The sequence below is a fragment of the Streptomyces violens genome, assembly GCF_000717745.1.
Lineage (GTDB): Bacteria > Actinomycetota > Actinomycetes > Streptomycetales > Streptomycetaceae > Streptomyces > Streptomyces violens.
On the sequence record NZ_JOBH01000001.1, the window covers coordinates 1 to 57004 of the forward strand.

A 57004-nucleotide genomic window follows, 5' to 3' on the forward strand; every position below is an offset into this window, starting at 1 on the left:
CCGGCGGGCGCGGGGCGCGCGGCCGGACCGCGACGGGGACTCCTGCACCCCTCCGCGATGACGGGCGATCACACCCCCATCACACGACCACCACACTCCGCCCCGACCTCCTCCACCCCCCTCCACCAGCCCTTTCGTACCGGATCCCACATCGCCACCACCCTCGGTACGATCCCGCGCATGCCTCCCCACAACGACCTGGATGACCAGGGCATCGCACTCCTCATGGAGTCCGCCACGCCGCGGGAGCGCCGCGCGGTACTGCGCCGCCGGCGCCACCGCCCGTCGAGCCCCCGCGACGCCCGCCTCACCCAGCTCGTCGTCTCCCTGCTCTTCCTGGCCGGCGGCATAGGCGCACTCATCGAACACGTCGACGAACACACCTCGGCCCGCACGGTCGCCGCGTACCTGGCCCTGATCGCCCTGTGCGCCATCTGCGCCGAACTCAGCCGACGCGGCCGCACCCGCATCAGCTTCTGGCTCCTGTGCACCGGCATGATCGCCCTGGGCCTCACCACCCCCTTCCTCCTCTGACCCCACCCCCACCCCCACTTTTCGTGCAGTTGTGGAGGCGGCTTTGTGCAGGAGATCGGGTGGGGGTGTGGGGCGGGCGTGTGGGGTGGACGTGTGGGGTCGGCTGTACCGAAACTCGACGTGCCGGACCCGCGGTCAGCCGACGGGCCCCCACCGGCGAGTACGCGGCCGCTCTCCACTCACCGCGGCTTCCGGCTTCGTAACGGGGCGCCCATGCTCCGTACACCGCACAGGCATAACAACCCCATCACCCCGCAGCGAAACGACACCGCGCCCATAAATATCGCCCACAAACCAGACCTGCGCCCGCCCGGCCGGTAGCCGACGAAGAGCAAGCTGCGTACGCAGAGCCTCATTCCCGGTGACCAACACCAGCGCACGCCCACGGTGCCGCACCTCAACATCCAACGTCCGCCAGGGCGTACCTCTGCTCCGCAATGTACGACGCAGGATGAAACTGGACCGCAAACGCTTGAAAGCCGGAATCACGGTGGCGACCAGCACGAGGCCGAGCCCCTTGGCGCTACTCGCGTGCCAAGGCCCGAGCGAAAAGAGCCACAGGAAGGGCATCGGCGCAGCGACCAGAAGAACTGCCCCTCGGAACAGCCGTAGCCGCATCGAGCGACGCGTGGCTGGGAAGGCCAAGGCCGGCCCCGCCGGCGGCGCGGCAACCGGCACCACCGGCGCACGGCCCGCTTCCACGGCCGGGATGGCAAGCTCCGGCAGCCGAACCCCCGCCTCGAGGGCCCGCGTCAGCGCTTCGGGAGAGGCATTACCAGGAGGCGCGACGCGAGAGCGAGAGCCCGCCCCTGCCGGGACCTCAAGCATGCGCCGCGGCCCGCGACCACCCGGCACCGCAAGAACCCCACGAAACCGCGGATCACCCGCGAACCACAGCCTCTGAATATCCGCCTTGGCCTCCCGCCCGGCCTGCGGAGCCATCCGCTCCAACCACCAACGGTTGCGCCGGTTCACATCCAGGTAGACCGGCACCGAGGAACCCGGGTTCTCCGGATCCGGCAATTTGAACCAAGGCCGGCCGCCGAGCCCAGAATTCCGCCGCCCGAACGAGTGCGGCAGCCCCCACTCATAAACCTGCCACGAATAAGTACGCAGAACGCGACGCACCCGCAACGCCCGCCGCACACCATAAACTTGGCGGCAGACCCCATAGACCCCAGCGATGAAGAACAACACGATCAAAATCGCACTAACCCACCCCGGCCCAGGCAGGACGGCAACGCCAACACCCCCAACCACAACCCCAAGAGGAACACCCAGCAGACGCACCGCAAGGTCAACCACCCAGGCACGCCGAGTGCCCAGGTGCTGCCAGGCAGTGTCACCGACGACGTGAGATTGCGAAGCATTGGAGCCCTGGGGCACAGGAAGATCCATGCGGTGTCTCATACTGTCTCTCTGCCGCTATCCGACGGCACTTCCACGGTCAATCAACGGTGACGTCGTTCGGGTGCACAACCTTCAGGCGGCGAGCGAATTCATCGAACGCGTCGATATTCCCGGTCACCCAGCCAACGTTGTCGCTGACGGTACGCATGGACAGGTCGATGCCGTGAGAGTCGACGCGCCATCCGTAGTTGACCGACACGCAGAGAGCTCCGCCCTCCTCGTGCACGTAGCGGCGGATTGAGCGAAATCCCTTGCCGAGGTTGTCGGTGGCGAAATCAACGATCTGCGGCTCCTGCACGGCTCCGGGCACGTTACGTTGCACCAGCGTGTCCAGGACCGGCTCCACCGGCCCTTCCGACTCGACCGCGTAGAAGAAGAACGGCAAGAGCTCCTGGCCGAGATCCGGAGCGTACGCGAACAAATGCTGCATGGGCACCCGCTGGGGGAACCGCTCGGAGACACCCTCGAGCCAGCGCGCCAGCTCCTTCACCTGTGACGTGTCACGAGAGCCCTCGTCCTCCAGCCCCCAGCGCAACTCCGCGCACTTCTTGGCCCACTTCCGCCGCCTCCGGCCAGCGCCCCACCCCTCAAGGATAGGAACCGCAATCCACGTTTCCGGGTCCGGGTCTTCGGTGAAGCCGAGTGCGTACGAAATGCTCATGCTGCGCTCCAGCGGAAGGTGGTCATGACGGCGTCAAAGAGTTCGGTCAGCTCGGAGAGTTCCTGCACCGTCGAACACCGACCCCTTCCTCCGGCGTTATGTCCTCCGCCGACCCGAAGTCTTTCGTCAGTGACTCATGGTCTGGTTCAGTAATGCTTGCCCGGCGAAACCTGGGCGCCCGGGCCCTGCCCGCACCGGCCTGCCTATGGTGCGAAGGCACCCATGCAGGCCGTCCTCGCCCTACGAGGGATACCAAGCATCCGCTTCCTCGTCCGGGCTGATCCGGACGGTGCGGGCGAATTCGTCGACGTCGTCGAGGGCTTTGAGGATTCGGCCGGCGTCGGGATCGGCCAGGATGATCAGGACGTCCGCAGCTTCCGAGCCCTTCTCGTAGCGCCAGGCATAACGGAGGCCGACGTGCACCTCGTTGCTTTCCTCGTCCTGGTAGTAGCGCAGCACTCGCAACCCGGTTCCCAAATGCGGGGAGTCGAAATCGTCGACGATGGGGCGCTCGACGGCATAGCTCGCATCGGCGTGGGTCAACGCACGGAGTGCCGTTTCCCGGTCTTCACCCTCCTCGATTTCCACCAGGTCGACGTACACCGGAAGCGGGATTTCTCTCGGGTGCGGGAGGTGGAGGAAGACCTCGAAGTCCGGAAAGGCTGCGGGCGCCCTGAGGGCGTACATCAACAGGATGTCGGCCAGCAGGTCGACTTCGCCCGGTTTCGGCTTCTCCGACGCGAAGTCCTCCCACAGGCCTTCGGCGAAGTAGCGTGCCCATGCCTCCGGCGTCTGTGCCTCCTCGACATCCTCAAGACCCGGCTCTGGCCACATGAGTGGGATGCGGATCCAAGGAGACAGGTGCATCGCGTGCTTGACGTTGAGCCAGCTCACTCATAACTCCATCTGAAGGTGCCGACCACCGCGTCGAACAACTCGACCAGCACGCCGGTGAATTCACTGTCGAGGTCGCCGTCACCCGGCGTGGAGAAGTTGATGCTGATCCAGCGCCCCGGATCGTCCACGACGGGGATCACGTACTCGACCCGGCAGGCGGGCAGGGCGGCCTGTTGTACGGCTTCGGGGGCCGAGCGCAGCTTTTCCGTGTCGGGAGCGGATCGGTAGAAGCGGCGGAGCGCAGGTGCCCCTGCCACTTCAACCTTCGCTGCCGTTCTACCGGGGACGTCCCTGCTGGCCAGTTGAGCAAGTACCGCCTCCGGCGGTGCCGAACCGTCCTGACCGATCGGCATCTCCGCGACGATGAATGAGGCCATGAGAAAGATCCCCCCGCGCGGGCGAACGGGGATGTAGAGGTCCAGACCGCCGTTTCTCTTGGCCGCACGGGCCTGCTTCTCGATCTGGCGACGCATTTCCAGGCGGAAGCGCATCGCATCATCCCGGGGAATGCCCTCCGGCACTTCCCCCATGTGCGAGAAGAGGACGTTCTCGAGTGCTTCCTTTGTGCCGTTGCGCAGAGGGATGCGGACCCAGCCGGGCGGCAGGATGAGCTTGTAGCCGTGGGGCGCGATCTGCTCGACGGCCGGTGGCTGCTGCTCGAGGTCGGACTCGGTCACGCGGCCGCTCGCTTTTTCAGAATTGGGCCTGCCACCAGGATCGAGAGACAGATGAGCATAGAAATCGCGGCCAGCCAGCTGTAGAGGAGCGCGATAGCGGTCAGGAAGAGATACAGGTAGCAAACGACCCTGATCGTCTGATTGAGGTAGGTGCCCCTCGGCGAGTTAAAGGTGAGTTCCCGGTACATGATGAACACGATCAGGAACCCCACAGGTGCAAGCATGAGAGGCCCGAATGTGTAGGCGCGGGTGAGCCAGTCCATACCGCCATACTTGCTGCCGAGGTCCTGGAAGGCAGCGCAGAGGACCGGAACCACGGCGAACACGCCAAGGAGCTTCACACCCCTGGATTCTTTTCGGCTTCGTCCCGTATATACCGACACTATCTATTCCTCCTAAGGCTTCTGCTTCGAATTTCACCAAGTGCGATGCTCGTCAACCCGGTCTTACCTCGCCCCGGGGGCAGGTTGCCAAGTGCTCCCGGATTCACGAGTCAGAACATCCCCGACTTTTTGGTCCACAGATCCCTTGAAGTCGTCATAGGCATCCTTCCCAACGGCAATTCCCGCAAGCTTGTCTCCGAAATCCACCCCGCTGGCAGCCCCGTAGATCCCTTGGGACCATCGTGCAGCCTTTTGCACTGAGTCGGCTGCCGCGCCAATGGCGTCATCTCCGGAGAATTCTGCCTTCATTCGCCTGGCGAACCTGGTCGCGCTGACGACCTCCTCGTCGCCACCCAGGAGGCGGCCCATCCGGGTCGTCGCGGGACGCGTCTCCTTCGCCCCGATCTCGCGCAGATTCTTCAACGCCTGGCTTGCCTTCGCACCGCGCTCCGAATTGAGGCCGTAACGCATGACGTTCTTGTTGAGCAGCTTGCGCAGGTTCGTGTACCGGCCGAAGCGCGCACCCCTGCTGGTGGCCTTGAGCGTTTGAGTTGCGGTCTTTACGCCCCTCAGCGCGATGGGAGCGAGGCCCAACGTGGCCAACGCGAAGACGTCCATGGCGACGTCCGTCCAGGCCCCGTCACCGGAGAGGGCCAGCATCGTATGCCCGACGCCGACGGCCACCGTAAGACCGATGGTGGCCACGGTGATCAGCGTCGCAATCCACCCGACCGGCGTGAAGACCAGGGCAATGACCCCGATGATCGTCGCTGTCCAACTCAGGACTTCACAGACAGTATCGATCGTGTCCGCGTTGTTGTGCACCCAGTCCTTGAAGTCGTCCCAACCGCTGTCCTTGAGGACATCCTTAATGTCATCGCCGATGTTGTTGGCGTAGTGCTCGGCGCGGGTGTCACGTTCGGAGATGACGTCATTCAGCTGCTTGTGGTACGACGCCAGGTGACTGTCGGGATCGGAGTCCTCCGGCTTCTCCTTGCCGTCCTTCTTGGCCTCGGCTTCCTTCTTTTTCACCTCGGCAGCGTGGTGCTCATCGGCGTTCTTCGCGGCCTTGAGGATCCCGTCCGCTCGCTCCTGGAAACCCTCCAGTTCGTTGGCCCAATTGCCGAGGTCGCCGACGACGCGTTCGTAGCGGCCCGCCGTTTCGCGGAAGTTCTTTTCCAGGTCGCCGGACTTCTCGCGGATCTTGTCGGCGTACTTGCCCTGCAGTGCGTCACCGTCCGCGGCCTTGCGCAGGATGCGGGCCTGGTCGCGGAGGGTCGAGGCGGTGTCCCTCATCTTGCGGACCTCGTCCCGAATGTCCTCCGGATCGCCGGGGATCGGGTCCTTCTCCGCCAGCGGATGCCAGTCGACCGGTCGACGTCTGCCCTTACCTGTGGCCATTGGTCACTTTCCCCCGTTTTTCCCGTGCTTCTTCTCGGACGCGTTCTTCAGGTCGAGGTCCTGCTTCTCGAAGCTCTTGAGCGCCGTCTCGACCTGCTTCCCCAAGTCCTGGACGTTGTCGACGAGTTCGCGCCGATAGTTGTCCCAGTTATTGACGAAGTTCCTCATCTCTTCGGCGATGCGTTCGTGGCCCCAAATGTCACTGATGTCGTCGCGGTGATCGGTGATGCCCTCGAAGACTCTTCTGATGTCCTTCAGATTCTTCTTTGAATCTTCCAGAAGCGTGTAATCAACTACCAGCCGGTCGTGGTCGCCCATGCGTCCCCCTCTATTTGCGCTTACATGGCCAATACGCTCGCATCGCCGCTTATCCCACCGGCACAGTCACCGTGAACGCCTCCCCGTTGCCCAGGTGCAGCAGGCCCTTGCCCGGGGTGACCGGGCCGCCCACCGTGCTGCGGCTCAGGCGGACGCCGATCAGTTCGCCGCTCGAGGTGTCCTGCGGGGACAGCAGCAGGCCGCGCTTGGACTTCTTCAGGTCGACCTGCCAGCCGCTGAAGCCCGAACAGACGTCGTCCTCGTCGCCGGCGATGACGATGCCGATGCCGCGGTCCGAGCCCGTCGAGATCAGTCGCTTGAACTCGTCCTCCGCGTCGCAGTCTTCAAGGAGTTCGCCGTCGTCGATCAGGATGACGATCGGGTGCTCCGGGGAGGCCGTCGCGACGGCCTCCTGCAGCTCGTCCTCCTCGATGTCGCTGCCCGTGAAGACCGCCACCACGCCCTGAAGACCCTTCAGTTCACGCAGCGGGGAGGTCCGCGGGGCGCAGACGACCAGGCGGGCGCCGCGGCCCACGAACGTACGCGCCAGGTTCATCAGCACCGTCGAGCGGCCCGACTTCGCCGGACCCGCGATCACGAAGGCCGGCGTGCCCTGTGCCAGGTCCGGGCCGAAGGCCATCAGGTCGTCGCCGCCGACGCCCACCAGGCCCCACAGCCGCGAGGCGGACGCCGCCGGGTCGATGTGCTGCCACGCCTGGTCGAAGGTGATGCGGCTGGGCAGCGAGTCCACCCGGAACGGCCGCAGGGCCCGCGGCACCGCCGCGTCCCGGCGGGTCGCCCCCTCTCCGATGGCCGCAAGGGCAGCGTTCTGCCCCTGACCGGTGGCGTCCTCGCTCAGCAGCGCGAACTGGATCTCCGTACCCATCTCGTTGCGGAACGCGCGGCCCGGCGGAATCTCGTCCGGCACCTTGCGGCTGTTGATGCCCAGCATCGAGAAGTCGGTACGGTCCGCCAGGCGCAGGCCGAGCTTGTCCTCCGTCAGCGAGGCGATCCGGCCGGTCAGCAGCTGCCGGTCGCCCGTGATCACCAGGTGGATGCCGACGCTCGCGCCCTCGCGCATCAGGGTCAGCAGCTCGTCGGTCAGCTCACCGTGCTCCAGCTCGCCCAGGGAGGACATCCAGCCCTCCCAGCGGTCGAGGAGCAGCACGATGTGCGGCAGCCGCCGGTCCTCCGGCGCCCCGGCGCGCTGCTCGCCGATGTCCGCGAAGCCGTACTCGGCAAGGAGTTCCTGCCGCTTGCTCGCCTCCGCCGACAGCCGGCGGACCAGGCGGACGGCCCGCTCGCTCTGGTTGCGGCCCACGACGGCGCCGCAGTGCGGCAGCTTGGTCAGCGCGTTCAGCGCGCCGTTGCCGCAGTCGATGCCGTACAGGTGGACGTCGGCGCAGGAGAGGCTGCGGGCCAGGGAGCCCGCGATCGTCCGCAGCGCCTGGGAGCGGCCGCTGCGCGGCGCGCCCGCGATGAGCAGGTGGCCGAAGGTCGCGAAGTCGACCGCGACCGCGCGGCGGGACTGGCTCGACGGCAGGTCCTCGATGCCGTACGGGGCCGGGGGCAGCGCGCCCATGCCCTGGGCCGGCGGCAGGTCCTCCGGCAGCAGGGTCTCCGCGAGGGCCGGCAGCCACGGGCTGTGCTGCTGCGGGATCTGCAGGTGCGCGTTGGCCTCGCGAATGGCGTCGACCAGCACCTTCAGGTCGGTGATCTCCTCTTCCTCGCTCTTGGCGGCCGCGGGCTTCGCCAGCGCGGCGCGGCCCAGGTCGGCCCAGTCCAGCTCCCCGGTCCACGGGGCGATGGCCATCGGGTCCACGGTGCCGGGGCGGCGGCCGCCGACGCGGCCGGACTGGAAGGGGATGAGGGAGGCAGCGCCGGTACGCACGTAGGCGCGGCCCGGGTTGTTCTTGGAGATGTTGCCGGCCTCGGGCGAGTCGATGACGTCCGTCGACTCGCCGCCGTCGGTGACCCGCAGGGCGATACGGAGGTTGGTGTTGGCACGGATCTCCGGCGAGACCACACCGGACGGCCGCTGGGTCGCCAGCATCAGGTGGATGCCGAGGGAACGGCCTCGCTGGGCGATGTTGACCAGGCCGGTGACGAAGTCCGGCAGGTCGCGGACCATGGACGCGAACTCGTCGATGACCAGCAGCAGCCGGGGCAGCGGTGCCATCCCCGGGTTACGGCGCACCAGGTCCTGGTAGTCCTCGATGTCCTTCGCGCCGACCTGGGCGAGCATGTGCTCGCGGCGGTGCAGCTCGGCGCCGAGCGACTCCAGGGCGCGCTCGACGAGGTGGGCGTCGAGGTCGGTGACCATGCCGACGGTGTGCGGCAGGTTGACGCAGTCCTTGAACGCGCTGCCGCCCTTGTAGTCGACGAGCACGAAGGTCATGTTCTCCGGCGTGTTCGCCACCGCCAGCGCCGCGACGATCGTCTGCAGCAGCTCGGACTTACCGGAGCCGGTGGTACCCGCGATGAGGCCGTGCGGCCCGTCCTTGCGGATGTCGATGCCGAACGGCCCGTCGTACGACTCACCGACCATCGCCAGCGTGGACTGTCCGCCGCTCTGCCAGCGGGCGACCACCGCGCCGGCCGTGGGCGGCTCCATCCCGATGACGTCGAGGAGCCGGCTGGAGTCCGGCAGCGCGCTGTCCGTCGCCTCGCCGCTGATGTCGCGCAGCGGGGCGAGCGCGCGGGCCACCCGGGAGCACCAGGCCGGCGAGACGAAGTCGGGCCGTACGCCCAGGATCTTCGCCGCGCCCTCCTGCTGCACGCGCAGCCGCAGCACGTTGGGGTCATACTGCTCCACGACAGCCGGCGCCGCCGGGGCGGGGGCGCCGCTCTGGTTGTCGAGGGAGAGCATCACGGCGGCGGTGTTGGTCAGCGCCGGGTTGGCGGGCGCGGCCGACTTCTTCCGCTTGCCCTTGCGGCGCTTGCCGCCCTCGGCCGCGGCCTTCTTCCGCTGCTCCTCCTCGTGGGCCCGCTGCAGCACCTGGAAAGCGTCGCTCGCGCCGCCGCCGGCCTGCCGCTCGTGCCGGGCGTGCCGGTCGTTGCGCGGCTCCGCGATCACGATGCCCTTGCACTCGCCGGGCAGGAAGCGCTCCTCGGCGTCCAGGCAGATCGCGTACATCGATACGGCCGGGCCTTCCTGCAGCAGCCGTACGACGCCGGGCATCGAGCGCAGCCGGCGCGAGCCGTCCCAGACGACGACGATGTCGGGGTCGGCGAAGCCCGCCTGACCGCGGTTCTCCTGGGCGGCCTTCTGCCGGGCCTCGAGGATCTGGGTGAGTTCACCGATCCGGGCGCCGACGGTCTCGGCGTCGTTACCGATGAGGACGTTGGCGTCCTGCGCCGTCGGACGGGCGTGCGGCAGCCAGCGGACCCAGTCCCAGCTTGCCTGCGCGTGCGCCTCGGTGAGCACGTAGAACTGCACGTCCAGCGGGCTGTGCAGGGCGGCCGCCTGCGTGACCGCCCAGCGCGCCAGGCTGCGGGCGGTGTCGTCGGGGCCCGCGAAGCCGATCACGCCGAGCTGGCCCAGGTGCAGGGTGACGGGGGTGTCGGCGATGTCCCAGGTGACCTGGCGGCGGTGGTCGTCCTGCTCGGGGTCGTCGAGGACGACGGCGGAGGGCAGCCGGCCGGTGCCCACCCGCAGCAGCAGGTGGTCGGCGTCGCTGCGGCGGCGCTCCCACAGACGGGTGCGGGGGCCGGTGGCGTTGGCCCAGATGGTGCCGGGGTCCGGGTGGTCGAGCTGGCGGTCGCCGCGCTCCAGGACCAGCGCTTCCTGTGCGTCGCGCTCGATCCGGGCCTTGTGCTCCTGGTACTCCTCGACCTGCTTGGCGTGGGACTTGCGGCCGTGCTTCTTGTCCCAGAAGTAGTTGGCGAGCATGATCACGGGGCTGAAGACCGCGATCAGCAGGTACGTCATGCGGCCCATCACCAACGCCATGGTGACGGCCATGGCGAGCGGGGACAGGGCCATCAGCCAGGGCAGCGGCCGGGCCTCGTACTCCTTCGGAGGCGAGGGCAGGCGGAATCTGGTGGTGCGCTCCGGGGGGCGCAGCCGCGGCGGGCGGTTGTAGTCGTGCGCGGAGCCGTCGTCGGACCACTTCAGGGCCGCGTCCGGGGGTGTGTAATGCGCCACGTCGAGCAGGGTGTTGCCGATGGCGAGCTGGGAGCCGACGTGCAGCTGCTGGCCTTCGAAGGGCTTGCCGTCGACGCGCACCTCGTCGGGCTTGGACTCCTCGCCGCCGGGTGCCGCGCCCGGCCGGCCGGGCTGCCCGCCCGGCTGCTGTCCCGGCGCCTCGGCGTTCTGTCTGTTGCCGTGCACGGTCAGCCGAAGGTCGTCCGCGGAGACCACGTAGAGCGTCAGCGCGCGCTGCGGCAATTCCGGGTCGTTGACGAACACTTGGCAGTTCGGGCTGGAACCTATGTCGTACCGGCCGATGCCGAGCCGGTACACGGCGCCGGCGTCGGGCCCGCCGGCCACCCGGAGTTCGATGACGCCGGGCTGCTCACCGGGCAGCGTGCCGGAGGGGTCGTCCAGGCTCACCACCGCGCCGTCGCGCAGCGGGGAGGTCGTGACGGTGTGGGCGGGGTCCACGTGGTGGTTGTCGACGTAGAGCACGGGACCCGCCTGCCCTGCGTACGAGCCGACGCCGCCCCGCACCCGGGCCGCCAACTCCCGGGCCACGGCGTCGATACGGGTCTCCGGGTCGGCATCGAGGACGAGGTCTTTGCTGGCGTTCGCATAGGGGTCGACGACAGTCAGCTTCAAACGCACTTAGCTCCTCCTCGAAATGCCTTCTAGGACAGAGACAATATCGTCCCGGAAGCTCCGTCGCGTACCTGCGGCATACCTCAACAATGTCCCGATTTTAGGGGAGTTAATGGACGCCGTGACTGCGCTTACGTGCGCCTGTGACGGTGAGCGACTAAGGTGCCCAACGGCGCGTGCCTCGTAACCGGTTCGCGCCATGCGTATGCCGGGAGGGGGACCTCGCGGTCGTCAAACGGAGGGAATGGGGAGCGTCATGGCTAAAGACCTTGATGTCACATATGAGGACATGCGGGCCGCCGCGAAGAAGATGAACCGCGAGAAGGAGCGCATCGAGGAGAAGCTCCAGGACCTGAAGTCCTACATCGACGGTCTCCTCGAGAACGGCTTCGTCACCCGGTCGGCCTCGAAGAAGTTCGGCCAGGACTTCGAGGAGTTCAAGCAGGGTATGTCGAAGACCAACGAGGGTCTCGACGGCCTGGCTCAGTACCTCGAGAAGGCGGCGGACTCCTTCGAGAACCTCGACAGCGAGCTCGGCAAGTAAGTCGGCGACTGCCGCGGCTGAGCCTGTCAGCGCACAGCGCTCGGGGGAGGGTGGTGTCGGCCCGGATTGGCCGACACCACCCTCCCCCTTTTTCGCTCGGTGCGGCATGGTGCAAGGGAAGCAATGAGCGGTCGGACCGCCGCCTCGGGCCCTCCCCCGGAATTCCTCCATTTCCCTTACATCCCGCACGGCGCATTCACAGATTATTCACATGCGCCAGGCGTCGGCAGCCGCTGGGCACGGCGGGCAAGTGAATACGCGGGCCGAGCCCAAGCCGGAAAACCGACGGCGAAGCCGTCAGGGGCGGACGAGTCGGCCTCTACGCCGGGTTCTGTCTCCCGGGGCCCTTGCGGGCCGCGGGGAGGCGGCCATCCATCTAGGACTGCCGTTGCCGGCAGCCTCCAGCGGTCTACCCGCGGACTCGGGCGGGCAGCCCTCGATCATCCGCGCAGGGCCGTCAGCCGACGGCCCCTCTTGACCTTGCTCCAGGTGGGGTTTACCTAGCCCTCCGAGTCACCTCGGAGGCTGGTGGTCTCTTACACCACCGTTTCACCCTTACCGGCGCCTTGCGGCACCGGCGGTCTGCTTTCTGTGGCACTGTCCCGCGGGTCACCCCGGGTGGGCGTTACCCACCACCCTGCCCTGTGGAGCCCGGACGTTCCTCGGGGAGGTCCGAAGACCCCCACGCGACCGCCCGGCCGGCTCGTCCGCCGTGCCGACCATGGTACCCGCACGCCGCGGCGGCTCGTCCTTGACCTTGTCGTAGCGTCAACGTTTCTACTGGTCGGCATGAGGATCGGAGAGCTCGCCACGCTGGCCGGGGTCACCCCCCGGACCGTGCGCCACTACCACCACCTCGGGCTGCTGCCCGAGCCGGAGCGCCGCGCCAACGGCTACCGGGAGTACGCGCTGCGCGACGCCGTGCTGCTGACCCGGGTGCGGCGCCTCACCGAACTGGGGCTCGGCCTGGACGAGGTACGGGACGTACTGGCCGAGGACGCCGGGCGGGACCTGGAGGAGGTACTCGCCGAGCTCGACGCGGATCTGGCGCGGCAGGAGGCGGAGCTGCGCGAGCGGCGGGCGCGGCTGCGGACGCTGCTGGACCGCGCGAAGGTGCACGGCGGACTGCCCGCAGAGGGCCCGGTGTCCGAGGAACTGGCGGACCTCTTCACGAGGATGGCCCGCGCCTCCGCCACCCGCCCGGGTCCGGAGCCCACGATGGCCGCCAGGGAGCGGGAGCTGATGACGCTGTTCGAGGGGGTGGGCGCGGCGACGGGGCAGGTGACGCAGTTGCTCGGCACGGCGTTCGACGAGCCCGGGGCGATGGACCGCGCGTACGAGGTGTACGCGCTGCTCGACGAGCTGGCGGAGGCCGAGGTGGACGACCCGAGAGTGGCCCAGGCCGCACAGCAGATCTGCGACTGCCTGCCGGACGAGGTCAGCGCCGAGCTGGCCGCCGGCGCGCACGAGGCGCTGGCCGAGGAGGATGCCAGACCCGGGGACCCGGCGGGGGCGCAGGCCCTGCTCGACGCCTTCTACGCGTCCTTCGCGCCCGCCCAGGCCGCGGCCTTCCGGCAGGCGATCCGCCTCTTCGTGGAGCGTGCGGGATGAGCCGGTGGCGGGCGCTGCGCCTGCTGCTCGCGCACGAGGGGCGGTGGCTGGCGAGCCTGGGGATGTGGGTGGTGCGTCGGCAGGACGGCGTGGGTACGAGGGCGCCCGGTGTGCGCGCCTTCAGGTACGCACGGGCGCAGGCCCCTCTGATGCTCGGCTTCGCCTTCGTGTGCCTCGTCGAGACCATCGGCGCTTCCTTCCTGCTCGCCGACTATCCCGCCCTCCACTGGATCGTGCTGGTGCTGGACGTCTACACGGTGCTGATGGCCGTCGGGATGCACACCGCCGCGGTCACCCGGCCGCATCTGCTGGGCCCCGAGGGGCTGCGCATACGTCACGGCGCCCGGCTCGACGCCACGGTCCCCGTGGAGCTGATCGCCACCGTGCGGCGCGACCTCCGCTTCCCGACGGGCAAGCCGCCCGCTGGCGTCCTGGAGTCGGCCGTCGCCGGACAGACCTCCGTGACGCTGGAACTGTCCGCGCCGGTCACGGTCGTACGGCGGTTCCTGGGAAGGCCCGAGGAGGTGCGCACGGTCCGCTTCCACGCGGACGACTCGCGGGCGGCGGTGACGGCACTGCGGGAGGCGGTCGAGGCCGCGCGGGAAGCGGTCGAGGCCACGCGGGAGGCGGGCGCAGCCGAACCGGAGCCGGCCGCCCCGTGAGGTGCCGGGCGCTCAGGCCGGTACGAAGCGGACCGCCTCGCGCCCCGGGTAGGCAGCCGTGAGGCGGACCCGTAGTGGGTGGCCGAGGGGCAGCGGTGGGGCCTCGGGGGTGGCGTCCACGCGGCCGATGACGGCCGGGGCGCAGAGGTGGACGGTGCCCTGGCGGGGCCGCTCCTCATGGACGTCGACGACGTAGCCGTCGAAGAGCTCGCCGATCCGGTCGTGCAGGACGGCCGCCTCGACCAGGTCGACGCACTCCCGCTCGACCCGGTTGGCGCGCCGCCCGCCCGCCGCCATCTCGTCCGGCAGCGCGGACAGCGCCGCCCGCACCCACTCCGGTACCGGCTGCCCCGCCGCCGCTGCCAGGCACAGCTCGCCTACGTAGCGGTCCACCAGGCGCCGCAGCGGCGCGGTGGCGTGCGCGTACGGCGCGGCGACCGCGGAGTGCAGGGCGTGTGCGGAGTCGGGCGGGGTGCCGTCGAAGACCGTGTAGCCCGCGCCGCGGAGCAGGGCGGTGCACTCCTGGAGGAACGCGGCGTGCGTGCTCCGGTGCGGGTCGAGGCCGCGGATCAGCTCCGCGTACGAGGTGTGGTGCGGCCAGTCGACGCCCAGCGCGCGGGCGGTACGGCGCAGTCGGCCGACCGCGCCGTCCGGTGCGGCGGGGAGGGTGCGCAGGATGCCGGTGCCGGAGCCGAGCATCAGGTCGGCCGCCGCCATGCCGGTGAGCAGTGAGAGCTGTGCGTTCCAGCCGTCGGCGGGCAGCGGGGCACGGTAGGCGAGGTGGTACCGGCCGTCGCGCAGCACGATCTCCTGTTCGGGGACGTTCAGCGAGATGCCGCCGCGGGCCCGTTCGCGCTCCTCGCGGAGCTGTCCGATGTCGCGGAGGAGGGAGAGCGGCTCCTCGGCGGTGCCGCTCTCAATAGCGCGCTGCACGCCTTCGTAGTCGAGCCGGGCCCGGGAGCGGACGACGGCGCGGCGGACGTCGGTGGCGACCAGCGCCCCGTACTCGTCGAGGTCCAGCCGCCAGAGGACGGCGGGCCGGTCCTGGTCCGGAAGCAGGCTGGCGGCGCCCTCGCTGAGGACGGGCGGGTGCAGGGGGACGCGCCCGTCGGGGAAGTACAGGGTCTGCACGCGGCGGTGCGCCTCGTTGTCCAGCGCGCTCCCCGGGGTGACGAACGCGCCCACGTCGGCGATGGCGTAGTACACGCGGAAGCCCCCGGGCGCGCGGCGCGCAAGGTACATCGCCTGGTCGAGGTCGGTGGAACCGGGCGGGTGGATCGTGAAGAGCGGCAGGTCGGTGGCGTCCTCGGCCGGCATACGGGGGCCGCGCGCCACGCGCGCCGCCTCCTCGCGCACCCCGGCCGGAAAGTCGGCCGGGACGTCCAGCCGCGTCCGCAGCTCCTGCAGCGCACCGCACAGCAGGGCCTCGTCCTTGTCGGTCACTCGCATCGGGCGACGGGGCATGGTTCGAGGTTAGGGCGGCGGGACGGTACCGGCCTGGTGGAGCGGGGCGGCGTGGCCCCCGCAGAAAGGAAGCCGGGCCGCCCGTCAGCCCTTGTACGCGGCCTCCAGGCGGGCGACGTCGATCTTCTTCATCCCCATCATGGCCTGCATGACCCGCTGCGCGCCCTCGGCGTCGGGGCCGCCCAGCAGTTCGGGGAGCGCCCGCGGCACGATCTGCCAGGACAGGCCGTACTTGTCCTTGAGCCAGCCGCACTGGCTCTCCTCGCCGCCCTCGGTCAGCCGGGCCCAGAGCTCGTCGACCTCCTCCTGCGTCGCGCAGTCGACCGAGAGCGAGACCGCTTCGGAGAAGGTGAAGGCCGGGCCGCCGTTCAGCGCGAGCAGTTCCTGCCCGGCGATCTCGAAGCGGATGACCATGACCGAGCCCTCGGGGCCCGGGCCGCTCGCTCCGTACCGCTGCAGGTCCAGGATGCTGCCGCTGTCGAAGACGGAGAGGTAGTGGTTCACCGCCTCCTCGGCCTGGTTGTCGAACCACAGACACGTCGTGATCTTCTGCATGGTGCGCTCTCCCGGTCTCAGGAACGGCGTCGCAGGAATGGCGTCGTGAGCCGACGCTACTCCCGGCGGGGCGGCCGGGCACGTACGCGCGGCGGATAGGGTTCACCGGGGCCGCACCCCCTACCGCTACGACCATTGAGGAGACCGCCGTGCTCGTTCTGCTGCCGCCGTCCGAAGGGAAGGCCGCAGGCCAGGCCGGGGACCCGCTGGACGTGGCCGCGCTGTCGCTGCCGGGCCTCACGGCCGCGCGCGAGACCGTACTGACGGAGCTCGTCGAGCTGTGCGCGGCCGATGCGGGCAAGGCGCAGGAGGTACTCGGCCTGAGCGAGGGCCTGAAGGGCGAGGTCGCGAAGAACGCGGCGCTGCGGACGGCCGGTGCGCGCCCGGCCGGGGAGATCTACACCGGCGTCCTGTACGACGCGCTGGACCTGGCCACGCTGGACACGAAGGCGCGCGCGCTCGCCGAGCGGTCGCTGCTCGTCTTCTCCGGGCTGTGGGGCGCGGTGGGCATCGCCGACCGGATCCCTTCGTACCGCTGCTCCATGGGCGTGAAGCTGCCGGCCCTGGGCGCGCTCGGCGCGTACTGGCGCGGGCCGATGGCGGAGACCATGCCGGAGGCGGCCGGGGAGGGGCTCGTACTGGACCTGCGCTCGGCCGCGTATGCCACTGCCTGGAAGCCGAAAGGCGAGGTCGCGGGGCGGACCGCGACCGTGCGCGTGCTCCAGTCGAAGATCGTGAACGGCGTCGAGAAGCGGTCCGTCGTCAGCCACTTCAACAAGGCGACGAAGGGGCGGCTGGTCCGGGACCTGCTCTCGGCGGGGCTGGAACCGGCCGGTCCCGCGGAGCTCGTGGAGACGCTCGATGAGCTGGGTTACACGGTCGAGGCGCAGGCCCCGGCCAAGGCCGGCAAGCCGTGGGCCCTGGACGTGATCGTCACCGAACTCTGACCGTCCTCCGAAATACGGTCTCCGCATACCCATATTCGAGTTATTGCAGCATGCGCAACGCTCGTTGCGAAGAATGCGGCCGAGGCGCACTATGAACGCGTGACTAGTGCTGCCTCTGCCTCCGCTGCCGCTTCCCCCGAGGGCTCCGTCCTCGGGCTGGCCCCCGTGATTCCCGTCGTCGTCCTGGAGGACGCGGCCGACGCCGTACCGCTCGCCCGCGCGCTCGTCGCGGGTGGCCTGCCCGCGATCGAGGTGACGCTGCGTACCCCGGCGGCGCTGGACTCGATCCGGGCGATCGCTGCCGAGGTGCCGGACGCGATGGTCGGCGCGGGCACGGTGATCACGCCCGCGCAGGTCCACGAGACGGTCGCCGCGGGCGCCCGCTTCCTGGTGAGCCCGGGGTGGTCGGCGCCGCTGCTGAGCGCGATGAAGGACTCCGGCGTACCGTTCCTGCCCGGCGTCTCGACGACGTCGGAGGTCGTGACGCTGCTGGGCGAGGGCGTCACGGAGATGAAGTTCTTCCCCGCGGAGGCGGCCGGCGGCACGGCGTACCTGAAGTCGCTGGCCTCTCCCCTCCCCCAGGCCCGCTTCTGCCCGACGGGCGGCATCACGGAGGAGAAGGCCTCGTCGTACCTGGCGCTGCCGAATGTGGCCTGCGTGGGCGGCACGTGGATGCTCCCGGCCGAGGCGCTCCGCGCGAAGGACTGGGACCGGGTCTCGCAGCTGGCCCGCGATGCGGCCGCACTGGCCTGACGGCACGGCGCCCTGAAGGGGCGCGGGGAACTGCGCGAGCAACCACCGCGGTGGCGCGGCCGGGTGACGGGATCATCCCGCCGTGGGGGCCCTGTCAGTGGCCGAGTGCAACGCCATCGTGGCTGGTCGCGCAGTTCCCCGCGCCCCTGGCGGCTGCGCCGCCTACCGCAGGTGCGACGTGTCGTTCAGCAGCCGCAGCGACGCGTTGCCGTCCGCGTAGTACGCGATCGCCGAGAGCGAGGCCGCGGAGAGTTCCATGCGGAACAGGGACTCCGGCGGGGCGCCCAGCGCCAGCCGGACCAGGGTCTTGACCGGGGTCACGTGGGTGACCAGCAGGACCGTTTTCCCGGCGTACCGCGTCTGGAGCCGGTCCCGCGTCTGCGCGACCCGGCGCGCGACGGCGGCGAACGACTCGCCCCCGCCGGTCGGTTCGGCCTTGGCGGAGGCGAGCCAGGCGTTCAGGTCGTCCGGGTAGCGCTCGCGCACCTCGGAGAAGGTCAGGCCCTCCCACGCGCCGAAGTCCGTCTCGCGCAGCCCGTCCTCGATGCGGACGTCCAGGCCGAGCCGGGCCGCGATCGTCCCGGCGGTCTCCCGGCAGCGCCGCAGCGGGGAGCTGACGATCGCCTGGACCGTGCCCCGTACGGCGAGCGCGGCGGCGGCCTCACGGGCCTGCAGGCGCCCCGCTTCGGAGAGTTCGGGGTCCGAGCCGCCGCTCCCGGAGAACCGCTTCTCCGGGGTCAGCGCGGTCTCGCCGTGCCGCAGCAGTACGAAGGTGGTCGGCGCACCGAGGTCGGCGGGCGCGGCCCAACCGGACGGCGGCGTGGCGGTGATGGCAGTCGCACCGGCGCCCTGCGACTCCGCTGCCACCGAAGCCGTCGTCCCCGAAGCCGTCGCCCCCGAAGGCTCCCGCGAGCCCGCCGCCAGCGCCGCGCGGGACGCGCCCGGCTCCCACTGGCGGCCCGCCGCGCCCGCGTCCATCGCCTCGTTGGCGAGCCGGTCGGCGTGCTTGTTCTGCGCGCGGGGGATCCACTCGTACGTGACCCGGTCGGGCGGGAAGACCGCCTTGGCGGTGGCCGCGAGCGGCTGCATGTCCGGGTGCTTGATCTTCCAGCGCCCGGACATCTGCTCGACGACGAGCTTGGAGTCCATCCGGACTCTGATCTCCGCCTCCGGGTCGAGCGCGTGGGCGGCCCGCAGCCCGGCCACCAGGCCCCGGTACTCGGCGACGTTGTTCGTGGCCGTACCGAGGTACTCGGCGGCCTCGGCCAGCGTCTCGCCGGTCTCGGAGTCGATGACGACGGCGCCGTACCCGGCGGGCCCGGGATTGCCCCGCGACCCGCCGTCCGCCTCGACGATGAACGTCCGCGGCATCGGGCTTACAGGCCCGAGTCCGGCGTACGGACCAGGATGCGGCTGCAGTTCTCGCAGCGCACGACCTGGTCGGGCGCGGCGGCCCGCACGTCGTTCAGCTCGGTGATGTCCAGCTCCAGGCGGCAGCCCTCGCAGCGGCGCTGGAAGAGCCGGGCCGCACCGACGCCGCCCTGCTTCGCGCGCAGCCGGTCGTACAGCTTGAGCAGGTCGGCGGGGATGTCGGCGGCGGTCAGCTCGCGCTCCTTGGTGACCGTGCCGGCCTCGTCGTCGATCTCGGCGAAGGCGGCGTCCCGGCGGCCGACCGCGTCGGCGACCTTGGCCTGGATGGCCTCCACCCGCTCGGTCAGCTCGGTGACGCGCTCCTGCGCGGACTCACGACGCTCCATGACCTCCAGGACGACCTCCTCCAGGTCGCCCTGGCGCTTGGCGAGCGAGGCGATCTCGCGCTGGAGGTTCTCCAGGTCCTTGGGTGAGGTGATCGCGCCGGAGTCCAGCCGCTGCTGGTCGCGGGCGGCGCGCTGGCGCACCTGGTCCACGTCCTGCTCGGCCTTGGTCTGCTCGCGGGCGGTGTCGCTCTCCTCGGTCTGCGCGGCGACGAGCAGGTCGCGCTGCTGGATGAGGTCGGCCTCCAGGGTCTGGAGCTCGGCCAGCTCGGGGAGGTTGTTGCGCTTGTGCGCCAGCTGGGTGAGCCGGAGGTCCAGGGACTGGACGTTCAGAAGGCGGATCTGGTCTGCGGGCGCGGCGTTCAGTTGGGGGCTCCTGGTGAATCGGGGGTCGTGGAGGACGCCGCGTGGGCGGTCCAGGGGTCGGTGACCGTACGGGAGACGTGCGTGCGCAGGTCCCAGCCGTGCCGGTCGGAGATCTCGTCGAGCTGCGCGGCCGCCTGCTCGCACCACGGCCACTCGGTGGCCCAGTGCGCGGCGTCCAGCAGCCCGAGCGGGCTCTTCTGGGTGGCCTCGGAGGCCGGGTGGTGGCGCAGATCGGCGGTGAGGAAGGCGTCCACGCCCGCCGCGCGCACGTCGTCGAAGAGGCTGTCGCCGGAGCCGCCGGACACCGCGACCGTACGGACGGTGCGGTCCGGGTCACCGGCGGCGCGGATGCCCTGCGCGGTGGCCGGCAGCCGCTCGGCGGCGTACCGGGCGAACTCCGCGAGGGTCATCGGGTGGGGCAGCTCGCACACCCGGCCGAGGCCGCGGCGGCCCGCCGGGTCGCTCGCGTCCGGCACCAGGGGGCGCAGCACGCGCAGATCAAGTGCGCCGGCGAGGGCGTCGGAGACGCCGGGATCGGCGGTGTCGGCATTGGTGTGCGCGACGTGCAGGGCGATGTCGTTCTTGATCAGCGTGTGGACGGCCCTGCCCTTGAAGGTGGACGCCGCGACCGTCGTCGTCCCCCGCAGATAGAGCGGGTGGTGGGTGACGAGCAGATCGGCGCCGATCTTCACGGCTTCGTCGACGATCTCCTGTACCGGATCGACGGCGAAGAGCACGCGCTGTACGGGCGCTTCGGGGTCGCCGCAGACGGTGCCGACGGCGTCCCACGCCTCTGCCCGCTCGGCGGGCCACAGGGCGTCGAGGGCGGAGAGGACTTCAGACAGTGCGGGCACGGGTGGAAGGTTACCTCCCAGCCCGGGCGGAACGCCCAGCCGCGGGGGTGGCAGCGGCCCGACTGACACATCCGCCACACCGCTCGCAGGCGAATCGGACAACGGCCACTCATACGCGTGAAGTGGCCCATCACTCGTTGATCGACACGAAGTGCGAAAACTAGCTTCAGTCGTGACTGGAGGTGACCATTCCATGACTGCCTGTGCAATCGAGGGCGTTGGAACCGACGGGAACACCGAGGACGTCACGGAGACCGGACTGCCCCACCGCCCCGCCGCGCTGACGCTTGCCGCCGACGGGTCGTACGCCGCGCGGCTCACCCAGGGGCCGGGCGGCGGCTGGTACCCCGAGCGTTGGACGCTGGACGGCTGCGAGCCGTACGCGGTACCGCTCCCCGGCCGCCTCCCCGAGCAGCCGGACAGCGCGCTGCTGCCGCTCACCGACGGCCGGGTGCTGATCCTGCGCCGCACGGAAGGCCACTGCACGGTCGCCCTCCTGTACCCCACGGGCCCGGGCACCGGCGAACTCCCGCTGGGCGCCGTGGAGACCGCGGAGCTGACGCTGCTGCCGCCCGCCCCCGGTGGCACGACGGCCCACGCCCTCGCCCCCGTGGGCGGCGAGGGCGCGCGCCGGGCCACCGCGGTCTGGCTGCTGCACGGCGGGGGCGACGGCCCGCGGCGGATCGCCCTGGTGCCGGGCCGCTGCACCGGCGGCGCCTGGCTGGACCGGGAGGGCCGGCTGCTGGCCCTGGACCGCGAGCTGGACGGGCTGACCAAGACGGTGGTGGTCGACCTCGGCCGGGGCGGCGAGGTCAGCCCGCTGCTCCAGATCACGGAGCGGAGCAACGACCGGCTGCTGCTGGCCGACCCCGAGAGCGGGCTGATCCTGCTGCGGTCGGACGCTCCCGGGTACGACCGGATGGGCTGGGGCGTACTGGGCAGCACGCTGCCGGTGCGCTTCCCCGAAGCGCTGCGCGCGGCGGACGCCGCGCTGACCCCCTTCGCCATGCAGCCAGGGCAGGCGCTGGCCCCGGAGAGCTGCGCGGTGGCCTTCCGGGTGGACGCGGCGGCCGGCACCTGGCTCGCCACGTGGCGGCCCACGATGAAGCAGCTCCACCGGCCGGCAGCGCCCGCGGGCTGGCTCGCCGGCACGGGCCGCTGGACCCCGGACGGCGAGCTCAGGCTGCCGTACGCGACGCCGGCCACCCCATGCGGCGTGGCACGGGTGACCGTCCCGTGGGACACGGCGGCCGCGGCCCCTCCGAACGCCGCGACCGCGTCCGCCGCCCTCCCCGTACCGGTACCGGCAGCGGCCCCCGCGTCGCACTTGCAACGCCTGACGCGGCTCCCCTGGGACACCTCGTCCGCTGTGCCGCCGACCTCCGGAATCCGCACAACCCCCGCCGGGTATCCGAACGGCTGCACAACATCCGCACAATCGGACCCGGTCGCGAGGGAACCGTACGCGGACCGGACGCATCCCCAACCGTGCAGGCCAGTCCCGCTGCAGCAGGCGCCACTGGCGGCCCGGGAGGCCCGGTAGAGCGGAAAAACACGCCCCGTTAGAATTCCGAGGGGGCTACGCAGCCGGTTGACCCGGCCACCGACGGTGATGCCTGGGGGTACCCCCGGTGCAGCCGGGGGAGGTCCCGACGCGTACACCTGTAAGCGATCTGACGGAGTGACACTTTCCATGTCCGAAGCCCGAACCGACACGACCGAGGCGCGCCCGCAAGGGTCCCCCGCCCAGGCCGCCACGGCCGCAGGCTCCGGCAAGCACCGTGGCCCGGCAGCGAGCGAGGACGCGGTCGCGTCCAGCGCCGGGCGGCACCGCCGGCCCAAGAACTCCCGGGAAGCCTGAGCGACACCGGCCATCCCGAGTCGGCCGTGGCCGCCACGAGAGACGTCTCTCGTGGCGGCCACGGCCGTCGTGTATACGGGCCGCGCGGGGCTCAGCCCTTCTTGAGGGCCAGGATCTCCGTAGCGGCGAAGTTCTCGTACGGGGCGCGGCCCTCGAAGTACGGCGTGAGCGCCGCGTCCAGTTCCTGGTACGTGAAGACGTCCTTGGCCGCGTCGAACTGCGCGGCCACACGGGGCCGGTCGACGAGCGCGACCATGCCGCCGTGCACGACGAAGACCTGCCCGTTGACGCGTGCCGCCGCGGGCCCCGCGAGATAGCCCACCAGGGGCGACACATGCTCGGGAGCCAGCGCGTCCAGCTCGCCCTCGCCCGGTGCCGCGAAGGCGGCGAAGACGTCCTCGGTCATACGGGTGCGGGCCCGCGGGCAGATCGCGTTCGCCGTCACGCCGTACTTGCCCAGAGCCGCCGCGGTCGACGTGGTGAGTCCCACGATTCCTCCCTTGGCCGCCGCGTAGTTGGGCTGTCCCGCCGAGCCCGCGAGGAACGCCTCGGACGAGGTGTTGACGATCCGCCCGTACACCGGACCGCCGGCCGCCTTGGAACGCTCGCGCCAGTGCACGGCGGCGAAATGGGTCGTATTGAAATGGCCCTTGAGATGAACGCGGATGACGGAGTCCCACTCGTCCTCGCTCATCGAGAAGACCATGCGGTCCCGCAGAATGCCCGCATTGTTCACGAGGATGTCCAGCGAGCCATAGGTGTCCACGGCCAGCCGGATCAGGCCGCGGGCCGTGTCGTGGTCGGCCACGTCCCCGAGGTGGGCGGTGGCCTGCCCGCCGGCTGCCCGGATCTCGGCGGCGACCTGCTCGGCGGGCGCCGCCGACGCCTCGCCCGAGCCGTCCCTGCCCGGCTGCCCGTAGTCATTGACGACGACGTTCGCACCGAGCCGCGCCAGTTCCAGCGCCTCGGCCCGGCCCAGGCCGCGGCCCGCTCCGGTGACGACCGCCGTCCTGCCTCGCAGAGTCATCGGTTCCCCCTCACCCTCACAGCTCGATACAGGTACGCAGCGAGGTGCCGGTCCGCATCTGGTCCAGCGCGTCGTTGATGCCGGCGAGCGGCACCCGGTGGGTGATGAGGTTCTCCAGGTCGATCCGGCCGGCCCGCCACAGGGCGATGGCGCGCTCGTACGAACGGACCACGTCCCCGCCCCCGTACAGCGAGGGCAGGATCTTCTTCTCGTCGAAGAACAGCTCGAACATGTTGACCTGGAAGAAATCGTCCATCGCGCCCGCGCCGACGACGCACAGCGTGCCGCCGCGCCGGGTCGTCTCATAGGCGGTGCGGGCGGTGGCGGACTTGCCGACGACCTCGAAGACGTAGTCGAAGCCCTCGCCTTCTGTGATCCGCTGCTTGGCGTCGGCCAGCTCATCGGGGGCCACCGCCTCCGTCGCCCCGAAGCGCAGCGCGGCCTCGCGCCGCGACTCCACCGGGTCCACCGCGACGATCTGCGCGGCGCCGCTCGCCCGCGCGCCCTGGATCGTGGAGATGCCCACACCGCCGCACCCGATGACCGCGACCGACGAACCGGCCTCTACCTTCGCGGTGTTCAGGGCCGCACCGAGCCCGGTGGTCACGCCGCACCCGATGAGCGCGGCGATGTCGTACGGCACGTCGTCCGGGATCGGCACCGCGCAGTGGGCGGCGACCACGACCTCCTCGGCGAAGGTGCCGGTGCCGGCGAACCCGAAGACATCCCCGCCGGGGCGCTGGAAGTTGGGGGTGCCGGCGCTCATGAAGCCGGCCAGGCACAGGTGGCTCTGGCCGCGCCGGCAGGACGGACAGCTGCCGCAGGCGGGCAGCCAGCACATCAGCACCCGGTCGCCCGGCTTCAGCGCCGTGACGCCGTCCCCGACGTCGAGGATCTCGCCCGCGCCCTCGTGCCCGGGGACGAACGGTGTGGGCTGCGGCAGTACGCCGCTCATCGCGGAGAGGTCGGAGTGGCACAGTCCGGCGGCCCTGATCCGTATCCGTACCGTCCCCGGCCCGAACCCCACCGCCTCCACGTCGTCGAGGACGTCGAGCTTGTCCTGCCCTGTCTCGTGCTGTACGGCTGCGCGCATCTGCGACTCCTCCTGGTTGTCCCTGGGGTGTGTCCTAGCCGTGCTCCACCACCGTGTCCGCCAGCACCGGTGCGTCCTCCCGGTCGGCGGCCGTCACCACGACCTGAATGCGGTCCTGCGCGGTCCGCCACATCCGGATCCGCAGCGTCTCCCCCGGGAAGACCACGCCCGCGAACCGCGTCGCGTACGACCGGACGCGCGACACGTCGCCGTCCAGCAGAGTGTCGACGACCGCCTTGAGCGTCACGCCGTACGAGCAGAGCCCGTGCAGGATCGGCTTGTCGAAGCCCGCGAGCTCGGCGAACCCGGGGTCGGCGTGCAGCGGGTTCCAGTCGCCGGAGAGCCGGTACAGCAGCGCCTGGTCGGCCCGGATCAGCCGGGTCACCGTGCGGTCCGGCGCCCGTTCGGGCAGCTCCGGGCGGTCGGAAGGCCCGCGCTCGCCGCCCCAGCCGCCCTCGCCCCGGACGAAGATCTGGGTGTCGCTGGTCCAGAGCGGCCCGTCCGCGTCGGCGGTCTCCGAACGCAGCACGATGACCGCGGCCTTGCCCTTGTCGTACACGGCGGGGACGGTCGAGGTCTGCCGGGCGGTGCCCTGCAGCGGGATCGGCCGATGCAGAGTGATCTTCTGCGCGCCGTGCAGCACGGCCGCGAGATCCACGTCGATACCGGGGGCCGAGAGCCCGCCGACGACGGCCATGCCGGCGCCCGCGACGGTGGCGAAGCTGGGCAGCACGTGCAGCCGGCTCTCCAGGGTGTAGCGCAGCTCGTCGGGGTCGGTGGCGGCACCGGGCCGCTCCTCGGTGGCCGCGCCCGCGCCGATACCGAGGTGGTAGAGCTGGATGTCCTTGTGGTCCCAGGCGATGTCGGAGATACGCGGCTCGGCGGCGATGGCCTTGGCGGCGTCGATGGGCATGGGGCGGGGCTCCTTCGCCGTGCGGTGCGGGTGACGGCGGGTCGGGACTCGGCAAGACCCCGGCCGTCCGTCCGCACCGTCGGCCGGCCGGGGTCGTCAGCGATCGGCGACGCGGACCTGCGTACGCAGGCACACACGCACTAGAACGCGTTCTACCGATGGGGCATGTATAGCCGATCCCGGGTCCGCCCGGAAGACCCCTGACGACCCGTCAGTTGTCCGGCACACGTAGATTCATGGGCATGACGACAGCAACGGGGAATACGGGGACAACGGGGAGCGCGCGGGACGCCACCGCGGTGGCGTTCTCGGGCGTGGTGAAGACGTACGGCGAGGTGCGGGCCGTGGACGGGCTGGACCTCACGGTCCGCCGCGGCGAGACCGTCGCGCTGCTCGGCCGTAACGGTGCAGGGAAATCGACCACGATCAGCATGCTGCTCGGACTGCTGCCGCCCACCTCCGGCGAGGTGCGGCTGTTCGGCGGCACACCGGAACGGGCGGTGCGCGAGGGGCGGATCGGCGCGATGCTCCAGGACGGCCGGCCGATACCGCGGGTGACGGTGCGGGAGCTGGTCGCCTTCGTGGCGGCCACCTATCCGAAGCCGATGGCGGTGTCCGAGGCGCTGGCGCTGGCCGGCCTCGAGACGCTCGCCGGGCAGCGGGTGGACAAGCTCTCCGGGGGCCAGACGCAGCGGGTCCGCTTCGCGGTGGCGCTGGCGGGCGATCCGGAGCTGGTCGTACTGGACGAGCCGACCACGGCGCTGGACGTCGAGGGCCGCCGCGACTTCTGGCGGGCCATGCGGGCCTGCGCGGGGCGCGGCAACACCGTGGTGTTCTCCACGCATTACCTGACCGAAGCGGACGAGAACGCCGACCGGATCGTGGTGGTCGACCGCGGCCGGGTGGTGGCCGACGGCACCGGCGAGGCCATCAAGCGCACCGTCGGCGGCGCGCTGGTCTCCTTCGACCTGGCGGACGGGCCCACGGACGGCCTGGCCGAGCTGCCGGGCGTCACGTCCCTGGAGATACGGGGCGACCGGGCGCTGCTGCGCTCGGCGGACTCCGACGCGACGGTGCTCGCGCTGGCCCGGCTGGGCCTCGTACGGGGTCTTCAAGTGGCCCCGGCCAGCCTCGAGGACGCGTTCCTCGCCCTCACTTCATCCGCCCTCGAAGGCGCCGCGGCGGTCGGAGAAGGAGCCCGGCGATGATCGACTACATCCGGCTGGAAGTCCGCAGGACGCTGCGCGACAAGGGCTTTGTGATCTTCGGTATCGGGATGCCGGTGGTGATGTACCTCCTGCTCACCCATATCGCCGGGGACTCGGGCAAGGACGCCGACGCCTGGAAGGTCTCCGCGATGGTCGGCATGGCGTCGTACGGCGCGCTGGGCGCGGCCCTGGGCACGGGCACGGGTGTCGCCGAGGACAAGAAGCTCGGCTGGCTGCGGCAGTTGCGGATCACACCGCTGTCCCCGGCACGGGTGGTGGTGGGCCGCGGGCTGAGCGGCTCGGTGACCGTGCTGCCCGCGATCGCCGTGGTGCTGCTGCTGGGCGCGCTGGTCAACGACGTACAGCTGTCGGCCGGGCAGTGGGCCGGGCTCGTCGTACTGCTGTGGCTGGGCACCGCGCCGTTCACGCTGCTGGGCATGGGCAACGGCTACCGCCTCTCGGCGCAGGCCGCGGGCATGGTGAACGGCGGCTGCATGATGGTGCTGGCGATCATCGGCGGACTGTGGTTCCCGGTCGCGGCGTTCCCCGGCTGGCTGGAGAAAATATCCCGCTGGACCCCCTCGAACCGCTTCGCGGAGCTGGGCTGGAGCATCACCGCGGGGCACGGCCCTTCGGCGGGCACGATCCTCGTCCTGGCGGCGTGGCTGGCCGTCTTCGGCGCTTACGCGGTGTACGCGTACCGGCGCGCGGCGCGGACGGCGTGAGGGGCGGGCTCACGTACGCAAGTACGACGCGCCGTTGACGTCCAGTACCGTGCCCGAGCTCCACTGGGCCTCCGGGGAGGCCAGCCAGCGGACCGCCGCCGCGATCTCGGCCGGCTCGGCCACCCGGCCGAACGGGCTCTGCGTGCGGATCGCGGCGCCCTGTTCGCCGGCCAGCCGGTGACCGACCCGTTCGGTGTCGATGAAGCCGGGCGCCACGGACGCCACCGCGATGCCGTACGGCGCGAGCGCGACCGCGAGGGACTGGCCGAGCGCGTGCACCGCGGCCTTGGTCGCGCCGTACGCGGGGTGGTCCGGCTCGCCGCGGAAGGCGCCGCGCGAGCCGACGTTGACGATCCGTCCGCCGCCGCCCTGCGCGATCATGCGCTGGGCCGCGCCGTGGCTGAGGTGCGCGGTGCCGAGCAGATTGACCGCGACGTGCTGCTGCCAGGCGGCGGTCCAGTCGGCGTAGGCGGTGGTGGCGGGCGGGTGCGGGGTGTTGACCGCGGCGTTGTTGACCAGTACGTCGATGCCGCCGAGCGCCTCGTCTGCCGCGGCGATCAGGCCGGCGGCGCCTTGCGGGTCGGCGATGTCCGCGTGGAGCAGTACATGGCCGTCGCCGGGCAGCGCGGCGAGGGTGTCCTCGGCGTCCGCCCGGCGCGTGCCGTAGTGCACGGCGACCCGGTCGCCGTTCTCCGCGAAGGCGTGCGCCAGGGCCCGGCCCAGGCCGCGCGAGGCGCCGCTGACCAGGACGCGGCGGCCGCGGGCGGGAAAGGGCGGGGGAACGGGGGCGGGAGCGGTGTCAGCCATGCCCGCATCCTGTCAGCCGTGCCCGCGCACTCTCGCGGTGAGCCGCCCCGGGTGCTTCAGGCGGTGTCCTTCTCGCGCCCCGGCAAGGAGAACAGCATCAGCAGCACGCCCGCCAGCAGGACCGCGGCGCCGACCCGGAAGGCGAGCGCATAGCCGTCGGCGAGCGCCACCCGGCCGCTGCCCACGACCCCGGCCGCGACCGTGGAGAGGACCGACAGGCCGAGCGCGCCGCCCATCTGCCGCGAGGTGTTGATCAGCCCGGAGACCAGCCCGGCGTCGCCGGCCGCCGCACCCGACGTGCAGATCGCGGCGATCGGGGTGGCCGACAGGCCCGCGCCCAGCGCCATCGCGATGCCCGGGCCCAGGATCGTGCCCAGGTACGTCCCGTGCACGTCCATCGTGGACTGCCAGGCCATGCCCACGGCCGCGAGCAGCACACCCGCCACGGCCACGGTCTTCGCGCCCAGCCGGGGCAGCGCCATCAGCCGGGGCGCCGCCTTGGAGCCGATCACGATCGAGAAGGAGTGCGGGAGGAAGGAGAGGCCCGCCTGGAGCGCGGTGTAGCCGAGGACGTTCTGCGTGTAGAGCGAGAGGAAGTACCACATGGAGAACATCCCGGCGCCGACCACCACCATCGCCGAGGTCGTCGCCCACACCGACCGTGGCCGGAAGACGCCCAGCGGCATCAGCGGCGCCGCGGACCGGGCCTCGACCACCAGGAACGCGCCCAGCACGACGAGCCCGGCGAACAGCGGCAGCAGCGCGCCCGCTGCCGTCCAGCCGCGCTCGCCGGTCTGCACGATGCCGTACGCGACGAGCGCGAGCCCGCCGGTGACCAGCAGCGCGCCGGGTATGTCCAGCCGCCGGCGGCCCTCCTGCCGGCTCTCGCTCAGACAGAGCGCGGCGCCGACCAGTACCAGCGCGCCGACCGGCACATTGATCAGCAACACCCAGCGCCAGGACAGGAACTGCGTGAGCAGCCCGCCGACCAGGCCGCCCGCGGCGCCGCCGCCCGCGCCGACCGCGGTCCAGGTGGCGACGGCCCGGGTGCGGGCCGGGCCCTGCGGGAAGGAGGTGGTGAGGATGGTGAGGGTGGCCGGGGCGAGCACGGCGGCACCGACGCCCTGGACAGTACGGGCGGCGATGAGCTGCCAGGGCTCCTGGGCGAGCCCGCCGCCCAGGCTGGCGGCGGTGAACAGTCCGAGCCCGGTGAGGAAGACCCGCTTGCGTCCGAAGAGGTCGGCGGCGCGCCCGCCGAGCATGAGGAACCCGGCGAAGGTGATCACGTACGCGTTGACCACCCACTGCAGGCCCAGCTCGCTCAGGCCGAGCGACGCCCGCATCGACGGCATCGCGACGTTCACCACGGAGACGTCGAGCACCACGAGGAACTGCCCCGCGCAGACCGCGAGCATCACCGCCCAGGCGGGCGGGGCCTTGCGGGCGGTCGTTCCGGACGGCTGCTGGTCAGTGGTCATGGGCGGGGGCATGATGGCCATCGTGTCATCCGACCGGTGCCTCGGGCATCGGTTTATCGACCCAGCGGTCCCGGTCCGGAGGACCTAGGACCGCCCGGCGTTCCGCTTCAGATGGCTTCAGATGAGGGGGCGCGGCTCGGGGTCTCTGGGGAGGCCGAGCAGTCGCTCCGCGACGACGTTGAGCTGTACCTGGGTGGTGCCGCCCGCGATGGTCAGGCAGCGGGACATCAGGAAGCCGTGCAGCGCCCGCTCCCCCGCGCCCTCGCGCACCGCGCCCGCCGGGCCGAGGAGTTCGAGCGCCAGCTCGGCGACGGCCTGCTGGTGACGCGTCTGGACGAGCTTGCGGATACTGGCGCCCGCGCCCGGCTCCAGCCCGGAGACCTGCTGGAGGGTGGTGCGCAGCCCGATGCAGCCCAGCGCGTGCGCCTCCGCGGCCAGCGCGCCCACCCGCTCCCGCAGGGACCCGTCCGCGTCCGCCGCGTCCGCCCGTGCGAGCAGCGCTTCGAGGCCCGTGTCGAAGGTCATCCGGTCGGCCATGTGGACGCGTTCATTGGCCAGCGTGTGCCGGGCCACCCGCCAGCCCTCACCGGCCTCGCCGACGACCGCGTCGGCCGGCAGCAGCACGTCATCGAAGTACACCTCGTTGAAGAGGGCGTCCCCGGTGATCTCCGTCAGCGGCCGGACCTCGATACCTGGTGTCGCCATGTCGACAAGGAAGAACGTCAGGCCCCGGTGCTTGGGCGCGGCGGGGTCGGTGCGGGCGAGCAGGATGCCGTAGTGCGCGGTCCGGGCGGCCGAGGTCCACACCTTCTGCCCGTTGACCCGCCAGCCGCCGTCCGCCGTGCGCTCGGCCTTCGTGCGCAGCGCCGCCAGGTCGGAGCCCGCGCCCGGCTCGGAGAAGAGCTGGCACCACCGCCGCTCGCCGCTCAGGGTGGGCGGCAGATGGCGTTCCTGCTGCTCCGGCGTGCCGTACGTGATCAGCGAGGGTACGACCCAGGTGGCGATCCCCAGGTCGCTCACCTCGACCCCGGCGGCGCGCAGTTCCTCTTGTACGGCGAGCTGCTGGAGGGGCCCGGCGTCCAGTCCCCACGGCGCGGGGAGGTGCGGCGCGGCGTAGCCGGTGGGGGCGAGCGCCCGGCGCGCGGCGGCCGGGTCGAGTCCCTTGGCGGCGGCGATCGCCGTGCGGGCCGCGGCCCGGTGCGGCTCCGCTCCGGTGGGCAGCTCGGTCCGCAGCGCGCGCCGGGCGCCGGCCGCGCCGTACCGGGCCGCGCGCTGCCGATGCCCGGCCGGGCCGCCCAGCAACTGCCGGGCCACGGTCGCCCGGCGCAGGTACAGATGCGCGTCGTGCTCCCAGGTGAAGCCGATGCCGCCGAGTATCTGGATGCAGTCCTTGGTACAGGTGAACGCGGCTTCCGGAGCGGTCGCGGTGGCCAGCGCGGCCACCAGGCCGCGCACCTCCGGCGCCTCGTCCATGGACCGGGCCGCGTCCCAGACGAGCGCCCGCGCCTGTTCGAGCCGTACGAGCATCTCCGCGCACAGGTGCTTGACCGCCTGGAACTGCCCGACGGGCCGCCCGAACTGCTCGCGCACGGCGGCGTACTCGGCCGCGGTGCGCAGCGCCCAGGCGGCGATACCGCACGCCTCGGCCGCGAAGAGCGTCCCGGCCAGGTCCCGTACGAGCGCCGCGTCGACGGCGACCAGGCGGTGAGCGGGGACCCGCGCGCCGGACGCGGTGACCTCGGCGGCGGGGCGCGTCGGATCGACGCCGGGCGGCACACGTACGGTCAGCCCGGCCACCCCCGCGTCGGCGGCCAGCCAGACCGTACCGGTGGCGGTCTCGGCCGCCAGCAACAGCAGATCGGCATCCCCGCCGCCGAGTACGGGCGGGGCCGTGCCGTCCAGGACGTACCCCTCGGGACCCTCGACCGCCGTCATTGCGCCGGACTCCAGGGCGACGGCGGCGATGCGCTCGCCCGCGGCCACGGCCCGTACCAGGTCCGGCTGCCCACCGCGGTGCAGCAGTTCGGCGGCCAGGGCGCTGGGGAGGTACGGGCCCGGCAGCCCGGCCCGGCCCGTCTCCTCCAGGACGACGGCCAGGTCCAGCAGCTCGCCGCCGCCCCCTCTGCACTCCTCCGGAAGCTGCGGGCCGAGGAGGCCCAGGGCGGCCAGCGCGTCCCAGTGGGCGGGCCGCCCATCGGAACCGTCCCCCTCGTCGACGAGCTTGCGCCGCGCCTCCGGTGGTACGACGCGCGCCGCCCAGCCCCGCACCGCGTCCGCCAACTCCCGTTGCTCCCGCGTGATCCCGATCCCCATGCGGGGCAGGCTAGAACACGTTTCAATCTGACGGAAGGTCAGATACTGATTCCGACTGACCGGTTGTCATCGTCGCTGGTCAGCGCCCGTTGTCAGTGCCGGTCCGTAGACTTCTTCGCATGACCCAAGGACCCCTGCCCGCCGCTCCCGCACCGGACGCCGCCGTCTTCCCCTTCGGCAAGCAGCGGAACCGCACCACGCTGCGGGGCGGGATCTGGGCCCTCCTCCTCGCCGTCGCGCTGCCGCTCGCCTGCGTCGCGTACGAGTACGGCGTCGGTGCGTGGATCTTCGCGGTGCTCTGGTTCCTCGCGTTCGGCGCGATCGGGGCGGGGAGCATCTGGTCCGGATGGGTGGACCGGCACGCCTTTCTGGCCTTTGACGCGACGGGCGTCTGGTGGCTGCGCGACCGGCAGGAGCGGGTGAACGGCGTCATACCGTGGGCCTCACTGGACGCGGCGGGGCTGATCCGGTGCCCGCAGCGCCCGGAAGCGGAGGGCCAGGCGCGGAAGGCGGGCTCCAAGGAGAAGGGCACGGCGAGCCGGCCGGGGCCCCGCCTGATGAGCCTCGAACTGTTCCCGACCGGCGGGGTGGACGCGAACGACCCGGTGCTGGCCCCGCTCATCGCCCGGGACCAGGACCCGTCGCGCCCGCCGCACCTGCCCGAGCAGCGCTACCGCATAGGCGTCCCGGTGTTCGCCACCCGCCACTACGGCGCCGCGGTGGTCGCCGCCGCCCGCAAGCACGCGGGCGACCTCTGGTGCGGCGAGCACGAGCGTCCCGCGGGTCACCTCCGCGTCCAGGACCTCATCAGCTGACCTGCCGAAGCCAGGACCCGCCGCAGCCGGGACCGGCCCGAAACAGCAGGTGAGGCCCGCCGCCGTGGTCGCCGTCGACGTACGGCAGCATGGGCACCTACTTCCGAGTACGCCCAGGAGGCACCCATGGCCGCCGCTGCTGCCGTCGCACCCGAGCCGGAGATCCTCGCCGCCTTCGAGGCCGCCAAGGGGTTCATGCCCGTGGACGAGGGGCTCGCGCTGTACGCGGCGGCCGTCGAGGCGGGTGCGCTCGGGCTGCCGCTGATCGAGATCGGTACATACTGCGGGCGCTCCACGCTGCTGCTGGCCGACGCGGCGCGCGCCGCCGGGGTCACGGCGGTCACCGTGGACCACCACCGCGGCAGCGAGGAGCAGCAGCCCGGCTGGGAGTACCACGACACGGAGGTCGTCGACCCCGAGGTCGGGCGGATGGACACGCTGCCCGCCTTCCGCCGCACGCTGCACGCGGCGGGGCTGGAGGAGCACGTGCTCGCGCTCGTCGGCCGCTCCCCGCAGGCCGCGGCCCTGTGGCGGGCCCCGGCGGGCCTGGTCTTCATCGACGGCGGGCACACCGACGAGCACGCCACGGCGGACTACGAAGGCTGGGCGCCGCACGTCGCGCCGGGCGGCCTGCTGGTGATCCACGACGTCTTCCCCGACCCGGTGGACGAGTGGACGGGCCAGGCTCCGTACCGCATCTACCTGCGTGCCCTGGAGTCCGGCGCGTTCACGGAGGTGTCGGCCCACCGGTCGCTGCGTGTCCTGCGGCGCACGGGCGACGGGATCTGAGGGACGTCCGACAGGCGCGCGCCCCGCGGGAACACCGGCTTCCGGCCGCAGAACGTTACGATCGCGCTGTGTCGAACGGCAGTACTCCCCCCACCTCCCGCCGCCCCGCCCGCGCACTGCTGGCCGTGCCGGCGGTACTGGCAGCCCTCTGCTGCGCCGGCTGCGGCGCGCTCGGCAACGGCGACGGCGACGGCGCGGCGTCCCCGGCCAGGCCGGGCCCGGAGCGCCCCGCGGCGGCCGGCTCGCACACGCCCGGCCAGCCGGCCGGCCAGGGCGAGCACGACGGCAAGCAGAGCCACGGAGACAAGAGCGACGGGGACCGAAGCAACGGGGACAAGGGCGACCGGGACAAGGGCGACGAAGGCCGTCGGGGCGGCTCGCTCCGGGGCAAGGTCGTGCTGATCGACCCGGGCCACAACCCGGGCAATCGCGATCACACGGCGGAGATCGCGCGCCAGGTCGACGTCGGTAACGCCCGCAAGGAGTGCGACACCACGGGCACCTCCACCAACGCCGGGTACGCGGAGGCGTCCTTCACGCTCGACGTGGCGCGCCGCACCCGCGCGCTGCTCCAGAAGGAAGGGGTGAAGGTCGTCTTCACCCAGGACGGCGACCGCCCGTACGGGCCGTGCGTGGACGAGCGCGCGGAGATCGGTAACAAGGCGCACGCGGACGCCGCGCTCTCGATCCACGCGGACGGCGCCGGAGCCGGCAACCGCGGCTTCCATGTGATCCGCCCCGGCGTGGTGCACAGCGGCGGCGCGGACACCCGGAAGATCACCGGCCCGTCGCGGGACCTCGCCGACCACCTCGTGGGCCGCTTCGTCGCGGCGACCGGCAGCGCGCCGGCCAACTACATCGGCGCAGGCAAGGGGCTGGACACCCGTACCGACCTGGGCGGACTCAACCTCTCCCGGGTGCCGAAGGTCTTCCTGGAGTGCGGCAACATGCGCGACGCACAGGACGCCGCGCGCCTCACCGACCCCGCCTGGCGCCAGAAGGCGGCCGTCGGCATCACCGAGGGCATCACGGGCTTCCTGCGGAGCTGAACGCGCCTCGTACGACCCGGCGGATCGGGCGGTAGGTTCCCCCTTACGATGGGGCCACCCCCGCGCCTCGCACCGTGCGCAATCGGCGACTGCACGACCCATGACGAAACACGGCAAAGGACTTCTTACGTGAACATCCGATCCCTCACACGAGGCGACGGCGTGGTGATCGGAGCAGCGGTGTTGCTGTTCATCGCCTCGTTCCTCGATTTCACCGGTGGCCTTGAGAGCATCAACGCCTGGGACTCGCTCTCGTGGGTCATGAGCATCTACCTGGCCGGTGTGATCGGTGCGGTTCTGACCATCGCCGCCAAGGCGATGCCGCAGCCGCGTAAGGTCGCCGGCCTCGACCTGGGGCAGTTCGGCGTCGCGCTCACGATCTTCGCGGCGTGGACCGCGTTCTGGACGATCATCGGCGTCGGCAGCGCGGGCCCCGGCATCATCATCGGCTTCATCGCCGCGCTGATCCTCGCGGGCGCGGCCATCGCCACGCCGCTCGTCCCGGCGCTGCAGGGCCAGCTCATCACCGCCCCCGCCGCCCGCCCCGCCGCGTACCCCACGGGCGCCAATGCCGGTTACGGCTACCCGGGCGCTCAGCAGCAGGTCCCGGGCCAGGGCTACGGCTACCCGGGTGCTCAGCAGCAGGGCGGCCAGCCCTCGTACGGCGGCCAGCCGCAGCCCGTGCAGGGCGGCCACACCGGCCAGGCCGGGCAGCCGCAGGCGGCCGACCAGCAGACCGCCGCGCCGGCCGACGCATTCGCGCCGTTCTGGTTCGCGGTTCCGGTCGCCCGCCCGCTGTACGGCGAGGACGGCAGCCCGACGCCGATCGCCGAACTGGCGCCCGGTACTTGGTACCTCGCGGTCGAGCAGCGCGGTCAGGCGCTGATCGCGCAGACCCAGGACGGCCGCCGCGGCGTCCTGCAGGACACCACCGGCATCCAGCGCGGCTGACACCACCACCCGCGCTCCCGGCCCCTCGCCCCTTTGGGCGGGGGGCCGTTGCCTTCCCCTGCCGCGCCCCGTACAGTCACCGCACCGAACTGACGGTACGTCAGGAGTCTGTCAGGAGGCATCGGCATGCGGCTCGGACTGACGCTCGGCTACTGGGGCCGCGGCCCCGACCCCCGCCACCTCGAACTCGCCCGCGAGGCGGAGGCGTTGGGGTACGACTCGGTGTGGACGGCGGAGTCCTGGGGCTCGGACGCGTTCACCGCGCTCACCTGGATCGCCGCCCACACCTCGCGGATCGGGCTGGGCACCGGTATCGCGCAGATGGCGGCCCGCACGCCCACCGCCACCGCGATGCACGCGCTCACCCTGGACCATCTGAGCGGCGGCCGGATGATGCTGGGGCTGGGCCTGTCCGGGCCGCAGGTCGTGGAGGGCTGGTACGGCAGGCCGTTCCCGAAGAGCCCGCTGACCGCGACCCGGGAGTACGTCGACGTGGTACGCCAAGTGCTGCGCCGCGAGGGGCCGGTGACGCTGGACGGCCGCTTCCACACCCACCCGTACCGCGGCCCGGACGGCACGGGCCTCGGCCGTCCGCTCAAGCCGATCACCCATCCACTCCGCGCCGACCTGCCGCTGTTCCTCGCCGCGGAGGGCCCGAAGAACATCGCGCAGACCGCCCGCATCGCCGACGGCTGGCTGCCGCTGTACTGGTCGCCGGAGCGCACCGACGTCTACCGGGCAGCACTGGCCGACGCCCCGGAGGGCTTCCGCGTCGCGCCCATGGTCCGCGCCGCGGTCTGCGACGACGTCACCGAAGGGCTGCTGCCGGTGAAGGCGATGCTCGGCTTCTACATCGGCGGCATGGGGCACGCGACCAGGAACTTCCACGCGGACCTGATGGCGCGGATGGGGTACGAGGAGGCGGCGCGGCGGATCCAGCGCCTCTTCCTGGAGGGGCGCAGGGAAGAGGCCGTGCGCGCCGTCCCCGACGCCTTCGCCGACGAGATCTCCCTCGTCGGTCCGCGCGAACGCCTCGCGGAGCGGCTGGAGTTGTGGCGTGCGGGCCCGGTCACCGACCTCCTGGTGACGGCCCCCGACCCGCACACCCTGCGCGTACTCGCCGAGCTCAACTCCTAGGCCGGGCACGACCCAGGACGCGTCCGGCCGGTCACCCGAAGCTGACCAGCTCCAGCCACTCGTCCAGCAGCCCGCGGTCGCCGATGACCGTCACGTCCGCGCCGTCGACGGGCAGCCGACGGTAGAACACCAGCAGCAGATCCCGCATCGGTCCACGCAGCGCCACCGCGGCCTTCTCGTGCCCCCGGCGCCAGGTGATGGCCTCGCCCGTGAGGTCGATCAGCCACTCCCCGCCGTCCTTGTCCGGGTCGGTGTCGGTGGCGTGCAGATGGATCGTCCGGCCCGGCCCCAGCAACCGCGCCAGCTCCGGCCGCCGCTCCATCGTCTGCGGCAGGCTCCCGATCTCCAGCCACTCCTCCAGGGTGTCCACCGCGACCTCCGGAGCGAGCTCGTACGGCACGCCGGCCGCGAGGGCCGCGTCCGCGCGGTGGACCACGATCTCGTGCACCGCCCGCCGCGCCCAGAAGTCCGTGCTCGGCTCGTCGGCCCAGCTCCACACCGCGGTGCCCGGTCCGGCCGCGCGCAGCTCGGCGGCCACCAGCGCCGCGCTCTCCGCGAGCCAGGAGTCCAGCGCCGCCGGGTCACCGTCCCCGGGTCCCGCGCCGTCCGGAACCTGCTCCTCGGACACGGGCTCCTTCGCCCGGGTCCGTACCGTCGTCCCCATCCAGCGGAGCGCGCCGCCCACGTGCCGGGTCAGCTCGCCGATCGTCCAGTCCGGGCAGGTGGGAACCGTCGCCTTCAGGTCCGCCCCCCGCAGCGCTTCCCGGAACAGTCCGGTCTGCACCAGAATCTCTTCGCAGTACCTCTCATACCCAAGGCGCGTCATACCCGCACACTAGTGCGGGTCCTGCGCCCCTGCCCCGATTTTCGGGACGGAGGGACGCAGGGAGATCAGTCGCAAGGGAGATCAGTCGCAGCAGCCGGGGTCCAGGCCCGACGGAAGGGCCTCGCCGCCGAAGACGGCCGTGGTGGCCTCGTCGCCGCCGAGCGCGGCCACCGCCAGCAGCAGCGACCCCGCCGTCCACGACGTCAGCTCGCGCGGCCAGACCACCTCGTCGTCGAAGACATAGCCGGTCCAGTACATGCCGTCCTCGGCGCGCAGATGCCGGATCGAGCGGAGGATGTCGACCGCGCGGTCGGACTCGCCCATCGCCCAGAGGGCCAGCGCCAGTTCGGCGCTCTCGCCGCCGGTGACCCACGGATTCGGCAGTACACAGCGGACGCCGAGCCCCGGCACGACGAAGTCGTCCCACTGCGCCTCGATGCGCTCCTTGGCGGCCTGGCCGCGCAGCGCGCCCCCGAGCACCGGGTAGTACCAGTCCATCGAGTAGCGGGACTTGTCCAGAAAGCGTTCGGGGTGGTGGCGGATGGCGTGGCCCAGCCGGCCGACCGCCAGCTCCCAGTCCGGCTGCGGCGCGCCGCACTGGTCGGCGACGGCCAGGGCGCAGCGCAGCGCCTGGTAGACGGAGGAGGAGCCGGTGAGCAGCGCGTCGTTGACGGGTGTGCCGTCGTCCTCGCGCTTCCAGCCGATCTCGCCGCCGGGCTGCTGGAGTTCCAGTACGAACTCCATGGCGGCGTACACCGTCGGCCACATCCGGTCGAGGAAGGTGTCGTCGCCGGTGGAGAGGTAGTGGTGCCAGACGCCGACGGCCAGGTACGCGCAGAAGTTGGTCTCGCGGCCGCGGTCGGTGGGCCGCTCCGCGTCCCCGTCGGCGTACGCGGCGTACCAGGAGCCGTCGGGGAGCTGGTGGTCGGCGAGCCACTGGTACGCGGCCTCGGCACGGGCGTGTTCACCGGCCGCGTCCAGCGCCATCGCGGCCTCGGTGTGGTCCCAGGGGTCGAGGTGGTGGCCACGGAACCACGGGATGGCGCCGTCCGCGCGCTGGGTCGCGAGGATGCCGGCGACGGTGCGGGCGGCCTGCTCCGCGGTGAGCACTCCGGGCAGGACGAGTCGTTCGGTGCGCCCGGGGCTCGTCACAGGGCGGCTCGCGCGGGCTCGTCGTGCGTGTCGTGCTGCGCCCCGGCGGCGTGCGCCTTCGGCTCGTGCGGCTTGGTGGCGTACGCGACGAAGCTCTTGCCGATGAGCGGGTTGAGCGCGTTCTCCGCGACTCTGGTGGCCAGCGGCTTCTTCATGATGTCCCAGACCAGGAGCTTGTGGTACGCCTTGACCGGCAGCGCCTTGTCGTTGTCCACGCCGAACGCGCACTTGAGCCACCAGTACGGGGAGTGCAGCGCGTGCGCGTGGTGCGTGCCGTAGGGGCGCAGGCCCGCCTCGCGCATCTTGCCGAGCAGTTCGTCGGCCTTGTAGATGCGGATGTGGCCGCCCTCGACCTCGTGGTACGCGTCGCTCAGCGCCCAGCAGACCTTCTCGGGGCCGTAGCGCGGCACGGTGACGGCGATCCGGCCGCCGGGCTTGAGGACCCGGACCATCTCGGCGAGCACGCCCTTGTCGTCGGGGATGTGCTCCATGACCTCGGAGATGATCACGACGTCGAAGGAGTCGTCGGGGAAGGGCAGCGCGAGCGCGTCGCCCTCCATGGCGGTGGCGGTGGCGCCGGCCGGGGCCTCACCGGCCTCCTCCATGGCGGCGAACCACTTGGCGACCTCGCGGATCTCCTCGGCGTTCTGGTCGAGGGCCACGACGTGCGCGCCGCGCCGGTAGCACTCGAAGGCGTGCCGGCCCGCGCCGCACCCCAGATCGAGTACGCGGTCACCCGGTGCGAGCGGGAATCGGGAAAAGTCGACGGTCAGCACGGCCTCTCAGCTTTCGTCCTGGGGTGTCCCCGGCCGCGGAGGCCGGCCGGGAGCGGTGTTCGTCAGGTCAGGGTGCGGCCGACGCGGGGGTGGCCGCCGGTGTCGTGGGGGCCGCGGCGGGCCGGTGTGCGACGCGGGCCGCGATGGCCTCACGGTAACGCTCGGCGGTGCCGATGGCCGCCTGCCGCCAGGTGAAGCGGGCGAGGACCCGGGCGCGGCCCGCAGCGCCGAGCCGGCGGCGCAGCTCCGCGTCGCCGAGCAGCCGGTTCAGGCCCGCGGCGAGCGCGCCCGCGTCGCCCGGCGGCACCGCGAGACAGGTCTCGCCGTCGGGCCCGGCGACCTCGGGGATGGCGCCGCCGGTGGTGGCCAGCAGCGGCGTGCCGGTGGCCATGGCCTCGGCGGCGGGGAGGGAGAAGCCTTCGTACAGGGAGGGCACACAGGCCACTTGGGCGCCGCGGACCAGGTCGACCAGCTCGGCGTCGCTGATGCCCTTGACGAACTCGATGGCGTTGCCGAGCCCGTACCGCTCGATGGCGGCGGCCACCGGCCCGTCGTCGGCGCGCTTGCCGACCACGACGAGGTGGGCCTCCGGGTTCTCCGTACGGACCTTGGCGAGCGCCTCGACGAGGTGGATCAGGCCCTTGAGCGGCACGTCGGCGCTGGAGGTCGTGACGATGCGGCCGGGGATCTCGGGAACCGAGCGATCCGGCGAGAAGAGGTCGGTGTCGGCGCCGATGTGCACGACGTGGATGCGGTCCTGACGGACGCCCAGGTGGTCGGTGATCTCCTGCGCGGAGGAGCCGGAGACGGTGAGGACGGACGGCAGCCGGCGCGCGACCCGCTTCTGCATGCGGGTGAAGCCGTACCAGCGGCGGACCGAGGCGCGCCGCCGCCAGCCGTCGGCGGCGGCCAGGTCGAGCTGCCGGTCGACGGTGATGGGGTGGTGGATCGTGGTGACCAGCGGCGCGCCGAGGTCGCCGAGCAGGCCGTAGCCGAGCGTCTGGTTGTCGTGGACGACGTCGAAGTCGCCGCGCCGGGCGGCCAGATGGCGGCGGGCCCGCAGGGAGAAGGTGAGCGGCTCGGGGAAGCCGCCGGTCCACATCGTGCCGACTTCGAGGGCGTCGATCCAGTCGCGGTACTCGCCGCGCTTCGGCGTGCGGAACGGGTCCGGCTGCCGGTACAGGTCCAGGCTGGGCAGCTCGGTCAGCGGGACGCCCCCGTCGAGCACGGGGTAGGGCTGGGCGCCGATGACCTCCACGGAGTGGCCGAGCCCGGCCAGTTCGCGCGAGAGGTGGCGTACGTAGACGCCCTGGCCGCCGCAGAACGGGTTCCCCTTGTACGTGAGCAGGGCGATCCGCAAGGGGCGGTCGCCGGTGACCTCTGCGGGGCGAGCGGCGGCTGCCCGGACGGCCTCAGCGGACACTCTCGGCCCCTCTCTCACTGGACTTTCGCCGGAGCGTAACCGCTGGCGCTAATCTAGAACAAGTTACAGAACCGATCGGTTACCGATGAGTTCACCAGGCTCGAATCTACCGGTCGGGACATCGGCGAAAAGAGCCGCACCAGGTGATTCGCGCCACGACCCACCCCCTGCCATGCTGAGCCGATCAGCAGATCGACAGACCCCGCAGCACGGACGGACCGCCACGGAATGGGACACATGACTTCCGAACACCGGCCGGCGCTTCCCGCCACCCCTCCGCTGACCGAGCGCCAGGAAGCGCGCCGCCGCCGCATCCTGCACGCCAGCGCGCAACTGGCCGGGCGCGGCGGTTTCGACGCCGTGCAGATGCGCGAGGTCGCGGAGTTGTCGAACGTCGCCCTGGGCACGCTGTACCGCTACTTCCCCTCCAAGATCCATCTGCTGGTGGCGACGATGCAGGACCAGCTGCAGCACATGCACGCGACGCTGCGCAAAAGGCCGCCGACGGAGAGCGACCCCGGGGCGCGGGTGGCCCAGACGCTGATGCGGGCGTTCCGCGCGATGCAGCGCGAGCCGCATCTGGCGGACGCGATGGTGCGCGCGCTCACCTTCGCCGACCGGTCGGTGAGCCCCGAGGTGGACACCGTCTCCCGGCTGACGACGGCGATCATTCTGGACGCCATGGGGCTGGATTCCGATGCCACTCCGGAGCAGCTCTCGGCCGTGCGGGTCATCGAGCACACCTGGCACTCGGCGCTCATCACCTGGCTCTCGGGCCGGGCTTCGATTGCGCAAGTGAAGATCGACATCGAGACCGTCTGCCGGCTCATCGAGCTGACCGGCCCCCAGCCTGGCCTCCAGCGCCCGGAATAGCCCGCTTTCGCACTGAAGTCCCCTTTCATGGCCTCGGCTTGGCGCCGGTTTGGCGCCGGTTTGCGGCCGTCACAGAGTGCATACATGCATCCCGCCGTGCACCCGTGCGCCCCCTTGCCCCCTCTTGGCCTGATCTGCGGCCCCACGGCGCGCCCTTTACAGGTATGAATTCGGGGTGGTTGCCAAATAAGGCCGGTACACGGGGGTCTGGAGGGGGACTGCAGTGATCCGGGTGCTGCTGGTGCACGACGTCTGCCTGTTTCGATGGGCATTGGCTGAGGTGCTCAGCAGGGAAAACGACATAGAGGTGGCGGTGTCCACGCCGGAAGGCGCGGCGGGCCGGGTGCGCGCGCTGCAGCCGGACGTCTGTGTGGTGGATGTGGACTCCGCAATGCCTATCGGAGCGAATGCGTTGCGAAAGCTATCGGACAGCGGTGCCGCGCCCGCGGCACATGCCGACGGTACTTCTGCGAGAGAGGAAGCGGGATGGAGTGACGGTGCGTATCGGAGTACCGACGGGTACCGGAGCGGCTGGGCCCCGAGAGCGGCGGCCGGGGCGCACGGCGCCGTGGTGAGCGGCGTCGGCGCCGCCGCGAGAGGTGCCCCCGCGGGCGGCACCCAGATGAGGGCGGAGGCGCACGGCAGTGCCGCGCACGCTGTCCCGGGCCGCGGCACGCCCGCGCGCGGGCCGATCGCGCACATCCCGCAGCAGGTCAACAGATGCCGGGAACTTCCGATGAGCGGCGCGGCGGAGGGCGTGCCGTGCGGTGGAGAGCCCGGAGCGGGCGGCGGCCGGGAGGGCGCGGCCGGGCCGTCGAAGGGGCCTGCCCTGCTGGTCCTCGGCTCTGCCCACCGGCCGGGCCCGCTGCGCAGAGCCTTCGAGGCCGACGCGCTCGGGTTCGTCGACAAGGAGGGCTCCCCCGGGCAGCTCGCCGCCGGTATACGGCAGGTCGCCGCGGGCCGGCGCTTCATCGACGGCTCGCTGGGCTTCGGCTTTCTGCAGGCCGCCGAAATGCCGCTCACCCAGCGGGAGCTGAGCGTCCTGACGCTCGCCGCCGAGGGCGCCTCGGTCGCCGAGATCGCCGGCACGCTGCACCTGTCCAACGGAACGGTGCGCAACTACATGTCGGCGATCACCCGCAAGACCGGCGCCCGCAACAGGGTCGACGCCATCCGCATCTCCCAGGGCGAGGGCTGGCTGTGACCCATGCACCGGGAGAGCGTCCCGGCGGCGGTCCCGGACGCGGTACGGGCCGCAGCGTCGGCCGGGGAGGGCGGACCGGTCGCCGTCACGGCCGGGCCCCGCTCACGGCGAGAGGGCCGGCTCCGCTTCGGCGTCCGCCCACTCCCCCACGAGGTCGCGGTAGAGCGCGGAGCGCCGCAGCAGGTCGCGGTGGCGCCCGCACAGGGCGTACGTACCGTCCATCACCAGGACGCGGTCCGCACGGAGCGCCGAACTGATGCGGTGCGCGACGACGATCAGTGAGCCGCCCGGCCGGGCCGCGAAGGCCCGCTCCGCACGGGCTTCCGCCGTCGCGTCCAGATGGCAGCCGGCCTCGTCGAGGAGGGCGAGCGGCGCGGGCGCGAGATGGGCGCGGGCGAGGGCGATGAGCTGGCGCTCGCCGGCGGAGAGCGTGCCGGGCGTGACCCGCGCGCCGAATCCGCCGAGCTGCTGTACCAGGCCCGCGGCGCCCACGGCCACGGCCGAGGCCCGCAGCGCGGTGTCCGGCACCTCCTCGGGGCGCGGGCAGAGGTACAGCATGTTCTCCCGGAGCGTCCCGGAGAACACATAGGCCTGCTGCGGTACGAGAACGCGCCTGGACCCCGCGCCGTTCCCGCCCAGCCGGATCTCTCCCCGATCGGGGACCAGTACGCCCGCGAGCAGCGCCACGAGTGTCGACTTTCCGATGCCGCTCGGCCCGACGACGGCCAGGTGCCCGCCGACCGGCAGGGTCAGCTCCAGCCCCTGCACCACGGGCGTCGCATGCTCGCCGTACGCGAAGGACACCCCGCGCGCCTCCAGGGCCAGCCCGCTGCCGGCGGGCGGCGTCGCCCACGCGGGCAGCGGTACGGGCGCCCCGGCCTGCGCGTTGGCCGCGTTATCGGGGTTGTCCCCGGCGTACGCGCCCGCGCCCTGCGCTGACCGGCCGCCCGGCGCACGCACCGGCACCGGGATGCCCCCGGGCAGCGTCAGCCGCTTCGGCGGCAGCGCGTGCCGCGGCCGCTTGGCGTGCCGCGCCCCACCGCCACGGCCCGTCGGCACGGACGCCGACGCGGCTGCCGAGGACGACGCGGCCGGGGCAGCGGTGGCCGGAGCGGCCGGAGCGCCCGAGGGCAGCGCCGGCAGTTCGGGCACGGCGGGCAGCGCGGGCCGCCCGGAGGCTGCGTCGGGGGCGGGGCCGGAACCCGGGATCGCGGGCCTTCCGGGCGCTCCGTCGCGACGGGGCAGCGCGGGCCGTCCCGGGACTCCGGTGGGACCGGGGAGGGCGGGCCCGGCGGGCACGGTGGGCTCGGGCGCCGTCCCGGCACCTGCCGCTTCCGTGTCCGCCGGGCCCGTCACGTCCGTCGCGGAGACCGCGGCGGACGCGGCGCTCCCGACGCCCCGTCCGGCCCCCGTCAGCCGGCGCAGGACGACGCCCAGCCGGGTGCCGGACGTGCCCAGGCCGTGCATCAGGGCCTGCAGCGCGGGCAGCATCGACTGCGTGAGGTAGGCCAGCGCGCCGACCAGCGCGCCCGGCGTCACCCCGTTCCCCAGCAGCCAGGGCGCGGTGACCAGCAGCAGGACCACCGGCAGCCGCCCGCCCACGCCGAGCGCCACGTCCCGGCACACGCCCCAGCGCGCGAGCGTGCGCGACGCGCGCCACTCCGCGTCGAAGCGCTCCCCCACCTCGCGCGCCACCCGCTCCTCGGCGCCGCCGGCCGTCACGTCGCGCAGCCCGCCGACCGCCATGCCCACCCCGCGCGCGATGGCCTCGTCGGCCGCCAGGTACGTCTCCTGGCTGTGCGCCATCGGACGCAGCGACACCGCGAAGAGGGCGAGGCCGAGGACGAGCGGCGGCAGGACGACGAGCAGTAGTACCGGGGCGAGCGCGCAGAGGCCGACCAGCGCACCGGCAGCGGTGAAGACGAACCCCCGCGACACCATCACCAGCCCGCCGAAGGTGTCGCGGGCGATCTCCACCTGGTGCGCGGCGCGGGAGACCGCGCTGTCGTCGGCCTCCCGGAGCGCGCGGGTGACGACCCGGCGGAGCAGCTCGTCGCGGAGCGGTTCGACCAGGTCGGCGACGGAGCGGTAGACCCGGCCCGTGCCGTACGAGCCGAGCGCGACGGCCAGCGCGGCCGCGGCCAGCCAGCCCAGGCCCACCGCGACCCGGCCCGCGAGGAACCCGTCGTCGATCGCCCGGGCCAGCGCGAAGCCGAGCAGGAACGTCTGGGCGGCCTCGGCCACGGACCAGGCGGCCAGCCGCGCCACGACGACGCGCCGCCGCTCCAGGAACCGCCGGGCCCCGTCCCGCAGCCGCGGCTCAGCGCGCACCGGCCCCCCGTCCACTCTTCCCTCGCTCCCGCTCATGCCGCTTGCGCTCCCGCTCCCGTTCCCGCCGGTCACCGTCGTCCGTTCTCCTGCCGTCGCGGGCCGCTCCCCTTGAGCGGCCCGCGCCCCCTCGGGCCTCACTCGGCACCCCGCCGGAACCCGGCGGTCTCCTCGGAGGGGGTCCCCGCTGCCGGCCCGCCCTCCGCACGGGCCGGCAGCTCACCCCGTACGAGGAGATCCGCCAGTGCGCGGCGACGGCGCTGCGTGACGGGCATCCCCTGGGGTACCGGTATCCGCTCCGGCACGCCCCCGCGCTCCCCCGGCGCGAACCCGTCCTGCGCGGCGCCGGTGGACTGCCCCGCGCCGGTGGACTGCCCCGCGCCCGCGGACTGCTCCGCGCCCTGGCCGTGGGCCCAGCTGGGGATGCCCGCGGCGGCGGAGGGCGACGGCAGCCGCGGCGCCGCCACGGGCGTCAGCCCCTCCGGCCGTACCGCCGCGGGACGCTCCCCCTCGGACCGCGCCCGCTCCGGCCGCGTCCCCTCCTGGCGCGTCCCCTCCTGGCGCGTCCCCTCGGACCGCGTCCCCTCCGGTCGCAGCCCCTCCTGGCGCGGCCCGTGGCCGATCGCCCGCCGCGGCCGCGCGGCACCCGCTCCGGCCGGCGGTTCCCCGGCCGCCGACGCTCCCACCGACGCCCCCGCCGGCAGCTCACCCGCGCGGGCGGGCTTCCGCACCGGCAGTCCCCCCACGCCCGGCTTCCCCGCCGGCCGCGCCTCCGGACCACCCACCGGCCGGTCCACCGACCAGCCCGCCGATCCGTCCGCCGACCGGTCCACCGACCCGTCCGCCGACCGATCGTCCCCGAGGCCCCCCGTCTCCGGTGCCGCCTCCTCGTCCGGCCCGAACAGGGCCCGGTAGCGCGGGTCCTCCCAGAGCTCGGCGTGCGGCGCCAGCGCCCGGATGAAGCCCGCGTCGAGCCAGGCGACCAGGTCGGCGCGGGCCGCGGTGGCGGCGCGGTGCGCGATGATCAGGCGCGTCCCGGCGCGCACGTCGCGCAGCAGCGCGCGGCCCACGCGGAGTTCGGTGACCGTGTCGAGGCTGGACGTCGCGTCGTCGAGGATCAGCAGCCGCTCGGCGTGCGCGAACGCGCGGGCCAAACCCAGGCGTTGCACCTCCCCGCGGGACAGCGGCACATCGGCGCAGGGCGTGGCGTACCCCTCGGGCAGCCGCCGGATGAAGGAGGCCGCGCCCGCCGCGTGGGCCGCCGCCTCGACATCGCCCGGACCCGGCTCGTACACCCCGTACGCCACGGTGTCGTGGACCGTGTCGCCCAGCAGCGCGGGCCGTTCGAAGGCGTACCCGATGGAGCGGCGCAGCGCGTAGTGGCTGAGGCGGCGCAGCGGCTCGCCGTCCAGCAGGACTTCGCCCGCGTCCGGCTCGATCAGCCGCCCGGCGACCGCGGCGAGCACGGACTTGCCGGTGCCGGAGCGGCCGACGACGGCCAACGTGCAACCGCCGGGCACGCTGAGGTTGAGATCGTCCAGGACGGTGTGCCCGGCCTTCCGTACGGTGATGCCACGCAGTTCGAGCGCCCCCGCGCACGTCCCGGCGCCCGCTTCCGCAAGAGCGTCCGCTTCGGCAAGAGCGCCCGCTTCCGCACGCGCGCCCGCCTCCTCCGGTACGGAGTCCCGGTCGCCGTACTCGATGGCGGGCAGGTCCTGGAGTTCGGTGATCCTGCGGGCCGCGGCGCGGCTGTGCACCAGGCCGTTGAGGTGGCCGACGAGCATGCCGACGCCGGCCGCGAGCACGGCGTACCGGGAGGCGGCGAGCAGGTCGCCGACGGTGAGGGCGCCGCTAAGGAGCCGCACCCCGCCGACGGCGAGCACGGCGATCTGCAGCAGCGGGATCAGCGCGGCGGCCTGGGCGGTGGACCGGCCCTGCACCCGCCACATGCGGTGGCCCTGGCGGGAGAGGGCCGGCAGCGGCGCGAGGATACGGTCGGCCTCGCGCTCGTAGCTGCCCGCGGCGGCGATGGTGCGGGCACCGCCGATCGCCTCCAGGAGGCGCCCCGCGATGTCGCCCTGTATCCGCTGGTACTGCGCCACGCAGTCCCCGGTGTCGCGGACGAAGGCACGCATCAGCAGCGCCAGCAGCGGCAGTCCGACGACGAAGGCGGCCGCGGTCCACAGGTCGAGCAGGGCCAGCGCCACGAGCGCGCCGACCGGGGTGAGCGCCGTCGCTGCGGTGGCCGCGAGCGCGGTGGGCGCGGTACCGGCCGTGCCGGCGTTGCCGACGATGCGCGACACCAGGTCGCCGGGCTCGTGGCGTTCGGTCGCCGTGGGGCCCGCGGCCAGTACGCCGCGCAGCGCCCGGCGCCGCAGCCAGGCGGTGGCGCGGGCGTCCGTCGTGCCGGTGAGCAGCCCGTCCAGCGCGCCGATGAGGACGAGCAGGGCCATGAGCCCGGCGCAGGCGAACAGCCACGGCTGCGCGGGGCGGCCGTCGAGCAGCAGGTCGAGCGTGTGGCCGAGGATGGCCGGGAGGGCGAGACCGACCGCGGCGCCGCCGGTGGTGAGCAGCAGGACTGCCGAGGCCCGGGGGGCGCTGTGGCGCAGCGCGCCGAGCAGCAGCCGGTCGGCGGGTTTGGCGGTCACGGGTTCTTCCTCCCAGATGGGGTCGCGCGGACGGGGTGGTGCGGTGAGCTGTACCTGACAGGCGAAGAAGCGGAGTGGTGGGGATGGTGTGCGTGCGGCTCCCCCAGGAGCCGCACGCACACCGGTTCGTCCCGGCGTCGGCCACCGGAGCAGGCCGGGCGGTGCGGGCGGTGTGCCGTGCCGGACCGGATCGGACCTCACGATCCGGGCCGGGCACGGTCACTCCCGTCCCGCGAACGGCCTGTATCACCTCCCGGTCCGCGGTCGACGCGTACCGGAACGAACCTGATCAGGGGCGGCGGGCCGGACAGTGCCGGACCACCGCGGGGATGACGCGCTAGCAGAGGATGAGGCTCAGGGTGCTGTCGCATTCCAGGACGCTGGCGGTACTGTCCTCGCCGCCCCCGTGCTCCGGTGCCTCCAGCATCTGCAGATCGAGCAGTGCCACGTCGCGCGTCCTCTCGTGTCGTGCCGCATGTCGTGCCTCGTGTCGTGTCATGCCGCGGCCCTCAGATCCGGAGTCCGTCCGGCTCCGGCAGCGGTGGGAGGAACGGCAGTTGTACGGGTTCCTCGTGCAGGGCCGAGCCCAGGGCCAGCAGGCAGCCGGCCGTGCCCGTGGACAGGTCCATGGAGAGCCGCATCATCTGGTCGCCGGGGAAGGCCAGTTCGCCGCGGTAGGGCATGGCGTACCAGCTCAGGTCGGCGATCTGCGCGGCGAGCGCGGCCTCGACATCGGGGTCGGGCGTCGTCGTGCGGGCCAGGTGCAGCACCATGCCGGCGCGGCCCCGGAAGAGCCCGGGCTGTGCGTAGAAGCGGGCCTGGGTGGCCGGCAGGATCGCGGCCCGCGCCTCCTCGAACTCCGCGTCGGCGCGGTGCGTCAGGTAGTCGTCGAGCACCATCGCGATGCCCGCCGAGCCCCCGCCGAGGTACGGCATGGTGCGCCAGCCCTCGTCGACCAGCAGCGTGCCGCGTTCGTTGCGGACGCACCGGGCGAGGTCGCTGCGCAGCGCCTGCGCGGCGAGATCGAGCAGCCCGGGGTCGCCGGTGCCTTCGTACAGCCGCAGGAAGAGCAGCGCGGGGCCGCTCGCGCCGCGCAGCAGCCCGGCCCGGTTCGCGCAGCTCTCCAGCCGGTCGGCGGCGTGTCCCGCCGCCTCCAGCGCCCGGTCGCGCAGCTCGCGTTCGCCGCGCTGCCGCGCCAGGTGGTCCAGGGTGAGGCCGATGCCGGCCAGCCCGCCGTACAGGTCGGGCGCGAGCCGGTACCACTTCTCGTCGAGCACCCGCTCGATCAGCTCGTCGGCCCGTTCGCGGTGGCCGAGCCGGTCCAGTACGTAGGCGACGCCGGCGAGTCCGTCGTAGCACCCGAGGGGGGTGCCGAGGGGAGGCGGAGCGGTCTGCCGCAGTAACCACTCCTCGCCCTCCTCGAACCCCTCGGCACCCGTCTCGTGGAGCGCGTACAGGACACCGGCCGCCCCATGGGCGATGCCGAGTCCGCCGCCGTCGGCGAACTGGGCGATGTCGCCGGGGAACAGGCGGTCCGTGCGCTCGGGCGTGGCCGAGGCGAGGATGCCCCGGACCATGGACTCGCGGCTGCGCGGCCAGTCGGCCGGGTCGCAGACGTACGGTTCGCGGGTGTCGACCGCGACGAGGTGGCGGGCCTGTGCGGGGCGCCGGATGCGCGGCCTGGCGGGCCGGTGCGCGCAGATCGTCCGCACGGCCTCCTCCAGGAACCCGGCCGGCACGCCCGGGAATTCGCGGACGACGATCTCGGCCAGGTCCGCCGCCTTGTCCCGCTCGATGGCCAGCAGCGTGGTCATCGGCAGGAAGAGCGCGAGACGCAGACAGGCCAGCGCGTACCGGTCGACGTCGTAGCCGGTGAGGTCGCGCGGGGCGACGAAGCCCGGGTGCGCGAGGGCCTGGCGGCTGCTGTCGTCGGCGTCGGTGGCGGCCTCGAAGTCCAGCAGGGTGACGCCGAGTTCGTCGGGCGCGACCATGACGTTGAACATGTGCAGGTCGTTGTGGACCAGGCCGCGGCGGTGCACCGCGGTGACGGCCTGTTCGACGGCGTTGTACATGCCCAGCGCCCACTCGGTGTACGAGGTGAGCGCCTCCGGGTCGGGGTCGGCGGTGAGCAGCGGGTGGCGCTCGGCGAAGAAGGAGTTCAGCGGCCTGCCCGGGATGTACTCCAGGACGAGGAAACGGTGGTCGCCGGCGGTGAAGAAGTCGCGTACCTCGGGGGCCACGCCGAGGCCCGACAGCCGCTGCAGCGCGGCGCGTTCGCGCTCCAGCCGGGTGACCGCGTCGGCGCGGTCGGCGGCGAGGCCGGCGTGCGGCCTCGCCTCCTTCAGGACCACCCGCTCACCGGTGCTCCGGTCCCGGCCGACGTAGACGCCGCCCCCGTTGGAGAAGTGCAGCGCCGACTCGATGGCGTACGGCAGGTCGGCGACGGTCGTGGCGTTGCGGGCCGCGAGCTGCGGGACCAGGAAGCCGGGCAGCGGCACCCACTCCGGCGTCCGGAAGGCGGGCTCGCGGCGGTCCGGCACCAGCCGCCCGTCGGCGTTCTCGATGGCGGGCACGAGCGCCCCGGTGCCGTCGACGCAGTACCGCCGGGCGAAGCCGCCGTACCGCACGTACAGCGGCCCGTCGTTCCACCGCAGGTCGCTCAGGATGTAGGGGCCCGACTCGCCGTCCAGCAGCGAGCCCAACTCCTCCAGAATGCGGTGGCATTCCGCTTCGTCCAGCGGGTAGATGGTGGCGAATTTGCCGCTCGCGGCCCGGTCCGCGTACTTGGAATTCCGCAGGTGCAGCGGGCGCGGACCCGGCACGAATTTGAACGGAATCGACCGGGCCACGCAGTAGTCCCAGACCTTGGACGCTATCTTCTCCGCATTGTCCGGGCAGGCCGACACATGTATCTTCCACCCCTGCTTCGGCCTGCCCGGACGCGGGTTCCCCTCGCTGTCCACGGGATTCACGTGGAGCCAGTCCCCGGAGAGGAAACAACGCCACCCTTCGGGGACTGCGCGCTGCGCCGCTTCGTACACCGCACTGTCGTCAGCTGCGGCACTTTCCCCGACGGACAAACGGTCCGGGGTTTCATAGAAATACCTGTCAGCCAGGCAGTACACCTCGTACCGCTTGTCCATCGTCTCCCCCCTCGGCGGCGTGGAATAGAGATTTCCACGCAAGGGGAGGGACGGACAGTCACAGACGTCATGAGGTCACCGTGAGGAACGCACAAGTAACTCTAAGTACGAACCAGCAGGTCGATCGCCTGTTCGACAGGACCTCGGCCGGGACGCTACTCCTCCGGCGGGAAGACTGATTCCCCGGAGTCCGCCTCCGTAATCAGGATCGCCTCGACCGGACATCCCTCGGCGGCCGCCAGCACGGCTTCCCGGGCGTCCGTGACGCCCGCCACCGGGTGCGACTGCCGCGCGGAGTCCAGCCGGAAGTCCCCGGGCGCCGTGCTCGCGCACAGCCCCGAGCCGATGCAGACCCCGCGGTCCACCTCCACCTGCCAGCGGTCACCCATGTGTTCACGCCCCCGCCGGCAGGTGGATCATCTTGTGCTCCAGATACGCGCCGTACCCCTCGGGGCCGAACTCCCGCCCGATGCCGCTGTTCTTGTAGCCGCCGAACGGCCCGAGCATGTCGAGGCTGAAGGTGTTCACGGAGTACGTGCCGGTGCGCACCCGGCGCGCCACCTCGATGCCGCGCTCGGTGTCGGCCGTCCACACCGAGCCCGACAGCCCGTAGTCGGAGTCGTTCGCGATCCGTACCGCCTCCGCCTCGTCCTCGTACGGCAGCAGGCAGATCACCGGGCCGAAGATCTCCTCGCGGGCGATCCGCATACCGGGGGCGACCTCGCCGAAGAGGGTCGGCTCGACGTACCAGCCGGTGTCCTGGTCCGCCGGACGCCCGCCGCCGGCCAGCACCTTGGCGCCCTCCTGCTGCCCCGACGCGATGTACTCCAGCGACCGGCGGCGCTGCCGCTCGGCGACCAGCGGGCCGACCTCGGTGGCCGCGTCCAGTGGGTCGCCGACCTTCAGGGCGGTCGCCGCGGCGGCGAACCGCTCGGCGATCTCGTCGTAGTGCGAGCGCGGCGCGAGGATGCGGGTCTGCGCCACGCACGCCTGGCCGTTGATCATCCACGCGAAGGGCGTGATCCCGGCGACCGCCGCGTCCAGGTCCGCGTCCGGCAGGATCACCGCGGCCGACTTGCCGCCCAACTCCAGTGTCACTCGGGTGAGATGGCGCGCGGCTACCTCCATGACGCGCTTGCCTGCCGCGACCGACCCGGTGAACGAGACCTTGTCCACGCCCGGATGCCCGACCAGGTACTCACTGACCTCCCGGTCGGCCGGGAGGATGGAGAGCACACCCTCGGGCAGCCCCGCCTCGGTGGCGATCTCCGCGAGCAGGTACGCGTCCAGCGGCGTCTCCGGCGACACCTTCAGCACCGCCGAGCACCCGGCCAGCAGCGCGGGGGCGAGCTTGGCGGCGGCGGTGAACTGCGGGACGTTCCACGGCACCACGGCCGCGACCACCCCGACCGGCTCGCGGCGGATCAGCAGCGGCCCGAGGACGCCCTGCCGCCGCTCTTCGTACTCGAAGTCGCGGGCGACGGTGATCGCCGCGTCCCACGCCATCATCGCGGCCAGCGACTGCACCATGACGCCCGCGGTGTACGGGGTGCCGTTCTGCGCGCTGATGAGCCGCGCGAACTCCTCGCTCCGTACGGCGAACGCGTCCTTGATCCGCGTGACGACCGCGATCCGCTCCTCCAGGGGCGCGTCGGCCCACACCCCGGAGTCGAAGGACGCGCGGGCGGCGGTGACGGCGCGGTCCACGTCCGCCCGCGAGGCGTGCGGCACCCGGCCGATGACCTGCTCGGTGTGCGGGGAGACGACCTCGATGGTGTCCCGGCCGGCGGGATCGGCCCACTCGCCGCCTATGTAGAGCTGTCCGTGCTCGATCAGGCCGTGCTCGATCAGGCCAGTCATCGATTCCGCCTCCTGCGGTCGCGTTACCCGATGTGTTACCCGGCTCATTACCTGACGCTGCATCAGAACTGATACCAGTTCTAGTTATGCTGGACAATGCACGCGACGGCGTGCGGGCCGAGAGGGGCATGGCATGCCGCACGTGATCGACCACCGGGGCGGGGTCTGGAGCATCGCCGTCCCGATACCGGACAACCCGCTCGGGCACACTCTCGTGCACGTCCTGGAGACGGACCGTGGCCCGGTGCTGATCGACACCGGCTGGGACGACCCGGACTCCTGGGAAGCGCTCGCCGCCGGGCTCACCGCCTGCGGCACCGGCATCGCCGAACTCCACGGCGTACTCGTCACCCACCACCACCCCGACCACCACGGCCTGTCGGCGCGGGTCAGGGAGGCGTCCGGCGCGTGGATCGCGATGCACGCCGCCGATACCGAGGTCGTCCGCCGCACCCGTGAGGCCGAGCCGGGCGTCTGGCTGACGTACCTCATCGGGAAACTGGCCGCGGCGGGCGCGCCCGAGGAACACCTCGCGCCGCTGCACGCGGCCCGCGCCGCCGGGCACGCCGACGCGCTCCCCGGCAACCGCCCCGCGCTCCCCGACCGCGAGATCGTCCCCGGCGAGCTGCTGGACCTGGCGGGGCGGCGACTGCGCGCGGTCTGGACGCCGGGCCACACACCGGGCCACGTCTGCCTGCATCTGGAGGAGGCGCACCCGGCGGCGCGCCCCGGCAACGGGCGCCTCTTCTCCGGCGACCACCTGCTGCCGGGCATCAGCCCGCACGTGGGCCTGTACGAGGACCCTGACGACGCGACGGTCACCGATCCCCTCGGGGACTACCTCGACTCCCTTGAGCGGATCGCGCGGCTCGGCGTCGCCGAGGTACTGCCCGCGCATCAGCACGCCTTCACCGGCGCCGCCGAGCGGGCGGCGGAGCTGATCGCGCACCACGAGGAACGGCTCGCGGGCCTGCGCGCCCTGCTCGCCGCCCCGCTCACCCCGTGGCAGCTCGCCGAGACCATGACGTGGAACCGCCCGTGGGAGGAGATCCCGTACGGCTCGCGCACCATCGCCGTCTCGGAGGCCGAGGCGCATCTGCGGCGCCTGGTGAAGCGGGGGCTGGCGGAGCCGGTGCCGGGCTCGGAGCCGGTGACGTACCGGGCGGTGTGAGGGCCACCTGGTGGTCTCCGGGCTGCCGTACGTGCCGGAGACCGGTCGCTACCCGCCGGTTAAAGTGGTCCGGACAAGTTCATTCGTGCCCGACCGGGGGAAGCCGGTGGAAAACCGGCGCTGACCCGCAGCCGTGAGCGCTGGCGCGCACCCGTGCGCCGGAGCGAGCCGGAACACCCGGCGGGGCACACCCAAGGCTCCCGCGTACCGTACGGCCGCCCTTCAGCGGCCGCCCGGCGCGCGGCACCGTCGAGGTATACGGAGCTGAGCCCGGTGCCACCGCGCCCGCGCGCCCCGCGGACGTGGTGCGGCGGAGTACGGCTGCGTGACCTCCCACCTCGCGCACCCCGCGAACCGACCGAGAGGCACCGACCCCATGGCCATCACGGCCCGCTCCCTCGCCGCCCCGGCGCGCCGCTGCGCCGCGGCCCTGGCCGCCGCCGTGCTGTGCGCGGCCGCTGCCCCGGCCGCGTTCGCCGCCGACCCCGCGCCCGCCGCATCCCCGAAGCTCCCGAAGGGCCTGTACGGCAGCACGGACCCGAAGTACGACGGCGTCTGGCGGCAGTCGCTGGCGCTGCTGGCGCAGGACACCACGGGCGTGCGCCCGGCGGACTCGGCGGTGGACTGGCTCGCCGGGCAGCAGTGCGCCGACGGCGCGTTCACCGCGTACCGCGCCGCCCCGAAGCAGCCCTGCGACGCGAAGACGATGCGGGACACCAACCAGACGGCCGCCGCCGTGCAGGCGCTGGCCGCGGTCGGCGGGCACGCGGACGCGGTGCGCGAGGGCGTCTCCTGGCTGAAGTCCGCGCAGAACGACGACGGCGGCTGGGGCTCCGCGACCGGCGCCCCGAGCGACGCCAACTCCACCTCGGTGGTGATCGGCGCGCTGGCCGCCACGGGCACGAAGCCGGAGTCGGTGACCGCGAAGAAGGGCGGGAGGACGCCGTACGAGGGGCTGCTCGCCTTCCGGCTCGGCTGCGACGTCGCGGAGAAGGACCGCGGCGCGTTCGCCTTCCAGGCCAAGGACGGGAAGCTCGCCGCCAACGAGGACGCGACGGCCGCCGCGGTACTGGGTGCGCTCGGCAAGGGCTTCGTCGTCGAGCCGGGCGCGCACGCCCCGGAGAAGACGTCGTGCGAGGAAGCGGCCAAGGACGCGGGTGGCGCCGCCGGCGGCGCCGCTGACCAGCTCGGCGCCGTCCTGGACGCGCACGGCCACCACCTGATGTCCGCGATGCCCGGCGCCGAGTCGCAGGCGGACGTCGGCAACACCGCCGACGCCGTCGTCGCGCTGGCCGCCGCGGGGCGTGCCGACGCGGCGAAGCAGTCGCTGAGCTGGCTGCGCGGGCACTCGGCGGCCTGGGCGAAGCAGAGCGGCCCGGCCGCGTACGCGCAGCTGATCCTCGCCGCGCACGCCACGGGCGGCGACCCGCGCGACTTCGGTGGCACGGACCTGGTGACGAAGCTGAACGCGACCGGCCCGAAGCCCGCGTCCGCCGCCTCGGACCAGCAGGCCGACAAGGAGCAGAAGCAGGACGAGGGTGGCGTCTCCGTGTGGTGGGTCGTGCTCGTCGGCCTGGCGGCGGGCGCCGGCATCGGCTTCCTGCTGAGCGGCCGCAGGAAGCAGAACCAGCTGTGAGCAGCGCCGTTCGTCTCGCGCGCGGCCTCGGCGCGCTGGTCCTGGCCGGTACGGTCACGGGCCTGGCCGCCGCGCCCGCGCACGCCGAGGAGTACCGCTACTGGTCCTTCTGGACGGCGGACGCGGCGGCCCACGGGGGCGGCTGGACGTACGCCACCGAGGGGCCGTCGACGGCGCGCCCCGCCGACGGCGGCGTGGCCGGCTTCCGCTTCACCGTCAGCGCCGATTCCGCGCGCGCCGCGAAGCCGCGCGCGGCCGCCGATTTCGACGCGGTCTGCGGCGGTACGAAGGTGGCGGACGGCCGCAAGCGGGTCGCCGTCGTCCTCGACTTCGGCACGGCGGCAGACGCCCCGAAGGGCGAGACCCCGCCCGCGGCCCGTACGGAGTGCGCGCGGGTCCCCGAGGACGCGAGCGCGGGCGACGCCCTGGCCGCGGTCGCGGCGCCGCTGCGATACGACTCCAGTGCGCTGCTGTGCGCGATATCGGGCTACCCGAAGACGGGGTGCGCGGAGCAGGCGGGCGGGTCCTCGGAGCAGTCCGAGGAGACCATCGGGTCCGCGGCGCCCGACGCCGGGGCGTCCGACTCCGGCGACGGCGGGCCCTCCGCCGGACTGATCGGCGGCCTCGCCGCGGTCGCCGTCCTCGGCGCCGCCGCGGTGTGGCAGGCCCGGCGCCGGCGCGGATGACCGGCCGCCAGGGAACCGTGATGAGCGACGTGGCCGGCGAGGCGGCGGGCGCGCGGCCGGGTCGACGCGCTCCTGCCCGGCTGCGTGCTCCCCTCGCCACGCGGGGGCGTGCGCTGCACGCCGGCGCGTGGTGGCTGTGGGCGCTGGGCCTGGCGACGGCCGCGTCCCGCACCACCAACCCGCTCCTCCTCGGCCTGCTCATCGGCGTCGCCGGATATGTGGTCGCGGCCCGCCGCTCCGACGCGCCCTGGGCCCGCTCCTACGGTGCCTTCGTCAAGCTCGGCCTGGTCGTGCTCGCCATCCGGCTGGTCTTCGCCTTCGTGCTCGGCTCGCCCGTCCCCGGTACGCACGTCCTGGTCACGCTCCCCGAACTGCCGCTGCCCGACTGGGCGCGCGGCGTGCGGATCGGCGGCCGGGTCACCGCCGAGGGCATGCTCTTCGCGCTGTACGACGGGCTGAAGCTGGCCACGCTGCTGATCTGCGTGGGCGCCGCCAACGCGCTCGCCAACCCGGCCCGGCTGCTGAAGTCCCTGCCCGGCGC

At 72.6% G+C, this 57004-nt stretch carries 49 protein-coding genes, 1 other RNA gene and 1 riboswitch (1 of these 51 cut by a window edge); of the genes, 21 read left to right on the forward strand and 29 right to left on the reverse strand.

Going from position 1 to position 57004, the window contains the following annotated elements:
• Positions 1–180 precede the first annotated feature (180 nt).
• Complete coding sequence (locus tag IF04_RS0100005) at positions 181–534, forward strand: hypothetical protein (RefSeq protein WP_030248856.1); 354 nt, start codon at positions 181–183, stop codon at positions 532–534.
• 1447 nt (positions 535–1981) lie between these two features.
• Here the strand turns inward: IF04_RS0100005 and IF04_RS0100010 are convergent.
• The 7 genes from IF04_RS0100010 to IF04_RS36875 all read right to left on the reverse strand — a co-directional run bounded on the left by IF04_RS0100010 (position 1982) and on the right by IF04_RS36875 (position 11067).
• Positions 1982–2605, reverse strand: coding sequence for a hypothetical protein (locus IF04_RS0100010; protein ID WP_030248860.1), 624 nt, complete (start codon positions 2603–2605; stop codon positions 1982–1984).
• A 240-nt stretch (positions 2606–2845) separates the two neighbouring features.
• On the reverse strand, positions 2846–3499 hold the full coding sequence (locus IF04_RS0100015; protein WP_051830498.1) for a hypothetical protein: 654 nt from the start codon (positions 3497–3499) through the stop codon (positions 2846–2848).
• On the reverse strand, positions 3496–4179 hold the full coding sequence (locus IF04_RS0100020) for a hypothetical protein (RefSeq protein WP_051830501.1): 684 nt from the start codon (positions 4177–4179) through the stop codon (positions 3496–3498). The genes IF04_RS0100015 and IF04_RS0100020 overlap by 4 nt, the downstream gene beginning before the upstream one ends.
• A complete protein-coding gene (locus tag IF04_RS0100025; protein ID WP_030248868.1) occupies positions 4176–4520 on the reverse strand; it encodes a hypothetical protein in 345 nt (114 codons plus the stop codon). Before IF04_RS0100025 ends, IF04_RS0100020 begins: the two co-directional genes overlap by 4 nt.
• Before the next feature lie 105 nt (positions 4521–4625).
• Positions 4626–5963, reverse strand: coding sequence for a putative T7SS-secreted protein (locus tag IF04_RS36405; protein ID WP_051830504.1), 1338 nt, complete (start codon positions 5961–5963; stop codon positions 4626–4628).
• Between the two features lie 3 nt (positions 5964–5966).
• Complete coding sequence (locus IF04_RS0100035) at positions 5967–6281, reverse strand: hypothetical protein (RefSeq protein WP_030248874.1); 315 nt, start codon at positions 6279–6281, stop codon at positions 5967–5969.
• Between the two features lie 49 nt (positions 6282–6330).
• Complete coding sequence (locus IF04_RS36875; protein ID WP_030248876.1) at positions 6331–11067, reverse strand: FtsK/SpoIIIE domain-containing protein; 4737 nt, start codon at positions 11065–11067, stop codon at positions 6331–6333.
• Positions 11068–11317: 250 nt separating this feature from the next.
• Here IF04_RS36875 and IF04_RS0100045 point away from each other — a divergent pair, with 250 nt between their 5' ends.
• Positions 11318–11605: a WXG100 family type VII secretion target gene (locus IF04_RS0100045; RefSeq protein WP_030248879.1), complete on the forward strand. Its 288-nt coding sequence runs from the start codon at positions 11318–11320 to the stop codon at positions 11603–11605.
• A 304-nt stretch (positions 11606–11909) separates the two neighbouring features.
• On the opposite strand, the gene rnpB is transcribed toward IF04_RS0100045, so the two are convergent.
• An RNA gene (rnpB, locus tag IF04_RS36435) (RNase P RNA component class A) lies at positions 11910–12311 on the reverse strand.
• Positions 12312–12394: 83 nt separating this feature from the next.
• On the opposite strand from rnpB, the gene IF04_RS0100050 reads away from it, so the two are divergent.
• On the forward strand, positions 12395–13216 hold the full coding sequence (locus tag IF04_RS0100050; RefSeq protein ID WP_030248883.1) for a MerR family transcriptional regulator: 822 nt from the start codon (positions 12395–12397) through the stop codon (positions 13214–13216).
• A complete protein-coding gene (locus tag IF04_RS0100055; protein ID WP_030248885.1) occupies positions 13213–13878 on the forward strand; it encodes a hypothetical protein in 666 nt (221 codons plus the stop codon). Before IF04_RS0100050 ends, IF04_RS0100055 begins: the two co-directional genes overlap by 4 nt.
• Positions 13879–13890: 12 nt before the next feature.
• On the opposite strand, the gene IF04_RS0100060 is transcribed toward IF04_RS0100055, so the two are convergent.
• A complete protein-coding gene (locus IF04_RS0100060; protein ID WP_030248888.1) occupies positions 13891–15342 on the reverse strand; it encodes an RNB domain-containing ribonuclease in 1452 nt (483 codons plus the stop codon).
• 84 nt (positions 15343–15426) lie between these two features.
• Positions 15427–15897 carry a VOC family protein gene (locus IF04_RS0100065; RefSeq protein ID WP_030248890.1) on the reverse strand — a complete coding sequence of 157 codons (471 nt, stop codon included), beginning with the start codon at positions 15895–15897 and terminating at the stop codon, positions 15427–15429.
• Between the two features lie 149 nt (positions 15898–16046).
• Here IF04_RS0100065 and yaaA point away from each other — a divergent pair, with 149 nt between their 5' ends.
• Both yaaA and IF04_RS0100075 read left to right on the forward strand, forming a co-directional pair.
• A complete protein-coding gene (gene yaaA / locus IF04_RS0100070; RefSeq protein WP_030248893.1) occupies positions 16047–16844 on the forward strand; it encodes a peroxide stress protein YaaA in 798 nt (265 codons plus the stop codon).
• Between the two features lie 99 nt (positions 16845–16943).
• Positions 16944–17597 carry a bifunctional 4-hydroxy-2-oxoglutarate aldolase/2-dehydro-3-deoxy-phosphogluconate aldolase gene (locus tag IF04_RS0100075; protein WP_030248896.1) on the forward strand — a complete coding sequence of 218 codons (654 nt, stop codon included), beginning with the start codon at positions 16944–16946 and terminating at the stop codon, positions 17595–17597.
• A gap of 162 nt (positions 17598–17759) precedes the next feature.
• Here the strand turns inward: IF04_RS0100075 and IF04_RS0100080 are convergent, their stop codons facing one another.
• Genes IF04_RS0100080 through IF04_RS0100090 form a run of 3 tightly spaced genes read right to left on the reverse strand, consistent with a single transcriptional unit; the run spans position 17760 to position 20571 of the window.
• Positions 17760–18968, reverse strand: a complete 1209-nt coding sequence (locus tag IF04_RS0100080; RefSeq protein ID WP_030248898.1) for a bifunctional RNase H/acid phosphatase — start codon at positions 18966–18968, stop codon at positions 17760–17762.
• A 5-nt stretch (positions 18969–18973) separates the two neighbouring features.
• Positions 18974–19717 carry a zinc ribbon domain-containing protein gene (locus tag IF04_RS0100085; RefSeq protein ID WP_211259760.1) on the reverse strand — a complete coding sequence of 248 codons (744 nt, stop codon included), beginning with the start codon at positions 19715–19717 and terminating at the stop codon, positions 18974–18976.
• Positions 19714–20571: a Nif3-like dinuclear metal center hexameric protein gene (locus IF04_RS0100090; RefSeq protein ID WP_030248903.1), complete on the reverse strand. Its 858-nt coding sequence runs from the start codon at positions 20569–20571 to the stop codon at positions 19714–19716. Before IF04_RS0100090 ends, IF04_RS0100085 begins: the two co-directional genes overlap by 4 nt.
• 193 nt (positions 20572–20764) lie before the next feature.
• On the opposite strand from IF04_RS0100090, the gene IF04_RS0100095 reads away from it, so the two are divergent.
• Both IF04_RS0100095 and IF04_RS38985 read left to right on the forward strand, forming a co-directional pair.
• Entirely contained in the window at positions 20765–22114 is a 1350-nt protein-coding gene (locus IF04_RS0100095) for a hypothetical protein (RefSeq protein ID WP_051830507.1), read from the forward strand.
• A gap of 150 nt (positions 22115–22264) precedes the next feature.
• The gene (locus IF04_RS38985) at positions 22265–22432 is read left to right on the forward strand and encodes a hypothetical protein (protein WP_169746100.1); all 168 of its coding nucleotides are present in this window, start codon (positions 22265–22267) and stop codon (positions 22430–22432) included.
• A gap of 91 nt (positions 22433–22523) precedes the next feature.
• Here IF04_RS38985 and IF04_RS0100105 read toward each other — a convergent pair whose 3' ends face one another.
• The 3 genes from IF04_RS0100105 to IF04_RS0100115 are packed head-to-tail and all read right to left on the reverse strand — an operon-like array spanning position 22524 to position 25465.
• The gene (locus tag IF04_RS0100105; RefSeq protein WP_030248908.1) at positions 22524–23459 is read right to left on the reverse strand and encodes a 3-oxoacyl-ACP reductase; all 936 of its coding nucleotides are present in this window, start codon (positions 23457–23459) and stop codon (positions 22524–22526) included.
• A 16-nt stretch (positions 23460–23475) separates the two neighbouring features.
• Positions 23476–24552 (reverse strand): Zn-dependent alcohol dehydrogenase, encoded by a 1077-nt coding sequence (locus IF04_RS0100110; RefSeq protein WP_030248912.1) that lies wholly within the window; start codon positions 24550–24552, stop codon positions 23476–23478.
• Between the two features lie 34 nt (positions 24553–24586).
• Entirely contained in the window at positions 24587–25465 is an 879-nt protein-coding gene (locus IF04_RS0100115) for a MaoC/PaaZ C-terminal domain-containing protein (protein ID WP_030248914.1), read from the reverse strand.
• A gap of 242 nt (positions 25466–25707) precedes the next feature.
• Between IF04_RS0100115 and IF04_RS0100120 the strand changes: the two genes are divergently transcribed.
• On the forward strand, positions 25708–26673 hold the full coding sequence (locus IF04_RS0100120) for an ABC transporter ATP-binding protein (RefSeq protein ID WP_051830615.1): 966 nt from the start codon (positions 25708–25710) through the stop codon (positions 26671–26673).
• Positions 26670–27398 (forward strand): ABC transporter permease, encoded by a 729-nt coding sequence (locus tag IF04_RS0100125; RefSeq protein ID WP_030248919.1) that lies wholly within the window; start codon positions 26670–26672, stop codon positions 27396–27398. Before IF04_RS0100120 ends, IF04_RS0100125 begins: the two co-directional genes overlap by 4 nt.
• 9 nt (positions 27399–27407) lie before the next feature.
• Here the strand turns inward: IF04_RS0100125 and IF04_RS0100130 are convergent, their stop codons facing one another.
• The 3 genes from IF04_RS0100130 to IF04_RS0100140 form a co-directional block, all read right to left on the reverse strand.
• Positions 27408–28205: an SDR family NAD(P)-dependent oxidoreductase gene (locus IF04_RS0100130; RefSeq protein WP_030248921.1), complete on the reverse strand. Its 798-nt coding sequence runs from the start codon at positions 28203–28205 to the stop codon at positions 27408–27410.
• A gap of 56 nt (positions 28206–28261) precedes the next feature.
• Positions 28262–29683, reverse strand: a complete 1422-nt coding sequence (locus tag IF04_RS0100135) for an MFS transporter (protein ID WP_030248924.1) — start codon at positions 29681–29683, stop codon at positions 28262–28264.
• Positions 29684–29800: 117 nt separating this feature from the next.
• The gene (locus IF04_RS0100140; protein ID WP_030248925.1) at positions 29801–31996 is read right to left on the reverse strand and encodes an acyl-CoA dehydrogenase family protein; all 2196 of its coding nucleotides are present in this window, start codon (positions 31994–31996) and stop codon (positions 29801–29803) included.
• A gap of 119 nt (positions 31997–32115) precedes the next feature.
• Here IF04_RS0100140 and IF04_RS36410 point away from each other — a divergent pair, with 119 nt between their 5' ends.
• The 5 genes from IF04_RS36410 to IF04_RS0100165 all read left to right on the forward strand — a co-directional run bounded on the left by IF04_RS36410 (position 32116) and on the right by IF04_RS0100165 (position 36737).
• A complete protein-coding gene (locus tag IF04_RS36410; protein ID WP_051830509.1) occupies positions 32116–32811 on the forward strand; it encodes a hypothetical protein in 696 nt (231 codons plus the stop codon).
• 126 nt (positions 32812–32937) lie between these two features.
• Positions 32938–33600, forward strand: coding sequence for a class I SAM-dependent methyltransferase (locus tag IF04_RS0100150; protein WP_030248927.1), 663 nt, complete (start codon positions 32938–32940; stop codon positions 33598–33600).
• Positions 33601–33668: 68 nt separating this feature from the next.
• Positions 33669–34649, forward strand: a complete 981-nt coding sequence (locus IF04_RS0100155) for an N-acetylmuramoyl-L-alanine amidase (RefSeq protein WP_030248928.1) — start codon at positions 33669–33671, stop codon at positions 34647–34649.
• 129 nt (positions 34650–34778) lie between these two features.
• Positions 34779–35600: a hypothetical protein gene (locus IF04_RS0100160; RefSeq protein WP_030248929.1), complete on the forward strand. Its 822-nt coding sequence runs from the start codon at positions 34779–34781 to the stop codon at positions 35598–35600.
• 126 nt (positions 35601–35726) lie between these two features.
• Positions 35727–36737 carry an LLM class F420-dependent oxidoreductase gene (locus tag IF04_RS0100165; RefSeq protein ID WP_030248930.1) on the forward strand — a complete coding sequence of 337 codons (1011 nt, stop codon included), beginning with the start codon at positions 35727–35729 and terminating at the stop codon, positions 36735–36737.
• Between the two features lie 31 nt (positions 36738–36768).
• Here the strand turns inward: IF04_RS0100165 and IF04_RS0100170 are convergent, their stop codons facing one another.
• The 4 genes from IF04_RS0100170 to IF04_RS0100185 all read right to left on the reverse strand — a co-directional run bounded on the left by IF04_RS0100170 (position 36769) and on the right by IF04_RS0100185 (position 40914).
• Complete coding sequence (locus IF04_RS0100170) at positions 36769–37563, reverse strand: maleylpyruvate isomerase family mycothiol-dependent enzyme (RefSeq protein WP_030248932.1); 795 nt, start codon at positions 37561–37563, stop codon at positions 36769–36771.
• A gap of 81 nt (positions 37564–37644) precedes the next feature.
• Entirely contained in the window at positions 37645–38715 is a 1071-nt protein-coding gene (locus IF04_RS0100175) for a prenyltransferase (RefSeq protein ID WP_030248934.1), read from the reverse strand.
• Positions 38712–39491: a class I SAM-dependent methyltransferase gene (locus IF04_RS0100180; protein WP_030248936.1), complete on the reverse strand. Its 780-nt coding sequence runs from the start codon at positions 39489–39491 to the stop codon at positions 38712–38714. The genes IF04_RS0100175 and IF04_RS0100180 overlap by 4 nt, the downstream gene beginning before the upstream one ends.
• Positions 39492–39558: 67 nt before the next feature.
• Entirely contained in the window at positions 39559–40914 is a 1356-nt protein-coding gene (locus IF04_RS0100185) for a glycosyltransferase family 4 protein (protein WP_030248938.1), read from the reverse strand.
• 237 nt (positions 40915–41151) lie between these two features.
• Between IF04_RS0100185 and IF04_RS0100190 the strand changes: the two genes are divergently transcribed.
• Together IF04_RS0100190 and IF04_RS0100195 are read left to right on the forward strand one after the other, a co-directional pair.
• The gene (locus IF04_RS0100190; RefSeq protein ID WP_030248940.1) at positions 41152–41787 is read left to right on the forward strand and encodes a TetR family transcriptional regulator; all 636 of its coding nucleotides are present in this window, start codon (positions 41152–41154) and stop codon (positions 41785–41787) included.
• Positions 41788–42409: 622 nt separating this feature from the next.
• Positions 42410–42991, forward strand: coding sequence for a helix-turn-helix transcriptional regulator (locus IF04_RS0100195; RefSeq protein WP_078599662.1), 582 nt, complete (start codon positions 42410–42412; stop codon positions 42989–42991).
• Between the two features lie 102 nt (positions 42992–43093).
• Here the strand turns inward: IF04_RS0100195 and IF04_RS37010 are convergent, their stop codons facing one another.
• From IF04_RS37010 to IF04_RS0100225, 6 genes are all read right to left on the reverse strand, one after another.
• On the reverse strand, positions 43094–45322 hold the full coding sequence (locus tag IF04_RS37010) for an ATP-binding cassette domain-containing protein (RefSeq protein ID WP_342668096.1): 2229 nt from the start codon (positions 45320–45322) through the stop codon (positions 43094–43096).
• A 134-nt stretch (positions 45323–45456) separates the two neighbouring features.
• Positions 45457–47967: an ATP-binding cassette domain-containing protein gene (locus tag IF04_RS0100205; RefSeq protein WP_063829419.1), complete on the reverse strand. Its 2511-nt coding sequence runs from the start codon at positions 47965–47967 to the stop codon at positions 45457–45459.
• A 337-nt stretch (positions 47968–48304) separates the two neighbouring features.
• Complete coding sequence (locus IF04_RS0100210; protein WP_030248962.1) at positions 48305–48415, reverse strand: SapB/AmfS family lanthipeptide; 111 nt, start codon at positions 48413–48415, stop codon at positions 48305–48307.
• Between the two features lie 61 nt (positions 48416–48476).
• Entirely contained in the window at positions 48477–51110 is a 2634-nt protein-coding gene (gene lanKC / locus IF04_RS0100215) for a class III lanthionine synthetase LanKC (RefSeq protein ID WP_030248965.1), read from the reverse strand.
• Between the two features lie 155 nt (positions 51111–51265).
• Positions 51266–51499: a ferredoxin gene (locus IF04_RS0100220; RefSeq protein WP_030248967.1), complete on the reverse strand. Its 234-nt coding sequence runs from the start codon at positions 51497–51499 to the stop codon at positions 51266–51268.
• 4 nt (positions 51500–51503) lie between these two features.
• Complete coding sequence (locus IF04_RS0100225) at positions 51504–52970, reverse strand: aldehyde dehydrogenase (protein WP_030248969.1); 1467 nt, start codon at positions 52968–52970, stop codon at positions 51504–51506.
• Between the two features lie 133 nt (positions 52971–53103).
• Here IF04_RS0100225 and IF04_RS0100230 point away from each other — a divergent pair, with 133 nt between their 5' ends.
• From IF04_RS0100230 to IF04_RS0100245, 4 genes are all read left to right on the forward strand, one after another.
• Positions 53104–54141 (forward strand): Strvi_7410 family MBL fold metallo-hydrolase, encoded by a 1038-nt coding sequence (locus tag IF04_RS0100230; RefSeq protein WP_030248970.1) that lies wholly within the window; start codon positions 53104–53106, stop codon positions 54139–54141.
• Positions 54142–54200: 59 nt separating this feature from the next.
• A riboswitch (cobalamin riboswitch) is annotated at positions 54201–54340 on the forward strand.
• Positions 54341–54517: 177 nt separating this feature from the next.
• Entirely contained in the window at positions 54518–55777 is a 1260-nt protein-coding gene (locus IF04_RS0100235) for an SCO2321 family membrane protein (protein WP_051830513.1), read from the forward strand.
• The gene (locus tag IF04_RS0100240; protein WP_030248976.1) at positions 55774–56463 is read left to right on the forward strand and encodes an SCO2322 family protein; all 690 of its coding nucleotides are present in this window, start codon (positions 55774–55776) and stop codon (positions 56461–56463) included. Before IF04_RS0100235 ends, IF04_RS0100240 begins: the two co-directional genes overlap by 4 nt.
• Positions 56464–56483: 20 nt before the next feature.
• A protein-coding gene (locus IF04_RS0100245; RefSeq protein ID WP_051830515.1) for an energy-coupling factor transporter transmembrane component T crosses the window boundary here: on the forward strand, positions 56484–57004 show its 5' end (the start). The gene runs 676 nt beyond the window's last position; the window shows 521 of its 1197 coding nt (coding positions 1–521); it begins with the start codon at positions 56484–56486; its stop codon lies off the right edge, out of view.

What these genes read in the sequence shown, in the direction of transcription:
- IF04_RS0100005 (WP_030248856.1), top strand. Translation starts at nt 181, where the DNA reads ATGCCTCCCCACAACGACCTGGATGACCAGGGCATCGCACTCCTCATG.
- IF04_RS0100010 (WP_030248860.1), bottom strand. Translation starts at nt 2,605, where the DNA reads ATGAGCATTTCGTACGCACTCGGCTTCACCGAAGACCCGGACCCGGAA.
- IF04_RS36405 (WP_051830504.1), bottom strand. Translation starts at nt 5,963, where the DNA reads ATGGCCACAGGTAAGGGCAGACGTCGACCGGTCGACTGGCATCCGCTG.
- IF04_RS0100035 (WP_030248874.1), bottom strand. Translation starts at nt 6,281, where the DNA reads ATGGGCGACCACGACCGGCTGGTAGTTGATTACACGCTTCTGGAAGAT.
- IF04_RS0100045 (WP_030248879.1), top strand. Translation starts at nt 11,318, where the DNA reads ATGGCTAAAGACCTTGATGTCACATATGAGGACATGCGGGCCGCCGCG.
- IF04_RS0100050 (WP_030248883.1), top strand. Translation starts at nt 12,395, where the DNA reads ATGAGGATCGGAGAGCTCGCCACGCTGGCCGGGGTCACCCCCCGGACC.
- IF04_RS0100055 (WP_030248885.1), top strand. Translation starts at nt 13,213, where the DNA reads ATGAGCCGGTGGCGGGCGCTGCGCCTGCTGCTCGCGCACGAGGGGCGG.
- IF04_RS0100060 (WP_030248888.1), bottom strand. Translation starts at nt 15,342, where the DNA reads ATGCCCCGTCGCCCGATGCGAGTGACCGACAAGGACGAGGCCCTGCTG.
- IF04_RS0100065 (WP_030248890.1), bottom strand. Translation starts at nt 15,897, where the DNA reads ATGCAGAAGATCACGACGTGTCTGTGGTTCGACAACCAGGCCGAGGAG.
- IF04_RS0100080 (WP_030248898.1), bottom strand. Translation starts at nt 18,968, where the DNA reads ATGCCGCGGACGTTCATCGTCGAGGCGGACGGCGGGTCGCGGGGCAAT.
- IF04_RS0100095 (WP_051830507.1), top strand. Translation starts at nt 20,765, where the DNA reads ATGACTGCCTGTGCAATCGAGGGCGTTGGAACCGACGGGAACACCGAG.
- IF04_RS38985 (WP_169746100.1), top strand. Translation starts at nt 22,265, where the DNA reads ATGTCCGAAGCCCGAACCGACACGACCGAGGCGCGCCCGCAAGGGTCC.
- IF04_RS0100105 (WP_030248908.1), bottom strand. Translation starts at nt 23,459, where the DNA reads ATGACTCTGCGAGGCAGGACGGCGGTCGTCACCGGAGCGGGCCGCGGC.
- IF04_RS0100110 (WP_030248912.1), bottom strand. Translation starts at nt 24,552, where the DNA reads ATGCGCGCAGCCGTACAGCACGAGACAGGGCAGGACAAGCTCGACGTC.
- IF04_RS0100115 (WP_030248914.1), bottom strand. Translation starts at nt 25,465, where the DNA reads ATGCCCATCGACGCCGCCAAGGCCATCGCCGCCGAGCCGCGTATCTCC.
- IF04_RS0100120 (WP_051830615.1), top strand. Translation starts at nt 25,708, where the DNA reads ATGACGACAGCAACGGGGAATACGGGGACAACGGGGAGCGCGCGGGAC.
- IF04_RS0100125 (WP_030248919.1), top strand. Translation starts at nt 26,670, where the DNA reads ATGATCGACTACATCCGGCTGGAAGTCCGCAGGACGCTGCGCGACAAG.
- IF04_RS0100130 (WP_030248921.1), bottom strand. Translation starts at nt 28,205, where the DNA reads ATGGCTGACACCGCTCCCGCCCCCGTTCCCCCGCCCTTTCCCGCCCGC.
- IF04_RS0100135 (WP_030248924.1), bottom strand. Translation starts at nt 29,683, where the DNA reads ATGACCACTGACCAGCAGCCGTCCGGAACGACCGCCCGCAAGGCCCCG.
- IF04_RS0100140 (WP_030248925.1), bottom strand. Translation starts at nt 31,996, where the DNA reads ATGGGGATCGGGATCACGCGGGAGCAACGGGAGTTGGCGGACGCGGTG.
- IF04_RS36410 (WP_051830509.1), top strand. Translation starts at nt 32,116, where the DNA reads ATGACCCAAGGACCCCTGCCCGCCGCTCCCGCACCGGACGCCGCCGTC.
- IF04_RS0100150 (WP_030248927.1), top strand. Translation starts at nt 32,938, where the DNA reads ATGGCCGCCGCTGCTGCCGTCGCACCCGAGCCGGAGATCCTCGCCGCC.
- IF04_RS0100165 (WP_030248930.1), top strand. Translation starts at nt 35,727, where the DNA reads ATGCGGCTCGGACTGACGCTCGGCTACTGGGGCCGCGGCCCCGACCCC.
- IF04_RS0100170 (WP_030248932.1), bottom strand. Translation starts at nt 37,563, where the DNA reads ATGACGCGCCTTGGGTATGAGAGGTACTGCGAAGAGATTCTGGTGCAG.
- IF04_RS0100190 (WP_030248940.1), top strand. Translation starts at nt 41,152, where the DNA reads ATGACTTCCGAACACCGGCCGGCGCTTCCCGCCACCCCTCCGCTGACC.
- IF04_RS0100195 (WP_078599662.1), top strand. Translation starts at nt 42,410, where the DNA reads ATGAGGGCGGAGGCGCACGGCAGTGCCGCGCACGCTGTCCCGGGCCGC.
- lanKC (WP_030248965.1), bottom strand. Translation starts at nt 51,110, where the DNA reads ATGGACAAGCGGTACGAGGTGTACTGCCTGGCTGACAGGTATTTCTAT.
- IF04_RS0100220 (WP_030248967.1), bottom strand. Translation starts at nt 51,499, where the DNA reads ATGGGTGACCGCTGGCAGGTGGAGGTGGACCGCGGGGTCTGCATCGGC.
- IF04_RS0100225 (WP_030248969.1), bottom strand. Translation starts at nt 52,970, where the DNA reads ATGACTGGCCTGATCGAGCACGGCCTGATCGAGCACGGACAGCTCTAC.
- IF04_RS0100230 (WP_030248970.1), top strand. Translation starts at nt 53,104, where the DNA reads ATGCCGCACGTGATCGACCACCGGGGCGGGGTCTGGAGCATCGCCGTC.
- IF04_RS0100235 (WP_051830513.1), top strand. Translation starts at nt 54,518, where the DNA reads ATGGCCATCACGGCCCGCTCCCTCGCCGCCCCGGCGCGCCGCTGCGCC.